Origin of the sequence: Pseudomonas sp. GL-RE-29 (assembly GCF_019947275.1) — a bacterium.
Lineage (GTDB): Bacteria > Pseudomonadota > Gammaproteobacteria > Pseudomonadales > Pseudomonadaceae > Aquipseudomonas > Aquipseudomonas fluorescens_A.
In genome coordinates, this window is the sequence record NZ_JAGYGD010000041.1 from 1 (window position 1) to 54,092 (window position 54,092).

At 60.1% G+C, this 54,092-nt stretch carries 60 protein-coding genes and 2 pseudogenes (1 of these 62 running past the window's edge); 27 read left to right on the forward strand and 35 right to left on the reverse strand.

What is annotated here, in order from left to right:
* Nucleotides 1-400: pseudogene (locus tag KGB21_RS25545) on the reverse strand (isoprenylcysteine carboxylmethyltransferase family protein); the annotation flags it as partial.
* A gap of 118 nt (nt 401-518) precedes the next feature.
* Nucleotides 519-1,472 (reverse strand): GlxA family transcriptional regulator, encoded by a 954-nt coding sequence (locus tag KGB21_RS25550; RefSeq protein WP_223507084.1) that lies wholly within the window; start codon nt 1,470-1,472, stop codon nt 519-521.
* Nucleotides 1,473-1,596: 124 nt separating this feature from the next.
* Between KGB21_RS25550 and KGB21_RS25555 the strand changes: the two genes are divergently transcribed.
* Nucleotides 1,597-2,388, forward strand: coding sequence for an SDR family NAD(P)-dependent oxidoreductase (locus tag KGB21_RS25555; protein WP_223507085.1), 792 nt, complete (start codon nt 1,597-1,599; stop codon nt 2,386-2,388).
* 153 nt (nt 2,389-2,541) lie between these two features.
* Here the strand turns inward: KGB21_RS25555 and KGB21_RS25560 are convergent, their stop codons facing one another.
* Both KGB21_RS25560 and KGB21_RS25565 read right to left on the reverse strand, forming a co-directional pair.
* Entirely contained in the window at nt 2,542-2,841 is a 300-nt protein-coding gene (locus KGB21_RS25560) for a DUF2388 domain-containing protein (RefSeq protein WP_034150667.1), read from the reverse strand.
* Between the two features lie 100 nt (nt 2,842-2,941).
* Nucleotides 2,942-3,961 (reverse strand): GlxA family transcriptional regulator, encoded by a 1,020-nt coding sequence (locus tag KGB21_RS25565; RefSeq protein WP_223507086.1) that lies wholly within the window; start codon nt 3,959-3,961, stop codon nt 2,942-2,944.
* 289 nt (nt 3,962-4,250) lie between these two features.
* On the opposite strand from KGB21_RS25565, the gene KGB21_RS25570 reads away from it, so the two are divergent.
* From KGB21_RS25570 to KGB21_RS25580, 3 genes are all read left to right on the forward strand, one after another.
* A complete protein-coding gene (locus KGB21_RS25570) occupies nt 4,251-5,189 on the forward strand; it encodes a cyclase family protein (protein WP_223507087.1) in 939 nt (312 codons plus the stop codon).
* Nucleotides 5,190-5,446: 257 nt separating this feature from the next.
* Nucleotides 5,447-7,030, forward strand: coding sequence for an aldehyde dehydrogenase (NADP(+)) (locus tag KGB21_RS25575; RefSeq protein ID WP_223507088.1), 1,584 nt, complete (start codon nt 5,447-5,449; stop codon nt 7,028-7,030).
* Nucleotides 7,031-7,102: 72 nt separating this feature from the next.
* Nucleotides 7,103-8,032 carry a LysR family transcriptional regulator gene (locus KGB21_RS25580; RefSeq protein ID WP_223507089.1) on the forward strand — a complete coding sequence of 310 codons (930 nt, stop codon included), beginning with the start codon at nt 7,103-7,105 and terminating at the stop codon, nt 8,030-8,032.
* Here KGB21_RS25580 and KGB21_RS25585 read toward each other — a convergent pair.
* From KGB21_RS25585 to KGB21_RS25595, 3 genes are all read right to left on the reverse strand, one after another.
* Nucleotides 8,025-9,008 carry a cyclase family protein gene (locus tag KGB21_RS25585; protein ID WP_223507090.1) on the reverse strand — a complete coding sequence of 328 codons (984 nt, stop codon included), beginning with the start codon at nt 9,006-9,008 and terminating at the stop codon, nt 8,025-8,027. The genes KGB21_RS25580 and KGB21_RS25585 overlap by 8 nt on opposite strands.
* A gap of 131 nt (nt 9,009-9,139) precedes the next feature.
* Nucleotides 9,140-9,454: an NIPSNAP family protein gene (locus tag KGB21_RS25590; protein WP_223507091.1), complete on the reverse strand. Its 315-nt coding sequence runs from the start codon at nt 9,452-9,454 to the stop codon at nt 9,140-9,142.
* 12 nt (nt 9,455-9,466) lie between these two features.
* Nucleotides 9,467-10,633, reverse strand: coding sequence for an iron-containing alcohol dehydrogenase (locus KGB21_RS25595; RefSeq protein WP_223507092.1), 1,167 nt, complete (start codon nt 10,631-10,633; stop codon nt 9,467-9,469).
* A gap of 155 nt (nt 10,634-10,788) precedes the next feature.
* Between KGB21_RS25595 and KGB21_RS25600 the strand changes: the two genes are divergently transcribed.
* The 4 genes from KGB21_RS25600 to KGB21_RS25615 all read left to right on the forward strand — a co-directional run bounded on the left by KGB21_RS25600 (nt 10,789) and on the right by KGB21_RS25615 (nt 15,036).
* Nucleotides 10,789-11,577 carry an SDR family oxidoreductase gene (locus KGB21_RS25600; protein ID WP_223507093.1) on the forward strand — a complete coding sequence of 263 codons (789 nt, stop codon included), beginning with the start codon at nt 10,789-10,791 and terminating at the stop codon, nt 11,575-11,577.
* A 254-nt stretch (nt 11,578-11,831) separates the two neighbouring features.
* A complete protein-coding gene (locus KGB21_RS25605) occupies nt 11,832-13,145 on the forward strand; it encodes an MFS transporter (protein WP_223507094.1) in 1,314 nt (437 codons plus the stop codon).
* A gap of 1 nt (nt 13,146) precedes the next feature.
* On the forward strand, nt 13,147-14,259 hold the full coding sequence (locus KGB21_RS25610; protein WP_223507095.1) for an NAD(P)/FAD-dependent oxidoreductase: 1,113 nt from the start codon (nt 13,147-13,149) through the stop codon (nt 14,257-14,259).
* A 183-nt stretch (nt 14,260-14,442) separates the two neighbouring features.
* Complete coding sequence (locus KGB21_RS25615) at nt 14,443-15,036, forward strand: DinB family protein (RefSeq protein ID WP_034150668.1); 594 nt, start codon at nt 14,443-14,445, stop codon at nt 15,034-15,036.
* On the opposite strand, the gene KGB21_RS25620 is transcribed toward KGB21_RS25615, so the two are convergent.
* The 3 genes from KGB21_RS25620 to KGB21_RS25630 form a co-directional block, all read right to left on the reverse strand.
* Nucleotides 14,957-15,877 (reverse strand): LysR substrate-binding domain-containing protein, encoded by a 921-nt coding sequence (locus tag KGB21_RS25620; RefSeq protein ID WP_223507096.1) that lies wholly within the window; start codon nt 15,875-15,877, stop codon nt 14,957-14,959. The genes KGB21_RS25615 and KGB21_RS25620 overlap by 80 nt on opposite strands.
* A gap of 194 nt (nt 15,878-16,071) precedes the next feature.
* Nucleotides 16,072-16,413 carry a DUF6124 family protein gene (locus KGB21_RS25625; protein WP_223507097.1) on the reverse strand — a complete coding sequence of 114 codons (342 nt, stop codon included), beginning with the start codon at nt 16,411-16,413 and terminating at the stop codon, nt 16,072-16,074.
* A gap of 514 nt (nt 16,414-16,927) precedes the next feature.
* The gene (locus KGB21_RS25630) at nt 16,928-17,827 is read right to left on the reverse strand and encodes a LysR substrate-binding domain-containing protein (protein ID WP_223507098.1); all 900 of its coding nucleotides are present in this window, start codon (nt 17,825-17,827) and stop codon (nt 16,928-16,930) included.
* A gap of 219 nt (nt 17,828-18,046) precedes the next feature.
* Between KGB21_RS25630 and KGB21_RS25635 the strand changes: the two genes are divergently transcribed.
* From KGB21_RS25635 to KGB21_RS25645, 3 genes are read left to right on the forward strand one after another with little or no spacing between them, the layout of a single operon-like run.
* Nucleotides 18,047-19,099, forward strand: a complete 1,053-nt coding sequence (locus tag KGB21_RS25635) for an aldo/keto reductase (protein WP_223507099.1) — start codon at nt 18,047-18,049, stop codon at nt 19,097-19,099.
* Nucleotides 19,096-19,893 (forward strand): SDR family NAD(P)-dependent oxidoreductase, encoded by a 798-nt coding sequence (locus KGB21_RS25640; protein ID WP_223507100.1) that lies wholly within the window; start codon nt 19,096-19,098, stop codon nt 19,891-19,893. The genes KGB21_RS25635 and KGB21_RS25640 overlap by 4 nt, the downstream gene beginning before the upstream one ends.
* Nucleotides 19,894-19,919: 26 nt before the next feature.
* Nucleotides 19,920-20,330, forward strand: coding sequence for an SRPBCC family protein (locus KGB21_RS25645; protein ID WP_034150674.1), 411 nt, complete (start codon nt 19,920-19,922; stop codon nt 20,328-20,330).
* Between the two features lie 154 nt (nt 20,331-20,484).
* Here the strand turns inward: KGB21_RS25645 and KGB21_RS25650 are convergent, their stop codons facing one another.
* Both KGB21_RS25650 and KGB21_RS25655 read right to left on the reverse strand, forming a co-directional pair.
* A complete protein-coding gene (locus KGB21_RS25650) occupies nt 20,485-21,879 on the reverse strand; it encodes a sensor histidine kinase (RefSeq protein WP_223507101.1) in 1,395 nt (464 codons plus the stop codon).
* Nucleotides 21,857-22,540 carry a response regulator transcription factor gene (locus KGB21_RS25655; protein WP_034150676.1) on the reverse strand — a complete coding sequence of 228 codons (684 nt, stop codon included), beginning with the start codon at nt 22,538-22,540 and terminating at the stop codon, nt 21,857-21,859. The genes KGB21_RS25650 and KGB21_RS25655 overlap by 23 nt, the downstream gene beginning before the upstream one ends.
* A 357-nt stretch (nt 22,541-22,897) precedes the next feature.
* Between KGB21_RS25655 and KGB21_RS25660 the strand changes: the two genes are divergently transcribed.
* A complete protein-coding gene (locus KGB21_RS25660; RefSeq protein ID WP_223507102.1) occupies nt 22,898-23,827 on the forward strand; it encodes a hypothetical protein in 930 nt (309 codons plus the stop codon).
* 270 nt (nt 23,828-24,097) lie between these two features.
* Here KGB21_RS25660 and KGB21_RS25665 read toward each other — a convergent pair whose 3' ends face one another.
* The gene (locus KGB21_RS25665; RefSeq protein ID WP_223507103.1) at nt 24,098-24,712 is read right to left on the reverse strand and encodes a glutathione S-transferase; all 615 of its coding nucleotides are present in this window, start codon (nt 24,710-24,712) and stop codon (nt 24,098-24,100) included.
* 364 nt (nt 24,713-25,076) lie between these two features.
* On the opposite strand from KGB21_RS25665, the gene KGB21_RS25670 reads away from it, so the two are divergent.
* The 3 genes from KGB21_RS25670 to KGB21_RS25680 all read left to right on the forward strand — a co-directional run bounded on the left by KGB21_RS25670 (nt 25,077) and on the right by KGB21_RS25680 (nt 27,983).
* Nucleotides 25,077-25,481, forward strand: coding sequence for a TraR/DksA family transcriptional regulator (locus KGB21_RS25670; RefSeq protein WP_007907888.1), 405 nt, complete (start codon nt 25,077-25,079; stop codon nt 25,479-25,481).
* 628 nt (nt 25,482-26,109) lie between these two features.
* Entirely contained in the window at nt 26,110-27,333 is a 1,224-nt protein-coding gene (locus KGB21_RS25675) for a methyl-accepting chemotaxis protein (protein ID WP_411741413.1), read from the forward strand.
* A 446-nt stretch (nt 27,334-27,779) separates the two neighbouring features.
* Nucleotides 27,780-27,983: a hypothetical protein gene (locus KGB21_RS25680; protein WP_223507105.1), complete on the forward strand. Its 204-nt coding sequence runs from the start codon at nt 27,780-27,782 to the stop codon at nt 27,981-27,983.
* Between the two features lie 7 nt (nt 27,984-27,990).
* Here the strand turns inward: KGB21_RS25680 and KGB21_RS25685 are convergent, their stop codons facing one another.
* The 4 genes from KGB21_RS25685 to KGB21_RS29415 form a co-directional block, all read right to left on the reverse strand.
* Nucleotides 27,991-28,230: a DUF2789 domain-containing protein gene (locus KGB21_RS25685; protein ID WP_034150680.1), complete on the reverse strand. Its 240-nt coding sequence runs from the start codon at nt 28,228-28,230 to the stop codon at nt 27,991-27,993.
* Between the two features lie 139 nt (nt 28,231-28,369).
* Nucleotides 28,370-28,600: a hypothetical protein gene (locus KGB21_RS25690; protein WP_034150681.1), complete on the reverse strand. Its 231-nt coding sequence runs from the start codon at nt 28,598-28,600 to the stop codon at nt 28,370-28,372.
* 128 nt (nt 28,601-28,728) lie between these two features.
* Nucleotides 28,729-28,983 carry a hypothetical protein gene (locus KGB21_RS25695; protein ID WP_223507106.1) on the reverse strand — a complete coding sequence of 85 codons (255 nt, stop codon included), beginning with the start codon at nt 28,981-28,983 and terminating at the stop codon, nt 28,729-28,731.
* A gap of 311 nt (nt 28,984-29,294) precedes the next feature.
* Entirely contained in the window at nt 29,295-29,420 is a 126-nt protein-coding gene (locus KGB21_RS29415) for a hypothetical protein (RefSeq protein ID WP_263386334.1), read from the reverse strand.
* Here KGB21_RS29415 and KGB21_RS25700 point away from each other — a divergent pair.
* The 4 genes from KGB21_RS25700 to KGB21_RS25715 all read left to right on the forward strand — a co-directional run bounded on the left by KGB21_RS25700 (nt 29,394) and on the right by KGB21_RS25715 (nt 31,754).
* The gene (locus KGB21_RS25700; protein WP_223507107.1) at nt 29,394-29,864 is read left to right on the forward strand and encodes a hypothetical protein; all 471 of its coding nucleotides are present in this window, start codon (nt 29,394-29,396) and stop codon (nt 29,862-29,864) included. The two genes, KGB21_RS29415 and KGB21_RS25700, sit on opposite strands and share 27 nt — an antisense overlap.
* A complete protein-coding gene (locus KGB21_RS25705; RefSeq protein WP_223507108.1) occupies nt 29,864-30,067 on the forward strand; it encodes a hypothetical protein in 204 nt (67 codons plus the stop codon). The genes KGB21_RS25700 and KGB21_RS25705 overlap by 1 nt, the downstream gene beginning before the upstream one ends.
* 119 nt (nt 30,068-30,186) lie before the next feature.
* The gene (locus KGB21_RS25710) at nt 30,187-31,200 is read left to right on the forward strand and encodes an ABC transporter substrate-binding protein (protein WP_223507109.1); all 1,014 of its coding nucleotides are present in this window, start codon (nt 30,187-30,189) and stop codon (nt 31,198-31,200) included.
* Between the two features lie 116 nt (nt 31,201-31,316).
* Nucleotides 31,317-31,754 (forward strand): DUF3995 domain-containing protein, encoded by a 438-nt coding sequence (locus KGB21_RS25715; RefSeq protein ID WP_034150686.1) that lies wholly within the window; start codon nt 31,317-31,319, stop codon nt 31,752-31,754.
* 88 nt (nt 31,755-31,842) lie between these two features.
* Here the strand turns inward: KGB21_RS25715 and KGB21_RS25720 are convergent, their stop codons facing one another.
* From KGB21_RS25720 to KGB21_RS25750, 7 genes are all read right to left on the reverse strand, one after another.
* Nucleotides 31,843-32,205: a Na+/H+ antiporter subunit G gene (locus KGB21_RS25720; RefSeq protein WP_223507110.1), complete on the reverse strand. Its 363-nt coding sequence runs from the start codon at nt 32,203-32,205 to the stop codon at nt 31,843-31,845.
* Nucleotides 32,202-32,480, reverse strand: coding sequence for a K+/H+ antiporter subunit F (locus tag KGB21_RS25725; RefSeq protein WP_034150688.1), 279 nt, complete (start codon nt 32,478-32,480; stop codon nt 32,202-32,204). The genes KGB21_RS25720 and KGB21_RS25725 overlap by 4 nt, the downstream gene beginning before the upstream one ends.
* The gene (locus tag KGB21_RS25730; protein ID WP_223507111.1) at nt 32,477-32,965 is read right to left on the reverse strand and encodes a Na+/H+ antiporter subunit E; all 489 of its coding nucleotides are present in this window, start codon (nt 32,963-32,965) and stop codon (nt 32,477-32,479) included. Before KGB21_RS25730 ends, KGB21_RS25725 begins: the two co-directional genes overlap by 4 nt.
* Complete coding sequence (locus KGB21_RS25735) at nt 32,962-34,647, reverse strand: monovalent cation/H+ antiporter subunit D (protein WP_223507112.1); 1,686 nt, start codon at nt 34,645-34,647, stop codon at nt 32,962-32,964. The genes KGB21_RS25730 and KGB21_RS25735 overlap by 4 nt, the downstream gene beginning before the upstream one ends.
* Nucleotides 34,644-34,988, reverse strand: a complete 345-nt coding sequence (locus tag KGB21_RS25740) for a Na+/H+ antiporter subunit C (RefSeq protein ID WP_007986256.1) — start codon at nt 34,986-34,988, stop codon at nt 34,644-34,646. Before KGB21_RS25740 ends, KGB21_RS25735 begins: the two co-directional genes overlap by 4 nt.
* The gene (locus KGB21_RS25745) at nt 34,988-37,906 is read right to left on the reverse strand and encodes a monovalent cation/H+ antiporter subunit A (protein WP_223507113.1); all 2,919 of its coding nucleotides are present in this window, start codon (nt 37,904-37,906) and stop codon (nt 34,988-34,990) included. Before KGB21_RS25745 ends, KGB21_RS25740 begins: the two co-directional genes overlap by 1 nt.
* 271 nt (nt 37,907-38,177) lie before the next feature.
* Nucleotides 38,178-39,203 carry a DMT family transporter gene (locus KGB21_RS25750; protein WP_223507114.1) on the reverse strand — a complete coding sequence of 342 codons (1,026 nt, stop codon included), beginning with the start codon at nt 39,201-39,203 and terminating at the stop codon, nt 38,178-38,180.
* On the opposite strand from KGB21_RS25750, the gene KGB21_RS25755 reads away from it, so the two are divergent.
* The 3 genes and pseudogenes from KGB21_RS25755 (at nt 39,198) to KGB21_RS25765 (ending at nt 41,361) form a co-directional block, all read left to right on the forward strand.
* A complete protein-coding gene (locus KGB21_RS25755; protein ID WP_223507115.1) occupies nt 39,198-39,761 on the forward strand; it encodes a helix-turn-helix domain-containing protein in 564 nt (187 codons plus the stop codon). The genes KGB21_RS25750 and KGB21_RS25755 overlap by 6 nt on opposite strands.
* Nucleotides 39,762-39,778: 17 nt before the next feature.
* A pseudogene (locus KGB21_RS25760) lies at nt 39,779-39,901 on the forward strand (ABC transporter ATP-binding protein); the annotation flags it as partial.
* A 14-nt stretch (nt 39,902-39,915) separates the two neighbouring features.
* Complete coding sequence (locus tag KGB21_RS25765; protein WP_223507116.1) at nt 39,916-41,361, forward strand: FAD/NAD(P)-binding protein; 1,446 nt, start codon at nt 39,916-39,918, stop codon at nt 41,359-41,361.
* Nucleotides 41,362-42,227: 866 nt separating this feature from the next.
* Here the strand turns inward: KGB21_RS25765 and KGB21_RS25770 are convergent.
* From KGB21_RS25770 to ppnN, 5 genes are all read right to left on the reverse strand, one after another.
* A complete protein-coding gene (locus tag KGB21_RS25770; RefSeq protein ID WP_034150695.1) occupies nt 42,228-42,452 on the reverse strand; it encodes a hypothetical protein in 225 nt (74 codons plus the stop codon).
* A 235-nt stretch (nt 42,453-42,687) separates the two neighbouring features.
* Nucleotides 42,688-43,104, reverse strand: a complete 417-nt coding sequence (locus tag KGB21_RS25775) for a hypothetical protein (protein ID WP_223507117.1) — start codon at nt 43,102-43,104, stop codon at nt 42,688-42,690.
* 175 nt (nt 43,105-43,279) lie between these two features.
* Nucleotides 43,280-44,020, reverse strand: coding sequence for a response regulator (locus tag KGB21_RS25780; RefSeq protein ID WP_223507118.1), 741 nt, complete (start codon nt 44,018-44,020; stop codon nt 43,280-43,282).
* Nucleotides 44,021-44,225: 205 nt separating this feature from the next.
* A complete protein-coding gene (locus KGB21_RS25785; protein ID WP_034150698.1) occupies nt 44,226-44,666 on the reverse strand; it encodes an NUDIX hydrolase in 441 nt (146 codons plus the stop codon).
* Nucleotides 44,667-44,744: 78 nt separating this feature from the next.
* Entirely contained in the window at nt 44,745-46,118 is a 1,374-nt protein-coding gene (gene ppnN, locus KGB21_RS25790; protein ID WP_223507119.1) for a nucleotide 5'-monophosphate nucleosidase PpnN, read from the reverse strand.
* Between the two features lie 234 nt (nt 46,119-46,352).
* Here ppnN and KGB21_RS25795 point away from each other — a divergent pair, with 234 nt between their 5' ends.
* Complete coding sequence (locus tag KGB21_RS25795) at nt 46,353-46,880, forward strand: DUF3087 domain-containing protein (protein WP_223507120.1); 528 nt, start codon at nt 46,353-46,355, stop codon at nt 46,878-46,880.
* Between the two features lie 37 nt (nt 46,881-46,917).
* On the forward strand, nt 46,918-48,471 hold the full coding sequence (locus KGB21_RS25800; RefSeq protein ID WP_223507121.1) for a sensor domain-containing diguanylate cyclase: 1,554 nt from the start codon (nt 46,918-46,920) through the stop codon (nt 48,469-48,471).
* A 10-nt stretch (nt 48,472-48,481) separates the two neighbouring features.
* Here the strand turns inward: KGB21_RS25800 and KGB21_RS25805 are convergent, their stop codons facing one another.
* Entirely contained in the window at nt 48,482-49,399 is a 918-nt protein-coding gene (locus KGB21_RS25805; RefSeq protein WP_223507122.1) for a LysR family transcriptional regulator, read from the reverse strand.
* A gap of 96 nt (nt 49,400-49,495) precedes the next feature.
* Nucleotides 49,496-49,858 carry a DUF2784 domain-containing protein gene (locus KGB21_RS25810; RefSeq protein ID WP_223507123.1) on the reverse strand — a complete coding sequence of 121 codons (363 nt, stop codon included), beginning with the start codon at nt 49,856-49,858 and terminating at the stop codon, nt 49,496-49,498.
* Between the two features lie 150 nt (nt 49,859-50,008).
* On the opposite strand from KGB21_RS25810, the gene KGB21_RS25815 reads away from it, so the two are divergent.
* From KGB21_RS25815 to KGB21_RS25825, 3 genes are all read left to right on the forward strand, one after another.
* Nucleotides 50,009-50,707 (forward strand): AzlC family ABC transporter permease, encoded by a 699-nt coding sequence (locus KGB21_RS25815; protein ID WP_223507124.1) that lies wholly within the window; start codon nt 50,009-50,011, stop codon nt 50,705-50,707.
* The gene (locus KGB21_RS25820) at nt 50,707-51,018 is read left to right on the forward strand and encodes an AzlD domain-containing protein (protein ID WP_172668705.1); all 312 of its coding nucleotides are present in this window, start codon (nt 50,707-50,709) and stop codon (nt 51,016-51,018) included. Before KGB21_RS25815 ends, KGB21_RS25820 begins: the two co-directional genes overlap by 1 nt.
* 66 nt (nt 51,019-51,084) lie before the next feature.
* Nucleotides 51,085-51,240, forward strand: coding sequence for a hypothetical protein (locus KGB21_RS25825; RefSeq protein WP_223507125.1), 156 nt, complete (start codon nt 51,085-51,087; stop codon nt 51,238-51,240).
* A gap of 119 nt (nt 51,241-51,359) precedes the next feature.
* On the opposite strand, the gene KGB21_RS25830 is transcribed toward KGB21_RS25825, so the two are convergent.
* The 4 genes from KGB21_RS25830 to KGB21_RS25845 all read right to left on the reverse strand — a co-directional run.
* On the reverse strand, nt 51,360-51,629 hold the full coding sequence (locus KGB21_RS25830; RefSeq protein WP_034150705.1) for a hypothetical protein: 270 nt from the start codon (nt 51,627-51,629) through the stop codon (nt 51,360-51,362).
* Nucleotides 51,630-51,900: 271 nt separating this feature from the next.
* Nucleotides 51,901-52,581 carry an SOS response-associated peptidase family protein gene (locus tag KGB21_RS25835; protein WP_223507126.1) on the reverse strand — a complete coding sequence of 227 codons (681 nt, stop codon included), beginning with the start codon at nt 52,579-52,581 and terminating at the stop codon, nt 51,901-51,903.
* A 375-nt stretch (nt 52,582-52,956) separates the two neighbouring features.
* Nucleotides 52,957-53,670 carry an ABC transporter ATP-binding protein gene (locus tag KGB21_RS25840; RefSeq protein WP_223507127.1) on the reverse strand — a complete coding sequence of 238 codons (714 nt, stop codon included), beginning with the start codon at nt 53,668-53,670 and terminating at the stop codon, nt 52,957-52,959.
* A gap of 3 nt (nt 53,671-53,673) precedes the next feature.
* A protein-coding gene (locus tag KGB21_RS25845) for an ABC transporter permease (RefSeq protein ID WP_223507128.1) crosses the window boundary here: on the reverse strand, nt 53,674-54,092 show its 3' portion. The gene runs 418 nt beyond the window's last position; 419 of the gene's 837 nt are visible here — the last part of the coding sequence; the start codon falls outside the window, past its right edge; the stop codon is at nt 53,674-53,676.

Consider the following 54,092-nt stretch of genomic DNA (forward strand, 5'->3'; position numbering starts at 1 on the left):
CCACCAGCCCGCTGAAGCGTTTGCCAAGCACGAACACCGGCCACAGTCGCAACGCGCCGCCGATGATGAACAACACAGCGCCGAGCCAGCGTATGCCCTCGCCACCAAAGGTCCAGAAGTCGATCCGGTCGGTGTAGGCCGGCAAAAATCCGCTCAACAGTCCGATCACCCCGAACGCTGGCAGCACCCAGCGATTGGCCCGGTCCTCACGTTCTCCAGAACTCAGATTGACCTCGGTGAACAGCGAAGCGAAGGCCATGACCAGCGTTGCCAGTGCCACGACGACCAAGGCTGCATGGGAGAAAAAAGCCGCAAAACCGCCCAACCCCCATATCGCCAGCCACAGGTAGGCGAGGGTGGAAACAATGGCGAAAAACGCCAGTTTGCCGGAGATTTTCATGAGGCAATCCTAATGCTATTGATACCCCCTTTCATTGTAGGAGCCGGCTTGCTGGCGATCCAGGCGCCACGGTGTAACTGATTCGCCGCGCCGATTGGGATCGCCAGCAAGCCGGCTCCTACAGTGGCTGCGTGACCTCGGATCTTGCATTCCGCCGAATCACCTGCGGCGGTTGCCCGAACGCTCGAAGAAAAGCTTCGCGCATGCGGCGAGGATCACTGAATCCGGTTTCCTGGGCGATCTGGTCGAGGGTCAAACGTCCGCGTTCGAGCATCTGCCGTGCCGCCTCCAGGCGCAGGTTTTCGATGGCTTTGGCGGGCGATTGACCGGTTTCGGCACGAAATGCGCGGCTGAACTGACGGGGGCTGAGGCTTGCCACGTCTGCCAATTGTTCCACCGATAACGTCTCGGCGAGGTGTTCCCGGGCATAGCCAAGCACGGTTTGAATACGGTCGGATTTCGGCTCCAGTTCCAGCAGCGCCGAGTGTTGTGACTGGCCGCCGGCACGGCGGTGGTACATCACCAGTTTCTGCGCGACAGAACGCGCGAGTTCGGCGCCGTGGTCCTTTTCGACCATGGCCAGCGCCAGGTCGATACCAGCGGTCATGCCGGCGGAGGTCCAGATCGAACCGTCGATCACGTAAATGCGGTCGGCTTCCACTTTTATCGACGGAAAGCGCTCTTGCAGCTGTCGCGCATAGGCCCAGTGGGTGGTCGCCCGCCGACCCTCGAGCAATCCGGCCTGGGCCATGACAAAGGCTCCGGAGCAAATCGACGCCGTGCGCCGCGCGGTTTGGGCGCTGGCGCGCAAATAATCGAGTACGCCTTGCGGCGCCTGTTCGAGGATGGCGTCGCCGCCAACCACGATCACCGTGTCGAACACTCGTTCATCGAACGCTTCAGTGCCGACACTCAGGCCACCCGAAGCGCGCAAGGTGCGGCCGTCTTCGGAAATGACGCGCACGTCATACAGCGCTTCGCCAGCGCTGAAGTTGGCGTACTCGAACACCGGCATGGCCGCCAGCGCCATGGACTGGAAACCCTCGAACACCACAAACGCCACGGAAATCATGCCAAGCCCTCAGAACGGTAATGTCCTAAAAACGTACATTAAACGTCATTTGAGACGCAGGCGAGTCAATTTATAACTGCTCACACCCGGCGACTGATTCGCCTCATCGTGAAGGAAATTGAACATGGCTCTCTCCTCCAAAGGTACAGCGTTGATCACCGGTGCTTCGTCGGGCATCGGCGCGGTGTATGCCGATCGTCTCGCCCGGCAGGGCTACGACCTGATTCTGGTCGCTCGCAGCCAGGCAAAACTCAACACGTTGGCCAATCGCCTGAGCGACCAGACTGGCCGTGCTGTGGAAGTGGTCGCTGCGGATTTGCAAGACAAGGCCGACTTGCTGCGGGTCGAACAGATTTTGCGTACCGACGCGAGCATCACCCTGTTGGTCAACAACGCCGGGGTCGGCGCGGTCATGCCGTTACTCGGCAGCCCCGTGGATGACATGGAAGACATGATCACCCTCAACATCACCGCACTGACACGCCTGGCTTACGCAGTAGCGCCGGGCTTCGTCGCGCGGGGAGCCGGGACCGTGATCAACATTTCCTCAATCGTCGCCATCGCCCCGGAAATCCTCAACGGTGTATACGGCGGGACCAAGGCGTTTGTCCTTGGCCTGAGCCAATCGATGCATCATGAACTGGCGGACAAGGGCGTTCGCATCCAGGCCGTGTTGCCGGGCGCGACTGCCACTGATTTCTGGAGCGAAGCCGGCAATCCGGTGGAGAACCTGCCGCAGGAGATCGTGATGTCGGCAGAAGACATGGTCGATGCAGCCCTGGTGGGGCTTGAGATAGGGGAAGTGGTGACCATTCCTGGATTGCACGAGGGTGAGCAATGGGATCGCTATGAAGCGCAGCGACAGGTGCTGTCCGGGTTGTTTGGCAGCTCCACGGCAGCGGCGCGCTACCGTTAAATAAAAGATCGCAGCCTCGTTTCACTCGACAGCTCCTACAAAGGCATTAACCCTGTAGGAGCTGTCTCGCGAAGCGAGGCTGCGATCTTTTGATCTCCCAGCCAATTCGCTCAAGGCACCTATTGGTTGCTGTTATTCACCTGCCGAAGCGCCTTACTGAACAAGGATCGCGCGAGCCAGTTCTTCGTCGCTGGCGCTGTTGAGGTCTGGATGTTCCTGACGGATCCGTTGCAGAACCTGTTCCAGATAAACCCCGCGAATTGCGCCATCACTGGCTACGAAGCTGGAGGCGTCATCCCGGGCGGGAATCATCAATTTGTCATCCTTGAACGTCGAGTACAGCGAGGCGGAAACCCCTGCCGAGGTGGCGACATCTTTCGCGTCCACATCGGCCATCGCGGAGCCCACGGGTAAGCACAGCAAAAGGGAAGAAATGATAATCAGACGGCGCATGACGGTGTCCTCTGAAGACGTTAAGCAAAAAGGAAGTACCTCACCTTTAGGATGCACGACGGTCGTCAGGAGTTCCCGTGTCGATGCTTTGGCCGGTTATTCAGCGCGAAAACCGGTTGCGATAATCTCTTGGCGAAACCCCCAGGTTGCGTTGAAACGTCAGGCGCATGCGCTCTTCGTCACCGAAGCCACACAATCGTGAAATTTGATCGATATTGCGCCCGGAGTCTTCCAGCAAACGCCGGGCCGCCTCCACGCGCAGCACTTCCACGGCCTTGGCCGGGGTGCGGCCGGTCTTGAGTTTGTAGACCCGGGCAAAGTTGCGCGGGCTCATTTGCACCTGTTGGGCAAGCGTCTCCACCGTGAGGTTGGCGCCGTCCAGGTTCTGCGTGATCCACAGGTGCAGGTCGTCGAACGCCGCGCCTTCATCCGTCTGCGATTGCAGCAATTGGCTGTACTGGGCCTGGCCTCCGGGGCGCTTGAGGAACACCACCATTTCCCGCGCCGTCAGCAAGGCCAGTTCGCGCCCGGCGTCTTCTTCAACCAACGCCAGCGCCAGGTCGATGCCGGCGCTGACCCCCGCCGAGGTCCAGACCGAGTCCTGTTTGATGAAGATGGCATCGTTATCTACTTCAATCGTCGGGTAGCGTTCCTTGAGCAAGCCGCACATCGCCCAATGGGTGGCGGCGCGGCGGCCATCGAGCAACCCGGCCTGGGCCAGCAGGAATGTGCCGCTGCACACCGAAGCGGTACGCCGGACCTTGGTCGAGGCTTCTTTTAGCCAGGCGACCAATTCGACTGAATTGTGTATCGCCAGAACAATGGCCGGTGCGCCGGGGACAATCAGCGTATCGATCGTTTGGTTGGCGAAGTCGCTTAACGGAACGGTATCGACGGCCAGCCCCTCGGCCGTTTGAATCAGCCCACCGGACAGGCTGGCCGTGAGTAGTTTGTACCCCGGCAGATTGCTGCTGGTCAGGTAACGGGAGGCCGCCCAAAACACCGTCTGCGCGCCGGTCAGATCCAAAAGACCCATTTCGGGGTAGGCGAGGAATACGATCAAACGCGGTGTTTCGGATGATTCAACAGGGACGTCAGCGGGGTAGGCGATAGGGTTCATAGGCTTCTGTTTTAGCGAGTTGGAATAATAGTAATTCGCAAACGGTATAAACGTTATCGCAGCTGGTCGGCTGTCTGGATTTCAGGGTTTTATGGCACTTGCCCGAGAAAACTTCAACCCACCGACCCCCTGTAGTAGCAGCCTGCGGCAGCTCCTACAGGGGCTCATGTGAATTTAACTTAAAGTCACTCGTGAAAATCCAGAACAATTGTATTGCCGATACCTGCCTGTTTCCGCACAAAAGGCCTGCGTACCTTGGGTTCACTGAAACCAGACAAGGACCCCCCTCATGCTCAATCGATTGGCCCTGCCATTTGCCCTGCTGCTCACCTTCAATGCCGCGCACGCCGCCGATGGCGAAAAATGGTACCCGTCCAAATACGGTGCCAACGATGAAATCGGAGCGCTGAACCTGCTCAATGCCGACTCGGTACTGAACGCCGCCAAGCTGATCAAGACCGGAAAAACCTACCCGTTGGCCGTGCCCATCGACAAAAATCTGCCGGCGTTCCGTCACCGCAGTTTTCATCTGACCAACGTTCAGCCCGGTGAAGCGGGTGGCACCACCATGGGACCGAACAAGTTCACCTTCAACGATGAACTGGTGGTGGGCTGGACCGGTGTCGGCACGCAGCTCAACGGCATCGGCCACATCGGCATCGACAACGTCTATTACAACGGCAACCGCGCGGCGGACTTCGTGACGGTGGAAGGCGTGCAAAAACTCGGCATCGAAAAAGCCCCGCCGATGGTCACCCGTGGCGTGGTGCTGGACATGACGGCGGTGTACGGCAGCGCCATCGTGCCGGAGAAAACCGAGTTCACTGTCGCCGACATCCAGAAGGCGCTGGACCTGCAAGGCATCAGCATCGAGAAGGGTGACGTGGTGCTGTTCAACACCGGTTGGCTGGAGCTGCTCGGCAAGGACAACGAGAAATTCCTCGCCGTGGAGCCGGGCATCGGCATGGCGGCGGCCAAATGGCTGGCGGAGAAACAGATCGTCGCGTTCGGCGGTGATACCTGGGCCTCGGAAATCTACCCCGGCACTGACGGTCAGGAGTTCCCGGTCAACCAGTTCATGCTGGCCAAGAACGGCATCTACAACCTTGAGCTGATCGACAGTCGTGCACTGGTGCGGGACAAGGCCTGGACCTTCATGTTTGTGCTCGGGCAGCCGCTGTACAAGGGCTCGACCCAAGTCAACATCAACCCCGTGGCGATTCGCTGACAGGCGCTGTCGACATGTTGTCATCGATCAACTGTGGGAGCGAGCCTGCTCGCGATGAAGTGTCAATCGACTTCGATGTGGCTGATTCACATCGCGAGCAGGCTCGCACCCACAAGGGGATGACGAATGCTCATCCCCTGGCCCGTTGTTGTCATTTGTTTGCCCATGACCCCGGCCCCTAGAGTGAAACGTGCGTTTTTGGCGCATCCCTTTCATTCGAGTGATCGCTTGCCGAACGCAGGCGAGGGAGATTTTTGATGTCCGATATTTTGGGCCAGCAGTTCATCGACGGTCAGCGCAGTGCCTTGGGCCGCAAGACCCTGCAAAGCCTCGACGCCAGCACCGGTCAGGTGCTGCCGTACGTTTTCCATCAGGCCACCGAGCAGGAAGTCGAACTGGCGGTCGCGGCGGCAACCCGCGCGTTTGCGCCGTTTCGGCAACTGTCGCCGCAGCGCCGTGCGGAATTCCTCGACGCCATCGCCGAGGAAATCGATGGCCTGGGGGAGGATTTCGTCGCGCTGGTTTGCCGGGAAACCGCGTTGCCCGAGGGGCGGATTCGCGGTGAGCGCGGTCGCACCAGTGGGCAGTTACGTTTGTTTGCCCAAGTGCTACGCCGTGGTGATTTTCTCGGTGCGCGGATCGACCCGGCACAACCCGCGCGCACACCGTTGCCCCGGGCGGATATTCGTCAGTACCGCATCGGCGTCGGTCCGGTCGCGGTGTTCGGGGCGAGCAATTTCCCCTTGGCTTTTTCCACCGCCGGCGGCGACACCGCTTCTGCCCTCGCCGCCGGTTGCCCGGTGGTGTTCAAGGCTCACAGCGGGCACATGGCGACGGCCGATCGGGTGGCGGCCGCTATCGTTCGCGCTGCGCAGCGCACGGCGATGCCGACGGGCGTGTTCAACATGATCTACGGCGCGGGCGTGGGGCAGGCACTGGTCAAGGCCGATGGCATCAAGGCCGTGGGGTTCACCGGCTCGCTCAAGGGCGGTCGGGCGCTGGCCGATCTGGCCGCCGCGCGGGCGCAGCCGATCCCGGTGTTCGCCGAGATGTCGAGCATCAACCCGGTGATTTTGCTGCCCGAAGCCTTGAGCAGGCGTGGGCAAAAAATCGCCGAGGAACTGACGGCTTCGGTCAACCTCGGCTGCGGCCAGTTCTGCACCAGCCCTGGTTTGATCATCGGCCTGCGTTCGCCGCAGTTCAGCGAATTCCTGCAAGCATTCGCGCAGAGCATGGGCAGCCAACCGCCCCAGACCATGCTCAACGCCGGCGCACTCAGCAGTTATCGCACAGGCCTTCAGCACATTGCGGCACACGAAAGGGTCGATCATCTGGCCGGCCAGCCCCAAGGGGATTCCAAGGCACAACCGCAGTTGTTCAGGGCCGATGTGCAGCTGTTGCTCGACGGTGATCCGCTGTTGCAGGAAGAGATCTTCGGCCCGGCGACGGTGGTGGTCGAGGCAGCCGATCAGCAACAGTTGCGCGCGGTGCTCGACAGCTTGCACGGGCAACTGACCGCCACCCTGATGGCCGAACCGGCGGATCTGGATCGCTTCAGCGACCTGCTGCCGCTGCTGGAGGACAAGGTCGGACGGTTGCTCCTCAACGGCTATCCCACCGGCGTCGAAGTCAGCGATGCGATGGTGCACGGCGGGCCGTATCCGGCCACGTCGGATGCGCGCGGCACCTCGGTCGGCAGCCTGGCCATTGATCGCTTCCTGCGTCCGGTTTGCTACCAGAACTATCCTGATGAGTACCTGCCGCCAGCACTGCAAAACAGTAACCCGCTGGGCCTCAATCGACTGGTCGACGGCCAGTGGAGCAGGGCGCCCCTGAGCTGACCTTCCGCCCACGTCGGCGGATGTCGGCGTGGGCCTTGATGGATTTGTACATTGAATCGAGCACGCACAGACATGGTTCCTTCCCTTGGCAGCATCGCTTCACGCTTGCGCCTCAAACAACTGCGCTTGTTGATCGCCCTGGATGACCGCGGCTCGCTGCACAAGGCCGCCGAGCAGATTTCGATTTCCCAATCCGGCGCCACCAAGGCGCTGCATGAGGTCGAGTCGTTGCTCGGCATGCCGCTGTTCGAGCGTCAGCCCAAAGGCCTGGTGGCCAACGAAATGGGGCGTTGCATGATTCGTTATGCGCGGCTGATCTACAGCGACGTGGAGCACCTGCGCGAAGAAATGCTCAGCATCATGCGCGGCCAGGGCGGGCGGTTGTCGGTGGGGGTGATCATGGGCGCGGTGCCGTTGCTGACCCGGGCGCTGACCGAGCTACGACTCAAGCAACCGGAGCTGTCGGTGGAATTGGTGGAAAACACCAGCGCTACGTTGCTGGGACTGCTGGATCAAGGGCGACTGGACCTAGCGATCTGTCGAACCAGCGTCGGCCAGCGTTCGGACGCCTATGACTGCATCGAATTGAGCGAAGAGCCCTTGGCCGTGGTCGCCAGCAAGGCTCATCCGCTGGCCAGCGCCGAGTCGTTGCAGCTGTCGCAATTGAGCGATTACCGCTGGGTGGTTTATCCCAAGGACATGCCGATGCGTCAGGCGCTGGAGCGGGAACTGAACGAGGCGGGGCTGGAGATCCCACGTTATCCGCTGGAAACCTCGTCGACCTTCGCCACCATTTTGTTGGTGCAACAGGACCCGACATTGCTGGCGGTGATCCCGGTGGAAGTGGCCGAGTTCTGTGAAAAATTCGACCTGTTGGTGAAGCTGCCGGTGTCCTTGCGTGCGCTGATCGAACCTTACGGCGTGATCAGCCGGGCCGGCGCCGATTTGTCTCCGGCAGCGACCCTGCTGATCAACGAGCTACAGCGGGATCTGGTTACTTGATCACGATCGGGTTCACCGGTGCGCCAGTGCCGCCGACGATCTTCAGTGGTGCGGCGGTGTAGAGGAATTGCCACTGACCGTCTTCAACGCAGTCATTGGCCAGGTCATCGAGCATGGCCACTTCGGTGAAGGTCACGCCGAGGTTGCGCATCAAGGCGTTGTGCAGCGGGATCAACACGCCCGACGCCGGGTCGACAGCCACTTCGTTGGCCATGGTGTCGGTCACCAGATTGGGGATTTCCATTTGGTGAAACCACTCCACCAGTTCACGGCTGAAGGTCAGGCCCGGTTCGGCGAAATCCTTGTAGAACTCTTCCGGTTCGCGCTCATAGAACGAGCCGATCCAGCCGGTGCGGATGATCAGGATGTCGCGTTTCTGGATCTCGATTCCCTGGGCCTTGGCGGCGGCCAGCAGGTCAAGGTGATTGAAGGTTTCGCCCTTATCCAGCACCGCTTTGCCGCGATGGCGGGCCATGTCGATCAGCACTGCGCGCCCGACGATCCCGCGCTCGGCAATCGGCAGGATGCTGGCCTTGTCCATGCTGCCGATGGTGCTCATGGCGTCGTAGCCGTTCCACAGTTTGTTGTCGTGCCAGACATGACCGAGGGCGTCGTACTGGGTCGAGCCCTGCAAGTGCATGAAGATCACGTCGTCGGCGTACTCCACGTGGCCGTCGAAGTGGGTCTTGCCCGCGAGAAAATGGCCCTTGTCCAGCACGTTGACTCGCATCGACGGACGTCGGCCGGGCCACAGCGGTTCACCTTTGGGATGTCCGATCTGCACTTGCAGGGTGAAGGTCTTGCCTTGGCGCACCGAGGCGATACCACGCAGGATCTCGGCGCTTTGCAAGTAATTCAATGCGCCGACCTCATCGTCCGGCCCCCATTTGCCCCAGTTGGTGGGCAGGCCTTCGAGCAGGGCCTTGATGCCGGGAGTTCGGTCGGCGGCGGTGTTATTGGTGTTGTGGTCGCACATGAAGCTTTCCTCGGAATTAAACCGAACCCTGTAGGAGCTGCCGCAGGCTGCGATCTTTTGATCTTGTTTTTAAAAAATCAAAGTCAAAAGATCGTAGCCTGCGGCAGCTCCTACAGGGGGTTGTGGTTGGCTTACTTGATAGGTGAAAACACGGCTGGCATCAGCAGTTTCGATTCCATTTTTTCCAGCATCGGGAACGCGATCGGCACGAAGCCTTCGAGCCAGTCGGGGTCCTGGTACAGCGCGGCGCGTTTCTTGATTCGGTCATCCAGGCTCTCGTAAGCCCAGATGTGAATCACCTGATTGAGCTCGCCGATCTCGGTGTACCACCAGCCCACCAGCGTGGTGTAGCGGGAGATCACCGGCAGGCCGTTTTCCTCGAAATGCTTGAGGTAGGTCTGCATCGTGCCGATCTTCAGGGTGTAGGTCCGCATCTCGTAAAACATGGTGTTTGTCTCTCAGGAATGAATGCCATGGAAGGCGTTGCTGATGATTCGCTCGACGTCGGCGGCGCTGGTCAGGCGCGGGTTGACCAGCACGTTGCCGCTGCGCATCGAGTCGCTGACCATTTGCGGCATGTAGTCCAGGTCCACGCCCAGGTCCTTGATGTTGTCGGGAATGCCGATGGCCTTGTTCAGCGCCATCACGTGCTCCACCACTTTGTGCCCGGCACGGGCAGGGCTCAGGCCGGCGACGTCTTCACCCATGGCGAGGGCGATCTCGCGGAACAGCTCCGGGCAGGCCGGCAAGTTGTATTCGATGACATAGGGCAGCAGCGTGGCGTTGGCGATACCGTGCGGGATGTTGAAGACGCCGCCGAAGGTGTGGGAAATCGCATGCACATTGCCCAGTTTCGATTGGGCGAACGCGACCCCGGCCAGGAACGAACCGAGCAACATTTGCTCGCGGGCGTGCAGGTCGGAACCGCTGAAAAACGCTTTCGGCAGGTGCGTGCAAATCATCTTGATTGCTTGCAGGGCCAAGGCCTGGCTGATCGGGTTAGCCTGCTTCGACACGTAGGATTCGATGGCGTGTGTCAACGCGTCCATGCCGGTGGCGGCGGTAATTGACGGTGGCAACTTGAGGGTCAGTTCGGCGTCGAGGATCGCCAGTTTGGGGAACAGCGCGGGGCTGATGATTACCGTTTTGAACAGGGTCTTGGTGTTGGTGAACACCGTAGACGCCGTGCATTCACTGCCGGTGCCCGAGGTGGTCGGGATGGCAAAGACCGGCAGCGGCGGGTGCAGCAGTTTGTCGTAACCCTCATAGTCGAGGATATTGCCGGGGTTGGTGGCCATGGCCGCGACACCTTTGGCGGTGTCGATGCTGCTGCCGCCACCGACACCGATCACCGAGTCGCACTCGTGGTTTTTCAGGAAGGCTACGGCGCGTTCCAGCACATCCGTGGTGGGGTTCGGTTCGACGCCGGCAAACACTTCGTAGCCAATGTCACTCTCGGCCAGAGAGGCGAAAAAACTTTCCATCACCCCCGACTTCATCAAGCCTTCGTCGGTGACCACCAACAGTTTTTTGCGGACATGGGGTTTGAGCAATGCACCGGCCTGACGCACCAGGCCGTTACCGCTCTTCACGGTCGTGGGGAAATAAAACTGGAACGGGTTCATGTGTGCCTCCGGTTTCTTATTGGTCCCGCAACAGTAATGAGCGTCGTCGCCTGTCGATAATGAAAAGGTCTGATACAGCGATCACCCTTTGTCATCCCCCGGGTGACGGGGGCGCGGTGGTAACGTGAGCGCTTTGAACAGTCAGGAGCATCGTCATGGATTTGGGAATTTCGGGACGCTGGGCCATCGTCTGCGCCGCCAGCAAGGGCTTGGGCCTGGCGTGTGCACGGGCCTTGGCGAAGGAGGGGGTGAACCTGGTGATCAACGCCCGGGGCGACGAGACATTGCAGGCTGCCGCCGCAGAACTGCGCGGTTTGGCGCCAAGCATCGAAGTGCGCACGGTGGCTGGGGACATCAGCGAACCGAGTGTTCGTGAGCAGGTACTGGCGGCGTGTCCGCAGGTGGACATTCTGGTCAATAACGCCGGTGGGCCGCCGCCCGGTGACTTCCGCGACTGGCAGCGCGAAGACTGGCTCAAGGCGCTGGACGCCAACATGCTCACGCCTATCGAGCTGATCAAGGCCTGTGTCGATGGTATGGCCGAACGCGGTTTCGGGCGCATCGTCAACATCACTTCCGGCGCGGTGAAGGCGCCGATTGATGTGTTGGGTTTGTCCAATGGTGCCCGCAGCGGCTTGACCGGATTTATAGCCGGCCTCGCACGTCAGGCGCGTTTGGCCGGCAACAACGTCACGCTCAACAACCTGCTGCCGGGGCCGTTCGAGACTGAACGCTTGCACAAAACCCTGAATGTTGCTGCCGAGGCCAACGGCACCAGCGTCGAAAGCATCGCCGAACAGCGGCGTAAAAACGTTCCCGCCCAGCGCTTCGGCCAGCCTGATGAATTCGGCGCGTATTGCGCGTTCATTTGCGGCGCTCAATCCGGTTTCCTTACCGGGCAGAACCTGTTGCTGGATGGCGGCAGCTATCCGGGAACCTTCTGATTGACCCAGTTGTGGCAAGCGAGCGTGCTCGCGCTTGAGTGCGCAGCAGTCACAGAATCTCAGTGGCTATGAGATTTTGGGGCCGCTGCGCAGCCCAGCGCGAGCACGCTCGCTCGCCACAGGCTTTGCATTGGCAGGGGGATGACGGTTGGTGATCCCCCAATCAGATCCCATCATTATTCAGCACTCGGAGGCGTGATTAGAGTGGGGCCGCTTGCCACGGTGTGTTTCCACAACAATAAGAGTGCCCCCACATGAACAATCCGAGTGCCGAAAGCCTGGCGTTGCCAGCCGCGTCCGCGACGATGCGTGCCACCAACGTCCGTTGGCGAATTTTCCTCATCATGTTGCTGTTGACCGCGATCAACTACATCGACCGCGCCTCGCTGTCGGTGGCGTTGCCACTGATCTCCAGCGAATTCCAGATCCCGCCGGCCCTTGAAGGTCTGATGCTCAGCGCGTTTTTCTGGTCCTACGCCTTGATGCAGATTCCCGGCGGCATGCTGCTGGATCGCTTCCACACCCGCCGCGTCATCGTCGTCGCGACCGTGGCCTGGGGCGCATTCCAGGCGCTGGCCGCCGGGGCGCATAACTGGATCACTCTATTGATCACCCGCATGGGCCTCGGCGTTGCGGAGTCACCGATCATGCCCGCCGGCGCAAAACTCAACGGCGCATGGCTGACGCCTAATGAACGCGGACGCGGTGCCGTGCTGGTCGATGGCGGTGCGCCGCTGGGCAGTGCCTTCGGCGCGATCATCATTGCCGGCCTGATCGGCTGGTTCGACTCCTGGCGCATCGCCTTCGTGATTGCCGGCGTCGGCACCATGCTCGCCGGTGTGCTGGCCTGGAAATACATCCGCAACCACCCCAGCGAACACCCTAGCGTCAACGCCGCCGAGCTTAAGCACATCACCGAGGGCAACGCCACGGTCAGCCAACCCGGCGCGGTGACTAGCATCCCGTTCAAAGAACTACTCAAGGACCGATCGGTGCTGGCGATGTTCGCCGGTTACTGCTGCATCCTCAGCGTGTTCTACGGTCTGCTGACCTGGATGCCGAGCTACCTGCACCAGACCCACGGCCTGAACATTTCGGGCATGGGCGGCGCGACCTTCCTGATCTTCATGTGCGGTTTCATCGGTGAACTGGTCGGCGGTTATCTGGGGGACAAATGGAAGTCCAGCGGTGCCTCGCCGAACCTGGTAATGCGCAGCATGTTCTGCGGTTCGGCACTGGTCGCGGCGCTGTGCATGCTGGCTACCGCTTATACCGCCGAGGCGAGCAAGGCAATCGGTCTGCTGTGCGTGGCGATGTTTTTCATTCGCTGGTGCGGCATGTACTGGTGCATTCCGTCGATCCTCGGCGGCACTTCGAAAACTGGCGTACTGGCCGGCACCATGAACTTCTGCGGCAACATGGCCGGGGTGATCGTGCCGATCCTGATCGGTCTGATCGTGCAGTTCACCGGCTCATATTTCCTGGTGCTGATCTTCTTCGTGGTCATGGCGATGCTGCTGGCGATATTCTCCAGCCTGATCGATTACCGGGAACGAGGGCTGGTTTGAGATGAGTGCAGGGCAAGTCGATATCCAGTGCGTAGTGGTCGGGGCCGGTGTGGTTGGGTTGGCGGTGGCCAGGGCCTTGGCCATGAGCGGACGTGAAGTGATCCTGGTCGAGGCCGGCGAAGGGATTGGCGTGGGCATCAGCTCGCGCAATTCCGAGGTGATCCACGCCGGCATCTATTACCCGAGCGGCAGCCTCAAGGCGCAGTTGTGCGTGGAGGGCAAGCAACGCCTCTACGCCTTCTGCGACGAGCGCGGCGTCAACTATCAGCGCCTCGGCAAGTTGATCGTCGCCACCGACGATGCGCAGCGTGTGGCCTTGCAGAGTCTGCTGGAGCAGGGCTGGCGCAATGGCGTGGACGACCTGCAATGGCTGGACGCCAATCAGGCGCAGGAACTGGAACCGGAGTTGTCCTGCGTCGCGGCGCTGTGGTCACCGTCCACCGGCATAGTCGATTCCCATGGCTTGATGCTGGCACTGCAGGCCGATGCCGAAGCGTGGGGCGCGTCGCTGGCGTTTCATACGCCGCTGTTATCGGCGCGCTGCACTGAACAGGGTTTCGAGTTGCACATGGGCGGCGCCGAGCCCATCACCTTGAGCTGCCGGGAATTGATCAATTGCGCCGGTTTGTCTGCGCCCGAAGTGGCGAGCCGTATCGCCGGTCTGCCTGCGCAACACGTTCCGACGGCGCGATTGTGCAAGGGCAGTTACTTCAGCTACAGCGGCCGGGCGCCGTTCCGGCATCTGGTCTATCCGGCGCCGGAAAGCGCCGGGCTGGGCGTGCACATGACCCTCGACCTCGGCGGCCAGACGCGCTTCGGGCCGGACGTGGAGTGGGTCGACGCGGTAGATTACCAAGTCGATCCGCGCCGGGCAGAGAGCTTTTATGAGGCGATCCGGCGTTACTGGCCGGGCTTGCCGAATGCCAGCCTGCAACCGGCCTACAGCGGCATTCGCCCGAAAATCACCAATCCGAGCGAACCCGCCGCCGACTTCCGCATCAGCGGGCCCGCCGAACATGGTGTGCCGGGATTGGTGAATCTGTTCGGCATCGAATCCCCGGGCCTGACCGGTTGCCTGGCACTGGCCGAGCACGTTACGCGGCAGCTGGCATAACCCCTGCAGGAACGAGCCTGCTCGCGATGATCGTCAACGATGACGCTGGATCCCTGACATTCCGCGTAGTCGTCGGGTCCACCACGAGCAGATGGGTTTGATGACCGATAATCAGCGTCCGCGCGGCTTTGCGCGGATAGCGCTATCCTTGGGAGATGCGCTCATCGCCATCGGAGAAGTCTGATGATCAACGTACGCACTGCCCGAATGCTTGCCGACTACAAACAATGGGCCAACCAGCGCCTCTTCGACAATCTGGCGCAACTTCCAACGGCCGAGGTATACAAGGAACGCGCCGGGATTTTCAAGAACATGATCGGCACGCTTAACCACATGTATGTGGTGGACTGCCTCTGGCAGGCTCACCTCGAAGGCCGAGGGCACAGCTTCAAAACCTCCCATGATTTGGTCCATCCGGAACTGCCGGCACTGCGCCAGGCGCAACAGAACGTTGATCACTGGTACTGCGACTGGAGCGCACGGCAGACCGATGCCTCGCTGGACAAGCCCGTGCGGTTCACGTTTATCTCCGGTGAAAGCGGCACCATGAGTGCCGGCGCGATGCTGATGCACGTGGTCAACCACGCCAGCTATCACCGTGGCTGGGTGATCCAGATGTACTTCGAAATCCCGGCCATGCCACCGATGACGGACTTGCCGATCTACCTGCGCGAAACCGATCCGGGTTTCAACTCGCTCAATGCCCCGGCAGTGGAGCCGACATGTGCTCCGCAATTTTCGAGCGCAACCAACGTTCTGCCGGATCGTTATCGTTGACGCCGTTCCAGACCATCGACAGTTCGGACAGCACGATGTCGAACGGCGGGTCGTCGGCGCGCAACTGGCTGCTGCCTTCGATCAACGCGCACGCCGCGTAATCCGGTACCGAAGCCAGCATGTCAGTACCCGCGAGCAAGGCGCGCAATCCCGCAAACTGCGGCACTGCCAGAACCACTCGACGGGAACGGCCGATGCGCGCCAGGTCGTTGTCGATGGCGCCGCTCAAATCCCCGGAAAATGACACCAGGGCGTGGGGTCGATCGCAAAACTCATCCAGGGTCAGCGGCCCGGGGCGATCATCGCCGCGCAGGACCTTGACGCTCAGGTCGCGCAGCTTCTTGCGCTTGGCATTGGCCGGCAAATCCGTGGTGTAACTGATCCCGACGGAAATCTCCCCACTGGCCAGCATCGACGACATCAGCAAGTAGTTGACCCGCCGCACCACCACCACAACGTTCTGCGCCTCTTCACGGATCTGCTTGAGCAGGGGAGGAAACAGGCCGAACTCGGCGTCGTCGGACAGGCCGATGCGAAACACATCGCGGCTGGTGGACGGGTCGAAATCCTTGGCCCGGCTGACCGCCCCGGAAATCGTGTCCATCGCCGGTTGCAACTCCTTGAGAATCACCAGCGCCCGCGGGGTCGGCTCCAGCACACGGCCATTGCGCACCAGCAGCGGGTCATCGAACAAATCGCGCAATCGGGCGAGTGCCGCACTGACGGCGGGCTGGCCGAGGAACAGCTTTTCCCCCGCGCGCGTGAGGTTTTTTTCGAACATCAGGGTTTCGAAAATCACCAACAGATTCATGTCCACGCGGCGCAGGTCGTTGCGGTTCATGGTGGGGTGCTCGCTGGGGTTCGGGGTGTTTCAAGTAAAGCACCAAACCCCGTGGCGAGGGAGCAAGCTCCCGCTCGGCTGCGCAGCAGTCGCAAACTCTGTGTTTGCGGTGTGCCTGAATGACTGCGGTGGCAGGGTTTAGGGCCGCTTCGCGACCCAGCGGGAGCAAGCTCCCTCGCCACAGGGGGTTGTGTTTATGCAGGTGGGTCGATTCGATCCAGCGCCCGGTTCACTGCCAGTTCGCCGAGCATGATGACTTGGGCGATGCCCAGCAGGGTGTTGCGGCTTGATCCCTCTGTGCGATCCGCCAGATCCAGCGTCATGACATGGGCGGAGGCCAGTGATTCGCACGCGTCGCCCAGCAGGGTTTCGATGTTGATTTGCGGGTCGATGATGTACATCGTGCAGAGTGTGCGCGGGGTGGCTCGGATGTCAGCGGCGGAGGGAATGCGGTCGGTGGGTTCTTTTTCTGAATAGAGGTTTTCGTTAGGGGCGGTTGGATCGGTGTTTGGTGGATTAGGCGTTGGTTTGCACATAGATAGAACTCCTCTCATCGTAATAAAGGAGCCATCACCGTTCGCTACCAAACGAAGGTGGCGGCCATGCACAGGTTGGTAGACCGGGATGCGAGGAGACCGGCGCGCCCGAGGGCGCCCTGTGCATGACCACCATAAAAATAGCGACGAAGAATCATCGCAAATGATGTTGTGCACTTCGCAAGCCGGGCTACCAAACCCGATCGCTGTTTTTCAGCGACCGGCCAACGATAGAACCCGGCCCCAAGGCGCACAAGCCGGCGGATTCTGGCGTACGCGTAGGCAACGACGCAAGGTGTTGTAGCTTTCATCAAGTAACGCTGACAGCCGTTAAACAACCTCGAACGGCTGCGCTAAACCCTGTGGCGAGGGAGCTTGTCGGATCGCCGCACCGTCCCGCTCGGCTGCGCAGCAGTCGTAAACCCCGCATGCGCGGTTTGCCGAAATGACTGCGGTGGCAGGTTTTGGGGCCGCTGCGCGACCCAGCGGGAGCAAGCTCCCACGCCACAGGGGGTTAGTGAGCCGAATCTGGTTCGGTCAGCACTTTCCTGAACGTCTCCACCAACGGCCGCAGATTGATTCGGTGCCACGCCGCCCACAGCGGTCGGGTGAGGGAGATCCATGGCACTTCCCGCAGCACCACGCCCGGGGGGGCGTTGCGGCTCAGGCCTTTCTGAATCATGGCGATGCCCAGTCCCGAGGCCACCAGCGCCAATGCGGTGAAGGGACCGGTGGCTTCCATGCGGATGTCCGGGGTGAAACCGGCGCGGATGCAGGCGCTGACGAAGTCTTCGCGGCGGGTGACGTTGTGGTGGTGTTGCACGCCGATCCACTCCTGATCGGCGAGGTCTTCCGGGGTCAACAGGGTCTTCTGTGCCAGCGGATGGTCGTCGGGCATTGCCAGCAGCATTGGGTCGTTCAGTACTTGGAAACCCAGCAGGTCGGGGTCATCGTCCGTCGGCGGTTCACTGACCAGGGCGATATCCAGACTACGCTGACGCAGGCCTTCCAATTGTTCGGCGGAACTGAGGTTGTACAGCGCGACGTGCACGTTCGGCCTGTCGCTGCGCAGCACGCGCAAGGCATTGGGCAGGACGCCGGCGTGCATCGCGTTCTCGATGTAGCCAATGCACAAACCGCCTTCTTCACCGCGACCGAGACGTTTGCCGAGGGATTCCAGGCGATTGGCGTGGGTCAGCAGGGCGCGGGTTTCAGCGAGGAAGGTCTGGCCGTCGCGGGTGAGGCGAATGCGTTGCTGGCTGCGTTCGAACAGGGTCAAGCCCAGGCGTTCTTCGAGCTGGGCAATCTGCCGGCTCAGGGGTGACTGGGAAATGTGCAGGCGTTCGGCAGCGCGACCGACGTGTTCTTCTTCGGCGACGGCGACGAAGTAGCGCAATTGGCGGATGTCGATCATGTCAGACCTCTAGGGACTCAAGTGCTGCGCATTATGTCTTGGACGGTCCGAAGATCGCAATCTAGGATCTGCCCATCGGTAAGACAAATCACCGTTCCCTGTAGGAGCCGGCTTGCTGGCGATAGCGATTCACCAGGCAACGCTGTAGCGACTGCTACAACGCTATCGCCAGCAAGCCGGCTCCTACAGGGTTAACCAGGCATTCGAGAGGAATTAATTATGAGCTTGAAAGACAAACTGCCCGGCGCGCTGGGTTTCGGCACTGCACCGCTGGGCAATATGTTCCGCGCCATTCCTGAAGAAGAGGCGCAAGCCACCGTCCATGCGGCCTGGGATGCCGGCGTGCGTTACTTCGATACGGCGCCGTTTTACGGTTCGGGTCTGTCGGAAATTCGCCTCGGCGCTGCGCTGTCCCGCTACAACCGTGATGATTATGTGCTCAGCAGCAAGGTCGGCCGGGTGATCCTCGACGAAGTCGAAGACGCCGCCGCCCGCGATCTGGGCGAGAAGAGCGGGGTGTTCGAACACGGTCGTCCGAACAAGATCGTCAACGACTACAGCGCCGACGCGACCCTGCGTTCGATTGAAGACAGCCTCAAGCGTCTGAATACCGATCGCCTGGACATCGTCTGGGTCCATGACATCGCCCAGGATTTCTATGGCGATCAATGGCTGGAGTATTTCAATCAGGCACGTACCGGCGCCTTCAAAGTGCTGACGCGCTTGCGTGAAGAGGGCGTGATCAAGGGCTGGGGCCTGGGCGTGAACAAGGTTGAGCCGTGCGAATTGACCCTTGATCTGAGCGAAGCGCAACCGGACGGTTTTCTGCTGGCGGGTCGCTACACTCTTCTCGACCATGACCGCGCCTTGCAGCGCTTGATGGACGCGGCCCTGGCACAGAACGTCGAGATCGTGGTCGGCGGCCCTTACAGTTCGGGCATCCTGGCCGGTGGCGCGCACTTCGAATACCAGAAGGCCAGCCCGGCGATCATCGACAAAGTTGAGCAGATCAAACGCATCGCGGCTGCCCATGGCGTTGATATCAAAGCCGCTGCGTTGCAATTCTCATTGGCCAATCCGGCGGTGGCGGCAGTCATTCCAGGTGCCAGCCGACCAGAGCGGATTGCCGAAGATGTTGCCGCGTTGTCGGCGGTGATTCCTGCAGCGTTTTGGCAGGCGATGCGCGAGGCTCATTTGGTTTCCGAACGGGCTCCGTTGCCAGGGCAAAAGATCGCAGCTTCCGGCAGCTCCTACAGGGGTGATGTGAAATGAAGATTGATTTGAGTGGAAAACTGGCAATTGTCAGCGGCAGCACCGCCGGCATTGGTCTGGGTATCAGCAAGGCACTGGCCGAGTCTGGCGCCACGGTGGTGGTGATCGGCCGCGAAACGGCCAAGGTCGAGCAAGCGCTGGCGACCATCCGCGAGCAGGTGCCCGGCGCGCAATTGCGCGGGCTGACGGCCGACCTCGGTACCGCTGAAGGTGCCGAAATATTGTTCGCCGCCGAACCGCGAGCCGACATTCTGGTGAACAACCTTGGGATCTACAACGCGGTGGATTTCTTTGACACGCCCGATAGCGAGTGGACGCGCTTTTATGAGGTCAACGTGATCTCCGGCGTGCGCCTGTCCCGGCATTACGTGCCGGACATGGTCAAGCAGGGCTGGGGCCGGGTGATCTTCCTGTCCTCGGAATCCGGCATCGCGATCCCGGCGGACATGCTCAACTATGGCGTGACCAAAAGCGCCAACCTGGCGGTTTCCCACGGACTGGCCAAACGGCTGGCGGGCACCGGAGTAACGGTCAATGCGATCCTGCCCGGTCCGACCTTGACCGACGGCGTGGAGCTGATGCTCAAGGATGCCATTGCCAAGTCCGGGCGCAGTCTTCAGGAGGAAGCCGACGCCTTCGTCCGCGAGGCCCGTCCAACTTCGATCATCCAGCGCGTGGCGAATGTCGAGGAAGTCGCGAATCTGGTGGCGTACATCGCCTCGCCGCTATCCTCGGCAACCACGGGCGCAGCTTTGCGAGTCGACGGCGGCGTCGTCGACAGCATGGCGATCTGAACCTTATTAATGAGAGAGAGCTTTACATGGCAACTGCATCAGCATTCATCGACATCCCGGCCTCGGCGGATCGGGTCTGGCAATTGATCGGCGGTTTCAATTCGCTGCCGGAATGGCTGCCGTTCATTCCCAAGAGTGAACTCAGCGAAGGCGGGCGCGTGCGCAGCCTGCAAACGGCGGATGGCGCGGTAGTGATCGAGCGTCTGCAAGCGTTCGACAACGCCGGCAAAACCTACAGCTACTCGATTCTGCAAGCGCCGTTTCCGGCCACGGATTATCTGGCGACGATCAAGGTTGAGGCGCAGGGCGACGGGGCTCGGGTGACCTGGTCCGGCCGGTTTGAACCGGTGGGTGTGAGTAACGAGGAAGTAGAGGCGTTGTTTACCGGGATCTATCAGGGAGGCCTTGAGGCGTTGCGCGCCAATTACCCGGCTTGATCCTTTGTAGGAGCCGGCTTGCTGGCGATGGGGCCTTCGGATTTTTCGGTGATCTTGTGGCCGCCATCGCTGGCAAGCCAGCTCCTACAGGGATATGTGGACATCTGTAGGAGCTGCCGCAGGTTCGGAGCGCGTTCGGGCGATTTTTTGATCTTCAAGCCGGCGCAATCAAACGCTGCCGACAATCCAGCACCAACCGCGCGCCCCCCAGTTCGCTACTGCCCAACTCCAGCGTAAAGCCATGCAGGCTGACAATCGCCGCGACGATCGACAACCCCAATCCAAAGCCACTTTTCTGATTACCCGCCTCAGCGCGATAGAAGCGCTGGAACACCGCCTCGCGTTCGGCCTCTGGAATGCCAGGACCGGAGTCGAGCACTTCAATGCGGGTATGCCCGCCCTCATTCACTCCACGCAAAATCACCTGGCCACCGGGCGGGGTGAATTTGATCGAGTTGCTCAGCAGATTGGCTACGGCTTCGAACAGCAATGCGCGATCACCATGGAGGGGCGGCAATGTTGCTGGCAACTGCAATTCAAAACTCAAACCATCGTCTTCGGCCAACGGCAGATAAAATTCGTGCAGTTCCTGCAGCAGCGGCACTGGGTCCAGTTCCACAAATCCTGAGCGGCGCTGACGATCCTCGAGTTCGGAAATCCGCAGCAAGCCCCGAAACCGCGCCATCAGCGTGTCGGCCTCGGCCAGCACCAAATCCAGTTGTGCGGCTTCGGCCGAACCTTCGCCGGCCTGCTGTTGCATGCGATAGAGCTGCGCGCGCAATCGGGTCAGCGGCGTGCGCAGGTCATGGGCGATGTTGTCGCACACGCCTTTGACTTCGTTCATCAAGCGCTCGATGCGTTCGAGCATGGCGTTGACGATCGCGGCGAGCATGTCCAATTCATCGCGGCGACTGGACAGCGGCAGGCGTTTGGTCAAGTCACCGGCGACGATGGCCTCGGCGCTGGCCTGGATCCCGCGAATTCGCCGCAACGGACGGCGGCGCAACAAGTGCCAGCCGACGATGCCCGGCAGGATGGTCAGGGTCACACCCCAGAACAGCGCGTGCAGGATGATTCGGGTGACGGCAAACAGCGAGCCGTTGTCGCGCACCAGCACCAGCAAGAGGCCGTCCCGGGTCTGGGTCGCCACGGCGTCGCAGCTGTCGTTGGGCAGCGTCGGGTCGTCGGAGTCGGCGCAATCGCTGAGCATGTGGATCTTGCCGTCCAGCGGCAGGCCACGGGGGATGTGGTCCAGGGCGCCGCTCAGATAACGCTGTTGCTGATCGAACAGGCCATAGCCGTCGATGCCGCGGATGTCGAAGGTCATGCTGACGGCGAGGGCGTCTACCAGTTGTTCGCCCTGGAAACGCGAAAACAGATGCTGGCGCTGCATCAGCGAATGCTTGGCCAGGTTGTCCAGGTAAGCGGACACCTCGAAGTACATGACGCCCATCAGGATGCCGCTCCAGACCACGAACAGTGCACTGTAGAGCGCCAGCAAACGACTGCTGGAAGAGCGCCAGCCTTTAGACGGGTTCGGCAATGACATAACCCGAGCCTCGCACGGTTCGAATCAATGGGGCATTGCCAGGTGGGTCGATCTTCTTGCGCAGGCGGCCGATGTGGACGTCGATCAGGTTGGTGCCGGGGTCGAAGTGATAACCCCAGACCTCCTCGAAAATCATCATCCGCGAGAGGATCTGCCCGGTGTTGCGCATGAGGAATTCCAGCAGCTTGTATTCGGTGGGCAGCAACGTCAGCAACTCGCCATTGCGGCTGGCTTCGTGGCTGATCAAATTCAGTTCCAGGTCCGCTACTCGCAACGTGGTTGCTTGCGCGGTCACGTTGTTCTGCCGGCGCAGCAGGACTTCGACCCGGGCCGCCATTTCATCGGTGGCGAAAGGTTTGGTCAGGTAATCGTCGCCGCCAGCGCGCAGGCCGCGCACGCGCTCATCGACGTCGGAGAGGGCGCTGATCATCAGGATCGGCGTCGCCACGCCCATGGTCCGCAGGGTCGTGACAATCGCCAGGCCATCGAGCTCGGGCAACATGCGGTCGAGGGTGATCAAGTCGTAGTTGCCACTGACCGCACGCTCCAGCCCCTCGCGACCATTGTCGACCCAATCGACGTCGAGGCCGTGGCTGCTCAGTTCGGCGACAATTTCCCGGGCGGTCACGGCGTCGTCTTCGATGGTCAAGATGCGGGTCATAGGGCTGGCCTGATTAGGTGTTCACAACGTTGTGCAGCATTTTGCCAAGAAATGATCGACGGCTTACTAAATAAAAGTTCATGGAGATCAAAAGATCACAGCCTTCGGCAGCTCCTTCAGAGGATTACATTTCAAATGTCGGAGCTGCCGAAGGCTGCGATCTTTTGCTCTTCCCAATCAATGCAGAAAACCCGCTGAGCTTAGTGGTTTATTGCATATTGCATGGATCAGGGAAGTTCAAACTTTATAAGTTGTTGAAGTTGAAGGAGTTATTCAGAGCGCGCGACTGGCATGGTCACTGCAACTGCTGATTTGAAGAAGTTGTAACACCATCTTTCTGCCTGGAGCGATACAACAATGAATAGATCCTCAGATGGTTTCTATCCTGCGGCTGAAGAAGCGAGCACGCTCTCTGGCGTCTCTTGGGGGGCGATTTTCGCCGGGGCTGCTGCGGCAGCAGCGTTATCGCTGATCCTTGTGCTGCTCGGTTTTGGCCTGGGATTCTCGGCGGTCTCGCCTTGGGCCAACGAAGGCGTGAGTGCCAAAGGCCTGGGCATCTCGACGATTGTCTGGTTGGCCGTGACACAAATCATTGCCTCAGGGGCCGGTGGCTATATCGCCGGGCGCCTGCGGGTTAAATGGGCGTACATGCATGGCGATGAAGTTTACTTTCGCGACACCGCTCACGGGTTTCTCGCGTGGTGCGTTGCAACACTGGTAACCGCGACGCTGGTGGCCGGTTCGGTCAGCAGCATTGTCAGTGGTGGTGTTCAGGCTGGCGCACAAGTGGCCGGTGGCGCCGCCAGTGCCATGACTCAAGTGGCCGGTCAGGCTGCCGCCAATACCGACAGCGATCAGTACGGCTACTACATCGACAGCCTGTTTCGCGATGATCGTCCGGCCGCCGTCAGTGACGATGCCGCACGAGGCACCGTGACGCGGATTTTCGCGCAATCCTTGAAGGACGGTCAGTTGTCTGCGGAAGATCGCACCTACCTGGCTCAACTGGTAGCGCAACGGACCAATCTCACCCAAGCGGACGCTGAACGTCGTGTCGATGAAGTTTATGCCCGCACCCAGAAAGCGGTAGCCGACGCCAAACTGGCCGCACAACAAGCGGCTGATACCGCCGCCAAAGTAGCTGCCTGGACCACGTTGTGGATGTTCGTTGCACTGCTGATCGGCGCGTTTTTCGCAAGTTTTGCCGCGACTTTCGGTGGCCGTCGCCGGGATGCCGTGGTGTATCTGGAAACCGACACCTACGTCACCACCACCCCTGTTCGTTAACCCAGGAGAATCATCATGCGCTCATTACTGCTGTTCTTTCTTGGTGTACCGATCCCGATCATCATCCTGATCGCTCTGTTCATGCATTGATCGACTGGGGCTAGTCCCTCTGCCGCTTCTGCCTTTGGTGGAAGCGGCGTTTTTGTTTTGGGCAGTTACATTTGTATGCGTTGTTACGCCGTCATCGCGAGCAGGCTCACTCCTACAGGGGAACGCGATCATCTGTAGGAGTGAGCCTGTTCGCGAAGAGGGCAGATCAGACGCAGCACTTTATCCGTCAATCGGAGTACTCAAGAACTCCTCTAGCCCCTCGGCATACGCGGTAAACGCGACGATCCGCGGAAACTGCGCCACATCAACCTGATCCGGCACCACCAGGTTGGTAAAGCTCCACGCCACGGCCAGCGTGATGCCCTCCTGGCCAATCGAGCCATCGGTATTCAGCGGCTGCTTTTCAAGCTCTAGCTCCAGCGCTGAATACGCCGCAGCCAATTGGCCCTCGACCCGTTCAACCCAAGGCTCATATTGAATCTCCGCCGGTCGCAGGTTGCGCTCGTAATAAAGCTGCACTGACTTTTCGCTGGCCGCGAGTGCCAGGCCGATCAGGCGCAATGAACGCAGGCGTTGTTCGATACCCTTGGGCATCAGGCTGCGGGCAGGTTCGGACAGTGCTTCCAGGTAATCAAGGATCAGCGTCGAATCCATCAACACTTCACCGTCATCCAGCACCAGGGTAGGTGCCTTGACCACCGGATTGATTTGCTGGAACTGCTCGAAAGTCCTGAACACCGAAACCGATTCGTGCTCCAGCGCAATACCCAGGCGCTTGGCAGAAATGGCGACGCGTCGTACGTAGGGCGAATCCAGCATGCCGATCAGCTTCATTTAACCGCTCCTTGAAATGGCCCATTTCGGGAGGGACAACCTTAGCTGAGGTTGGATGAGCTGCAAACGCCATCGTCCTGTGCCGCCGTTTGTCTTCTATATACCTGTGCTGGATTGAATTTCTTGCTATAAACGCACTCCGATGACCGCCTGAATGCCTGCCGTAGAGCATTTTCGAGGCTTTGTCGGACAAATTCGCTGACTTTTCAGTTGCTGAGGCCACAACTCGGCCTTAGACTGCCGCCCCTCGTAAATTGAGTGCCGGGTGGCGCTTGGAACAAACTGCGCCTTTCCGATGACCTGACCAGGTCTGCCGGAACGCTCCCTAATTCGCCTTAATGCACGTTTTTTTATAGAGATATCAATGACAAAGGACAAGTTGCTGGCCATGCCGGCGGATGACTACATGAATGCCGAGCAACATGCTTTTTTCTCTGAGCTGTTGCAGAACATGAAAGTCGAAACCCATGAGCGCATCGAACAGAACCGCATCGCCATCGAGAGCCTGGACACCCCGGCCGACCCGGCTGACGCGGCTTCCGTTGAAGAAGAGCGCACCTGGCTGGTAAACGCGATCGATCGCGACCAGCGCATGCTGCCTCAGTTGGAACAAGCCCTTGAGCGCATCAAGGAAGACAGCTTTGGCTGGTGCGACGACAGCGGCGAGGCAATCGGCCTCAAGCGCCTGCTGATCAGCCCGACCACCAAGTACTGCATCGAAGCTCAAGAACGTCACGAGCAGATCGACAAGCACCAGCGTCAGGCCTGATTCTGTGAGGCAGCCCGTTTAACGTGGGCTGCCTTGAAAAGATCGCAGCCTTCGGCAGCTCCTACACGGTGTTACGTGAACCTGTAGGAACTGCCGAAGGCTGCGATCTTTGCTTTTCCACGTCTACAGAAAACCCCGCAATTCTATTGATCTACTGCAACGCCCCCGACTAAAGGCTCATAGATAATGGCCTTATAGTGGCGTTCAATGCGAAGACAACAATTAGAATATTTCCGGGGTGACCAAGATGACGAGAGACGGATCTCTGGTGGCGGCAGCGCCTGCACCAGTGCTTTTGCCGAAAAATCGCTGGCTGACGCCGACGCTGCAAAGCATCGCCCTGATGCTGTTGCTGTGTGGCATATCGCTGTGGGGCTGGTCGCTATACCTTGGCCTGCCATTGGCCGTGCTGATCATCTGGCTGCCGCGCCTGCGTTCGCGCGCGACCCCCGAAGCTGTTCCCACCGATACGTCCAGCGCCATTTCCGCGTTGACCCGTGACCTTTCCTACACCACCAGCCATAACGCTCTGTCAGCCGCGGGCGTGGCGTTCTCGGTCAAGCAACTGGCGGACAAGCTGCAATCGCAACTGGGCGCAGCGGCGCAAATTGTCAGCAACGCCGAAGTAATGATCGCGACTGAGCAGGCGACCTCGACCCTCAGCCGTGAGGCATTGGGTGCTGCAAGCGAGGCACATCAGAGCGGAGCAGCGGGGCGCACCGAGTTGCTTGAGTCGATTGCGCGCATGCATCAACTCAGTCAGCGCGCCAATAACAGTCGAGAATTGATTGAGGCGCTGAGCCTGCGCAGCGACGATATTCAGCGCGTTACCCTGGTGATTCAGTCCATTGCCAGCCAGACCAACCTGCTGGCCCTGAACGCGGCGATTGAAGCTGCACGAGCCGGGGAACATGGGCGCGGCTTTGCGGTAGTGGCTGACGAAGTGCGCGGTCTGGCCGCACGCACGGCGACCGCGACTGGCGAAGTCGGCGAGATGGTGGCGGATATTCAGCAACGCACCGCGCAAGTGGTGGAGCAGATTCGGCAACTGTCGAGCGATCTCGACACCGGCGTCCGGCAGGTCGAGCACACCGGCCAGCATCTGGAGAACATTGCGCGTTTAGCGGCCAGCGTCGAAAGCCAGGTCGGCGAAATCGCCCGAGGCGCGGAAACAAACCGTGAGCAACTCGATAGCCTGTTTCATGCCATCCAGCAGATGCGTAGCGACCTGGCTGTCAGTGATCAACAAACTCAACGCCTGGCGCAGGCCGCGGTTCAAATGGAAGGCCAGGCCGAGACCATCAGCGAACGTCTGGCGGAAGTCGGGCTGGACGATTACCACCAGCGGATTTACGACTTGGCCCGGGAGGGCGCGAGCCAGATTGCGGCGCGCTTCGAAGCAGATATTGACGCGGGCCGTATCAGCCTCGACGATCTGTTCGACCGTCATTATCAGGTGATCGCCGGCACCAGCCCGGCCAAATACCAGACGCGCTTCGACCGCTACACCGATCAGGTCCTGCCGGCGATTCAGGAACCGCTGTTGCCGCGCCATGAAGGGCTGGTGTTCGCCATCGCCTGCACCCAGCAAGGTTATGTGCCGACCCATAACACAATCTTCAGCCAGCCACTGACCGGTGATGTGCAGGTCGATACCCTGCAAAACCGCACCAAACGCAAATTCGCCGACCGCACCGGGATTCGTTGCGGCAGCCATCAGCAGGCGGTGCTGCTGCAAACCTACACGCGCGATACCGGAGAGTTGATGCACGACCTGTCGGTGCCGATCATGGTTAAAGGGCGGCATTGGGGTGGTTTGCGTTTGGGGTACAAGCCGGAAAAGCCTCGCTAGATATTGCTGCCATTCGACCAGGCGCGTGATTTGCCTTTTGTAGGAGCCCGGCTTGCTGGAGATGGCGTTATTGAGAACGTCATCGCCAGCAAGCCGGCTCCTACAGGTCTGAATTGCACCGGGTCGTTGTGGGTTGAGCGCGGTTTTCTGTAGGAGCCCGGCTTGCTGGCGATGGCGTCATTGAGGGTGTTATCGCCAGCAAGCCAGCTCCTACAGGTCTGAATTGCATCGGGTCGTTTGGGTTGAACGCGGTTTTTTGTAGGAGCCCGGCTTGCTGGCGATGGCGTTATTGAGAGCGCCATCGCCCGCAAGTAGGTTCCTACAGGTCGCGATTTATTGTTACGAATCTGGCAACGAAGCTGTGCAGGGGGGTTGCTGTTTCCTTTTGAGTGAACTCATTAACATACCTTCATAGTTAGGTTGCTAACGGAGTTCGAAGAGTCAACATGCAAAGCAAAGTTGATGTCGCCGTAATGATTGGCAGCGGTGTCCCCGCCAGTTTGCGTGCGTTGGGGCAGAGTGTTTGTTGGGTGGTGCTGCTCAATGGTGAACGTCGGGGAACGGCGTTCTCCAGTCGCGATGAAGCGGAAGAGTGCAAGGCTGCCTGGTTGGCACGTTTGAATGCCGAGGTGCCAGACAGCCTGCATTAAGCTCAGGTCAGTGGATCTGGTGCATGCGCAGGTTGAGGTCGTCGACCACCCGCGCCCAGTCGGCATCTTCGCGCAGTTGTTCCTTCAGGAAACCCGCCTGTTGCGGTGTCCAGAACTCGGCGTCGATGAGTTTCTTGTCATCGGGAAGAGGGGAATGGCTGGCAATGAAATCGTCGATAGCTTTTTGCGAAGAGTCCAGGCCCAACTGATCGAACAAGCCTTTCAAGTCATGTGTCGGTGATTCCATCTTCATCTCCTTGCAGGTGATCGGTCGCGTCGAGTACGAGATCTGAAGTACGACCCCATTTCATCTGATGGAGTCGCGCTTCAGGAGTTCGAAAGCGATGTTCAAACGCAGGAAAGAGCATAGACGGCAAAAACGATAATCAGGCTTTCAATGCACCGGCATCGACGGCAGCCTTTAATTCCTTGGCGGATTCTTGCGCGGCGAGGGCGGCGACGTCCGAAGTCTTGAACCAGCGATCTTTTTCGACCTGGTGATAGCTCACGGTTTTCAGCGGCGGTTTGGCACGCATCACAATGACTGCCTGGAATTCGCCCTCGACCTCTCTGGCTTCGCCCCGGATAAAAAACTCGCCGATATCAAATTCCGTCACGTAGCAGCCTTCCCTTGTAAATATTGTTGTGTTTAACGCTGATTGGGCGGGCAGTATGGCAGTAGTTGCATGCCGGCGGCTGAGTTAAGTCGCCGGCATGACGAAACGTCTATTGAAATGAGCGGTATTCAGGCGTCCAGGCGCGACTCAAGCGAGCGGGCGAGGGCGCAAGCCTCGTTGTGGTCTGCGCGGAAACCTCTTACGTACCCGGTGGAAATTTCTTTGATATGGAAGAAGGCGTTTCCGGCCAATACCACCTGAAAACGCAGCGGGGCGGCTTCCTGGCAGTGAAGTTGAGGATGTCGCATCACCAGCGGATACAGGGTTGGCGAGTTGTCGATGTAAGGTTTCTGAGGGTAGGCGAAGTGTGTCAGCGTGCACATATGAAGTCCTTTTCGTTGTTTTGCCGACGTATGTACGTCGTTATGGGTAGTCTCGGTGAGCATCGCTGCTCTAGAATCACCGTCACTGGTGGGTGATTGATGTTTATCTAAAGCAATTTTCGGCTGGCGATATGTAAGAAAAGTGCTTTTTTTTGAGAGTTTTTTCCCTGAAGTTGATAGTCCGTATTTCTCTGGCCGTACAAAGGGCGTTTTCCTTCAACCTTTGTCGAATGCCAGGCAAGACGATGTGAGCGACATCCAGTAGTCTGCTCAAGCCTCGTGATGGATGAGTCCTCTGCTCATTCAGGATTTCAACCCGGGTTATCTGGCTTCACCTTCGGCATTGCCGCTTTTTTTGGCTGTGCGCTTTTTTCGCGTGCGGCGTCATTTTCAGATGTGGGGATGTTTCCTTGGCAGTAAGTAATCTCGATATGCATGCTTTGTTCGTGCTGGGTGATTTGCGCGCAAAGCTGGTTAAACAGTTTCAGTCACGTTTCGTTTACATCACCGAACAAAACGCTGAAGGCATCTACATTGCCGAAATCGACACTGAATCAGCGCTGGTGGTGGACGACAAACCGGGACTTAAGCTCAAGGTCGGCGATCATTTCAGCGCTTCAGTACTGCCCAGCCGCGAAGGCGGCAAACTGGAAATCAAATTCCGCGATATCAAACTGACGGCCTACGGCCTGGGCGATTACGCCTTCGTCACCACCGCCGATGGCCATGCCATCGTGTTCAAGGAAGGTCACAGCGTGGTGATGGTGTTTGCCGCGCACCAGCAATTGCAGGAAGGCCTGACCAAAACCCTGAAAGCGGTGACCGCCAAGGCAGCCAAGTGGCGCAAAGGCGAACTGGTGACGTTCAAGGCCAGCGAGTAATGAGCCTGACCCGCGCCGACTTCCACGAACAGAACCTCGCCAGCGCTCAAACCGAAGCCCAACGGCTGTTCGAGCAGAAGGCTGTGCTGCAGGGAGCCTGGTTGAATTGGGTGGCTTCGCAGCTCTATACGTTGCGCCCGGCCGAGTACGCCAGCATGGTCAGAAGAGAGCTCGCGCGCTTGCAGGAAATTTCCGAAAACTAATCCATGCCCCCTCGAAAGTAGGAACCTCTACTACAGTCATTGGACTGATTATTCAGAGGCTTCGCGGTCTTCTGCCAGGCCATCCTGCGATTGCTGTGAACAGCACGAGGTGCAAAAGCATGAAAGGTTTTCGACGGTTGCTGGCCGCTGCCCTGGCCACTTTCGGGTTGTTGGCGTCACCCGTTCCGGTCATGGCGGCCCAGGCGCCGATTCACTTTGCCGACCTGAATTGGGAAAGCGGCAGCTTGATCACCGATATCCTGCGGATCATTGTCGAGAAGGGCTACGGGCTGCCGACCGACACCTTGCCGGGCACCACCATCACCCTGGAAACCGCGCTGGCCAACAATGACATTCAGGTCATCGGTGAAGAATGGGCCGGTCGCAGCCCTGTGTGGGTCAAGGCTGAAGCAGAAGGCAAGGTCGTGAGTCTCGGTGATACGGTCAAGGGCGCGACTGAAGGCTGGTGGGTGCCGGAGTATGTGATCAAGGGCGATCCGGCCAAGGGCATCAAGCCGATGGCGCCGGACTTGCGCAGCGTTAGCGACCTGCCCAAGTACAAGGATGTGTTCAAGGACCCGGAAGCCCCGACCAAGGGGCGTTTCCTCAACAGTCCCATCGGCTGGACCTCGGAAGTGGTCAACAAGCAGAAGCTCAAGGCCTATGGGCTGGAAGACACCTACGTTAACTTCCGCAGTGGGTCCGGGGCGGCTCTGGACGCGGAAATCAGTTCGTCGATTCGTCGGGGCAAACCGGTGTTGTTCTATTACTGGTCACCGACGCCGTTGCTTGGTCGCTTCAAGCTGATCCAGCTGGAAGAACCGCCATTCGACGCCGAAGCCTGGAAAACCCTGACCGACGCCGACAATCCGAATCCACGGCCGACGCGCTCGCTGGCCTCAAAGTTGTCCATTGGCGTTTCCACGCCATTTCAGAAGCAATACCCGCAGATTGCCGACTTCTTCAGCAAGGTCGATTTTCCCATTGATCCGTTGAACAAGGCGTTGGCAGAGATGAGCGAAAAACACACCGCGCCGCGTCAGGCAGCAGAAGATTTCATGAAAAAACATCCGGACGTATGGCAGGCCTGGCTGCCGAAGGATATAGCGGACAAGGTATCTGCCGGACTGTAGGAGCTGGCGCAGCCTGCGATCTTCTGCCCTTGATCTAAAAAATCAAAATCAAAAGATCGCAGCCTGCGGCAGCTCCTACAATGTCTGTTCCAAATCCATTTCCAGGATTTCAGACCATGACCTTTGTGCTGGCTCAATGGCTGGTGACGGTGTTTGCGGTGATCAGCCTGATACATGTGTACTGGGCGTTAGGTGGCGAATGGGCGGCCGTGGCGGCGGTGCCGCAGGTGCCGGTGGAAGGCGGCGAGCGATTGCGACCGGCCTTCAAGCCGCGAGGCTGGATCACGCTGGTGGTCGCGGGGGCGTTGTTTCTGATTGCCCTGTTGGTATGTCTGCGAGTGGGCTGGTGGATGCCGGCGGTGTCCCATTGGTCGCTGCAATGGATCATCAGCGCGATCGCGCTTCTGTTGTTTGCCCGGGCTATCGGTGATTCGGAGTTGGTGGGTTTCTTCAAGGAAGTCAAAGGCTCGAAGTTCGCCCGACTGGATACGTGGGTGTACTCGCCGTTGTGTGTGGTGCTGGGGGCGGGGTTGTTGGCCGTTGCCTGGGTCTGAGGGAAAGCAAAAGATCGCAGCCTTCGGCAGCTCCTACAGGTATAAGCATTCCAACGTAGGAGCTGCCGAAGGCTGCGATCTTTTGATCTTAACGCCCGCTCTCAGTCCGACGACTCGAAACCTCCGCCGGCACATCATCCCCCGCCATGCGTTTACGAAACAACGCCGCCCGCGCCAGCAACAACGTGGTCACCGGCACGGTAATCGCCAGCAAGATCGGAATCAGCCAGGCGTGCAACACCGGCCCGGACTTGAGCGCCGAAAAGTAAATGATCGAAGCCAATGCCACACACCATGCGCCCAGCGTCGAGGCCAGGGCCGGCGGGTGCATGCGCTGGAAATAATCCTTCATCCGCACCAGGCCGATGGCGCCGACTAACGCAAACACGCCGCCGAGTACCAACAGGATCGCCACCGGGAGTTCCACCCACAGAGACAGCTCAGCGTTCATTCAATCACCTCGCCACGCAGCAGGAACTTCGCCAGGGCAAACGAGCCGACGAAGCCGAACAGCGCGATCAGCAGCGCCGCCTCGAAGTAGGTGTCACTGGCATAACGAATGCCCAGCGTCAGCATCATCAGCATCGCGATGATGTACAGGTAGTCCAGCGCCAGAACCCGGTCCTGTGCCGACGGCCCCTTGAACAGGCGGATCAAGGTCAGGATCATCCCCAGCGAAAAGAGGAAAAGACTCAGCAGAATTGCGTTCGACAGCAGGGCGCTCATTCGAATATCTCCATCAATGGCCGCTCGTAAGTCGCCTTGAAGTGCTCGATGAACAGCGCTTCATCGTCCAGATCGAAAACGTGCAGCAACAGAATGCTGCGGTCCAGTGCCAGCTCCGACCAGACCGTCCCGGGCACCACCGTGCAGATCATCGACAGCGTCGCCAGTCCATTGGCATCGCGCAGGTCCAGCGGCACCTTGATGAATCGCGAGCGCGGTGGGCGACGACCGGCATTGAGCACGCCCCAGGCCACGGCGAGGTTGGACATCACCACATCGCGACCGACCACCAGGAACAGGCGCAGGATCACCCCCGGTCGACGGATGCGGATGGGCAGCGGGCGTAACTTGCGCATCATCAGCGGTGCACAGAACCCCAACACGGCACCCAACAGCAAGTTGCCGGGGCTCATTGAAACGTTGAGTACCAGCCACAGCAGCCACAGAGCCAGCGACAGCCACGGCGCAGGAAACAGACGCCTCATGGTTGCACCTCCAGCAGCGCAGCCCTGGCTTCCGGACTCGGAACCGCCCGCGTACCCAGCACGGCCATCACGTATTGCTGCGGGTTGTTCAAGGCGTCGGCGGCCGCCTGGGTGTAGCGCAACAGCGGCTCGGCCTTGAACGTCAGCAGGATGCTCAAGCCCAGCAACGCGAAGATCGGCACGCACTCAAGCCGTCGCAGGATCGGCGACGGCCGTTCTTGCGGCGTCCAGAAGCGCTGGATGCCCAAACGCGAGAAGGCGACCAGAGACGCCAGACCGGAAAGAATCAGCAGCGCCAGCAAACCCCACGCCGCGTTAGAGACCGGTTCCTCACTGCCGTTGCCCAGCCCCAGCGGATTGAGCAGGGCGCTGAGCAGGCTGAGTTTGCCGATGAATCCGGAGAGTGGCGGCATGCCGATGATCAGTAGTGCGCAGGCAATGAAGCTCAAGCCGAGGAATGCCATGGTCCACGGAATCACCTGGCCGACCACGGCTTTCTGATCGTCGTCGAGGTTGATGCCTTTGGCCGGATGCAACGATTCCAATGGCCGCGGCAGCATTTCGTTTTCATCTTCCAGAGGAATTTCGTTGGCCGAGCGCGAGCGTTCGATCAACTCGGCCAGCAGGAACAATGCGCTCAACGCCAGGGTCGAGCTGACCAGATAGAACATTGCCGCGCCGATCAGGTTGGGCTGGGCGAAACCGATGGCCGACAACAGAATCCCCGCCGACACCAGAATGCTCAGGCTGGCCATGCGCTCCAGGCGTTGTGCGGCGAGGATAGCTACTGCCGCGCAGACGATGGTCGCCATGCCGCCGTAGATCAGCCAGTCGCCACCAAAGTACGCTGACGCCCCGGCCTGCCCGGAGAACAACAGGGTCCAAAGGCGCAGAATGGTGTAGATGCCGACCTTGGTCATGATCGCGAACATTGCCGCCACCGGTGCGCTTGCCGAAGAGTAGGCGGGCACCAGCCAGAAGTTCAGCGGCCACATCCCGGCCTTGGCCAGGAAGGCGACGGCCAAAATGCCCGCGCCAGCGTGCAGCAGGCCGCGATCGGCTTCCGGCACCAGCGGGATTTTCAGCGCCAGGTCGGCCATGTTCAGCGTGCCGGTCACGCCATAAATGAGCGCCGCGCCAATCAGGAACAGCGTCGAGGCCAGCAGATTGATCGAGATGTAATGCAGGCCCGACGACACCCGCGCCCGACCCGAACCGTGCAGCATCAAGCCGTAGGACGCCGCCAGCAGCACTTCGAAAAACACGAACAGGTTGAACAGGTCCGCGGTCAGGAACGCGCCATACAACCCCATCAACTGAATCTGGAACAGCGCGTGGAAGCTGGAGCCGGCACTGTCCCAGCGCGCCATGGCGAACAGCAGCGCGCTGACGCCGATGATCCCGGTCAACACCAGCATCAGCGCCGACAGGCGATCGACCACCAGCACCAGGCCAAACGGCACCTGCCAGTTGCCCGGCAGGTACACGCCGATGGAGCCGGGAACATCGGTGGTCTGCGTCCATTGCAGCAGCAGAACGGAAATGCCCAGCCCCAGCAAACTGGAGAACAGGTTGATTTTGGCTTTGAGCGGACGATGTTTCTCGCCGAGCATCAGCATGATGGCGGCGGTCAGCAGCGGCAGCAGAATCGGTGCCGCGATCAGGTGCGTCATGGCATTCATTCTTTAGGCTCCCGGCCATCCACATGGTCGGTGCCGGTCAGGCCGCGGGAAGCCAGCAAGACCACCAGGAACAGCGCGGTCATGGCGAAGCTGATCACGATGGCGGTCAGCACCAGCGCTTGCGGCAGCGGGTCGGTGTAATGCAGCAGATCCTGCGGCACGCCATCCTTGATGATCGGCTCTTTGCCGATGAACAAACTGCCCATGCTGAAGATGAACAAGTTGACGCCATAGGACAGCAGGCACAGGCCCATGACCACCTGGAACGTCCGTGGACGCAGGATCAGCCAGACGCCGGACGCGGCGAGGACGCCGATGGCGATTGCGATGACTTCTTCCATCAGACGGCTCCCTTGGCTGTAACGGGTTTAGGCTGGCCAGCGGTTTTGTGGCCGCGGACCGATTGGTGGGCGAGGGCGGTGAGGATCAACAGCGTCGAGCCAACCACTACGGCGTACACGCCAACGTCGAAGAACAGCGCACTGGCCAGGTGAATGTCGCCCAGCACGGGCAGGTCAAAATGCCAGGTGTGGGTGGTCAGGAACGGATAGCCGACCGCCATTGCACCCAGGCCCGTGACCGTGGCGAACAGCAGGCCGACGCTCATCCAGCGCAGCGGGCGCAGGCTCATTTGGGCCTCGACCCACTGGGTGCCAGCCACCATGTATTGCAGAATGAACGCCACCGACATCACCAGCCCCGCGACGAAACCGCCGCCCGGTTGGTTGTGCCCGCGCATGAACAGGTAGAACGACACCACCAGCGCAATCGGCAACAGCAAACGCACCAGCACCGCCGGCACCATCATGAAGCCGAGCGCGGTGTCGCTGGCGTGACGCGGGTTGACCAGGTCGGTGACGACATCGGGCGCCAACAACCGCTGTTGCGCCGGCAATTGCAGGCTTTCTTTCGGTGGGCGGAAGCGACGCAGCAGGGCGAACACAGTCAGGGCTACCGCCGCCAGCACGGTGATTTCACCGAGGGTGTCGAAGCCACGGAAGTCCACCAGCATCACGTTGACCACGTTGCTGCCGCCGCCTTCAGGCAGGGCGCGGCTCAAGTAGAACGAGGAAATGTCGTTCGGCGTCTGGCGCGTCAGCATGGCGTAGGACAGCAACGCCATGCCGCCACCGACCACGGTCGACAGCAGCAAGTCGCGGATACGGCGGATACGCGCCTTGCGCAGGCTGCTCGGCAACGGCGAAACCTCTTCGATCCGTCGCGGCAACCAGCGCAGGCCCAGCAGGATCAGCACCGTGGTCACCACTTCGACCACCAGTTGCGTCAACGCCAGGTCTGGCGCAGAGAACCAGACGAAGGTCACGCAGGTCATCAGGCCGCAAACGCTGACCATGGTCAGGGCGGCGAGACGGTGATACTTGGCCTGATATGCGGCACCGAGGGCGCAGGCAATCGCCAGCAGCCAAAGGATGACGAACACGATTGAGCCCGGAATCTTCGGCCGATCGCCCCAGCTCAGGCTGCTGTGCAGCATCGGGATCAGCCCGGCCAACACGGCGGCGAGCACCATCAGGAACAATTGGGTTTGCAGACGCCGGGTGCTGATTCGCCGCTCCAGACGCCGGGCCAGGCGCATCTTGATCACGAGGATTCGTTCGAACAGGCGCTTGCCGTTGAGCCGGCCAATCAGCGGCGGGTAGCGGAAGCGCCCGCGCTTGAGTTGATTGCGCAGGAGCAGATACAAGACGATGCCGCCGGACATCGCGATCAGACTCATGATCATCGGTGCGTTCAAGCCGTGCCAGATCGCCAGGCTGTACTCCGGCAGCGTGCCGCCTACGACCGGTTGCGCGGCAGCGGCGAGCAACGGGCCGACCACTTGCGCCGGGAAAATCCCTACCACCAGGCAGGCGAACACCAGCAACTCGACCGGCGCGCGCATCCAGCGCGGCGGCTCGTGCGGGGTGTGGGGCAGGTCGGTAGCGGTGGGGCCGAAGAACACGTCGACGGTGAAGCGCAGGGAATAGGCGACGCTGAACGTCCCGGCGATGGTCGCGACAATCGGCAGGGTCATCTCGACCCAGGCGGTCGCGTTGATGAACACGGTTTCGGCGAAGAACATTTCTTTCGACAGAAAGCCGTTGAGCAGCGGCACGCCGGCCATCGAGGCGCTGGCGACCATGGCCAGGGTGGCGGTGAACGGAATCAGCTTGAACAGGCCATTGAGCCGGCGAATGTCGCGGGTGCCGCTTTCGTGGTCGATGATCCCGGCGGCCATGAACAGCGAGGCCTTGAAGGTGGCGTGGTTGAGAATGTGGAACACCGCGGCCACGGCGGCCAGCGGACTGTTCAGGCCCAACAGCAAAGTGATCAGGCCCAAGTGGCTGATGGTCGAGTACGCCAGCAAGCCCTTGAGGTCGTTCTGAAACATCGCGCAATAAGCGCCGAGCAACAGGGTGCAAGCCCCGGCGCCGCTGACGATGTAGAACCATTCTTCACTGCCGGACAGCGACGGCCACAGCCGTGCCAGCAGAAACACGCCGGCCTTGACCATGGTTGCCGAGTGCAAATAGGCCGATACCGGTGTCGGCGCGGCCATGGCGTGGGGCAGCCAGAAGTGGAAAGGGAATTGCGCACTTTTGCTCAGAGCGCCGATCAGGATCAGGGGTAGCAGGATGGGATAAAGGGCATGTGCGCGAATCAGATCGCCGGCGGCCAGGACCTTGTCCAGGTCATAGCTGCCGACCACATGGCCAAGCAGCATGACCCCCGCCAGCAGGCACAAACCACCCGCGCCGGTGACCATCAGCGCCATGTACGCGCCGCGTCGCGCGTCGGCGCGGTGGTGCCAGTAGCCGATCAACAGGAACGAGAAGAGGCTGGTCAGCTCCCAGAAAAACACGATCTGGATCAGGTTGCCGGAGATCACCAGCCCGAGCATGGCGCCCATGAACGCCAGGAAAAACGCGAAGAACCGCGGCACCGGATCGTCCGGCGACATGTAGTAACGGGCGTACAACGACACCAGCGTGCCGATGCCCAGGACCAGCATCGAGAACAGCCAGGCGAAGCCGTCCATGCGCAGGACGAAGTTCAAGCCCAGGCTGGGCAGCCAGAAAAATTCTTCGCGGATAACGCCGCCATGGGCGATTTGCGGGTACAGGAGGGCGACCTGAACGGTGCCAATCAAGGCGACCATGCCAGCCAACAGCGATTCGGTGTTACGTGCGTTGTGTGGCAGCAGCGCGGCCAGACAGCTGCCTATAAAAGGCAGAAGCAGTAGAACTATCAGGGACATAGGCTTCTAATCTGCGGAAGTTTGTGAAGCATCATACGTGCCAGCTCCCGGATCGCCAAACGCCAAGCTGTCGCAGAATCCTACACGGTAGACGGAAAAGTCTTGCTTCACATTGTTTCAGGGATATGGATTCCGTCAGTCCCGCCCCCATCGCGGGCAAGCCCGCTCCCACAGGATTCGTGTTGTACACAAAACTCATGTACACATCCAAACCCTGTGGGAGCGGGCTTGCCCGCGATAGCGATTTTTAAATCACTGCTGATGCCAAGCCTTAACCCTGGGTTTCCCGCTCCAGATCTTCCGCCGCCGAGACAGCCTTACCCTTGGTCTTCAACTCACTGACAATCACCGCCGCCACAATCAACCCGGCCCCTAGCAACGCAATCGCTGGCAAACGCTCCCCGGCGATTCGCCCGACAATCCCGGCCCACACCGGCTCACCGGCATAAATCAAGGTTGCCCGGGTCGGTGAAACACTTTTCTGCGCCCAGTTCATCGCCACCTGGATCGCCGCACTGGCCGCGCCCAACCCCAGCGCGCTGCACAACAGCAACCAGGAGAAGTCCGGAATATGTTCCTGGGTCGGCACTACCATCAGGAACGACAAAACCGAAGTCACCGCCAATTGCACCACGGTCACCCGCTTCACATCGACTTGACCGGCGAAGTTGCTGATCAGAATGATCTCTGCAGCAATGGCGATGGCGCTGATCAACGTGGCGATTTCACCTGGGCTGAAATTCAATGCCGCGCCGGAAGGCCCCGACAGCAGCATCAACCCGGTAAAGGCGAGCATGATCCCGATGCTCGGCATCAGCCCCGGACGACGCCCCAGCACCAGCCATTGCAGCAACGGCACGAAGGGTACGTACAACGCGGTGATGAACGCCGACTGGCTGCTGGGAATGCTCTGCAAACCCACCGTCTGCAAGCCGTAACCGAGCATGATCGCCACGCCGATAAAGGCGCCGGCCTTGAGTTCGAACAAGGTCAGTTCCCGCAAGCTGCGCCATGAGAACAGGGCGACGATGATCGCGGCGGCGGCAAAACGCAGGCCGACGAAAAACATCGGGCCGCTGACGGTCATCGCATGCTGGACCAGCAAAAAGGTCCCGCCCCACACCATGGTGATCAGCACCAGCACGCACTCGGCCTTGCTGAGCCGCAGGAAACGGGAAGAAGCCTGGGAGGAGTTCGCCGACGTCATGATCTTGCACACTATTTGAGGGGGACGCACAATGCGCCGGAAGTTGGGCAGTATACTGCGCAGCACCACCAAGTGAGCAATATAGTGCACAAAGATTCCTCGCCACGGGCTTCGGTCCTCCAGCACGTCAGCCAGAACATTCGCCGTTTGCGCCATGCCGCGGATATGAGCCAGACCGCGTTGGCGGAAAAGTCCGGTGTCAGCCGGCGGATGCTGGTAGCCATCGAGGCCGGCGAAAAGAACGTCAGCTTGACCACCCTCGACCGTGTCGCCGAAGCGCTGGACGTGGCATTCAGCGACCTGATCCAGGCTCCCGATGTGCGCGACCATAGCCGCATCAACGAGCTGGCCTGGGCCGGCACGATTCCCGGCAGTAAGGCCGTACTGCTGGCCAAGGCCAACGCCACCCGCGAAGTCGAACTCTGGGAATGGCGCCTCGAACCAGGCGAGCATTACCCTTCAGAGCCGGACGCCGATGGCTGGAGCGAGCAGTTCTACGTCTTCGAAGGCTGCCTGACCCTGATGGTCGGCGATGTACCGCACACCATCAGCGCCGGTGAGTTCTTCATGTTCGCCAGCAACCAGCCGCACTCCTATCGCAACGATGGGCCGGTGGCGGTGCGGTTCGTGCGTAACGTGGTGATCTGACTGTTGGCCCATCAACAGTGACGATCAAGTACGCCTCCACGGCCTGCGTCCTCGACACCGGCCGGGTGGTGTTGTCCGGCAGCGCCAGCGAGCTGCTGGCCTGTGGCGATCTGCATGACTTCTATCTAGGTAAACACTGATCAGTGAGAACGGCATGAGTGAAACCCAAAGCGGACAGACGACCGACGCCATCCGTCACGCGGACATCCTGGTCATCGGCGGCGGCCTCAGCGGCGCGATGCTGGCGGCGCAGTTGTTGCGCCTGCCGGGCAAGCGCCAGGTGCTGGTGATCGAACCGCGCGCCGAACTGGGGCGCGGCGAGGCGTACAGCGCCGTGGAACTGGGCCATACGCTCAACGGCAACGCGGCGCGTATGAGCGTCGACCCGGACAACGCCGACGACTTGACCCAGTGGCTGACTGACTTCATCGCCGCCGGTGGCTGGCCGAAGTCGGATGAACAGCATGTGCCGGTCAGTGAACTGTTCCCGCCACGGGGGATTTTCGGCCTGTACGTGCAGCAACGTCTGGCCGAGGCGCAAGCGTTGGGGGCGTTGAATGGTTCGACGGTCGAGCATGTGCGGGCCGAGGTCGTGGATCTGCAAACCGATGCGCAGTCGGTGCACTTGACCTTGAGCGACGGCCAGCATCTTCAAGGCTCTTTTGCCGTGCTCGCAACGGGTATGTTCCCCGCCGCGCGCACACCGCAAACCGAATCCAGCGGCTTGAACGCAGCGGCGCTCGATCCTTGGGACGTAGCGGCCATGCAGCAGCTCGATCCGCAGTCGACGGTGCTGATCATCGGCTCGGGCCTGACCATGGTCGATGCGGTGGTGTCGCTGGAGCAGGCCGGGCATCGCGGGCCGATCGAGGTGTTTTCCCGTCACGGCTTGTTGCCCCATGTGCGGCGCCAGCCTCCGGCCTGGGTGGATTTCCTGGCGGAGGATCACAGTATCCGCACGCCACGCCAGCTGGTGCGCGAATTGCGCCGACATTGTCGCGATGCCATTGCCCAAGGGATTGATTGGCAGGCGCCGCTGGACACGGTGCGGGCGCATATCGGCCGTTTGTGGAATCAGGCCACCGACGTGCAACGCCGTCAGTTTGTCAGGCATGTACGGCCATGGTGGGAAAGCCATCATCACCGCTCGCCGCCATTGAGCGCCGAACTGGTGGAACGCTTGCACGGAGAAGGGCGGTTGCGGATTCAGGCGGCGTCGTTCAAAGGGCTGGAGCCTGCTGCGGGCGGTGGCGTGAGTATTTGTATTCGTCGGCGGGGTGAGGCTGAAACGGTTGTCGTCAGTGGCGCAGCGTTGATCAACTCCAGCGGCATCGAATATGACTGGCGACGAGTGGCGCGACCGTTGCCACAGCAATTGCTGGCGCGCGGATTGATCAAACCGGGACATCTGGCGCTGGGGATTGCGGCGCAGGTCGATGGCGCGGTGCTGGATGCCGATGGCCATCCGGCCAGTCGCCTGTTCGCCATGGGCCCGCCGTTACGCGGGATGTGGTGGGAAAGCACGGCCGTCACCGACGTCGCCAGCCAGGCCAAAGCCCTGGCCGCCCGATTGGCCACACCCCGAACCCTGTTGGAATAACCCTGTGGCGAGCGAGCCTGCTCGCGCTGGGCTGCGCAGCGGCCCCAGGATTTTGTGAGCGCTACGCACTCAAGCGCGAGCAAGCTCGCTCGCCACATTAGAAATGAAGAAACCCCGCACGTTGGCGGGGTTTCTTGGCCGCACGATTAGCCACACCGTAATAGCTGTTGGAATCACCCTGTGGCGAGCGAGCTTGCTCGCGCTGGGCTGAGCAGCGGCCCCAGGATTTTGTGAGCGCTACGCACTCAAGCGCGAGCAAGCTCGCTCGCCACATTAGAAATGAAGAAACCCCGCACTTTGGCGGGGTTTCTTGGCCGCACGATTAGCCACACCGTAATAGCTGTTGGAATCACCCTGTGGTGAGCGAGCTTGCTCGCGCTGGGCTGCGCAGCGACCCCAGGATTTTGTGAGCGCTACGCACTCAAGCGCGAGCAAGCTCGCTCGCCACATTTGAAATGAAGAAACCCCGCACTTTGGCGGGGTTTCTTGGCCGCACGATTAGCCACACCGTAATAGCTGTTGGAATAACCCTGTGGCGAGCGAGCTTGCTCGCGCTGGGCTGCGCAGCGGCCCCAGAATTTTTGTGAGCGCTACGCACTCAAGCGCGAGCAAGCTCGCTCGCCACATTTGAAATGAAGAAACCCCGCACGTTGGCGGGGTTTCTTGGCCGCACGATTAGCCACACCGTAATAGCTGTTGGAATCACCCTGTGGCGAGCGAGCTTGCTCGCGCTGGGCTGCGCAGCGGCCCCAGGATTTTGTGAGCGCTACGCACTCAAGCGCGAGCAAGCTCGCTCGCCACATTAGAAATGAAGAAACCCCGCACGTTGGCGGGGTTTCTTGTTTCAAGCAGCTCAAGGCCGTTGATCAATAGCGCTGATATTTGGAACCGAACTCAGGGCGGTTTTCCGCGACGTAGAGTTTGCTTGCCTGGCTGTCTTTGTGGTCAACGCTGACGGTGTTCACGTTCAGTGTGGCCGGTTGGCTGACGTTGGCCGCTGCAACGACGGGTGCAGTGGCGTGTGGGGCGGCGATGGCGGAAGTGGCGCCAAGGACTGAAAGGGCGAAGCCGATACCGATGATGCTTTTCATGATGTTGCTCCAGAGCGTGGGGAGAAGATGTGGCCACTGTAGAGCTGGAGCGTCGTGATGAAAAAACACCTGTAGGCATAGTCGTTATCGAGAACAGTGATCCTTGCAAAACAAAAACTGTGGGAGCGGGCTTGCCCGCGATGGGGACCTGACAGTCGACGATGATGTCGCCTGGCAGTCCGTCATCGCGGGCAAGCCCGCTCCCACAGGTTCTTTGCTGTTTTGCAGGCCGTGATCAGTAACGCTGATATTTCGAGCCGAATTCGGCGCGGTTTTCGGCGACGATCACTCCACCGCGCACGGCGTTGCTCGGGATCGAGGCAACGCGTTCACGCAGTTCCTGCAGACGATCGGCGCCACCTTCGGCAACGCGGTTCTGGATCAGGCGATCGGAACCACCTTCGGCGACACGGTTGTCGATCAGGCGATCGGAACCACCTTCGGCAACGCGGTTCTGGATCAGGCGATCGGAACCACCCTCGGCCACGCGATTTTGTTGCAAACGGTCCGAACCACCTTCTGCCAGCAAGGCCGCGTTCGTGCTGTTGGACGCAGCGCTCGCCGTGTTGGCTGAGGCCAGGTTCGACAAGCCGAGACCGCCAATCAATGCCAGACCGAGTGCCAGGGACGAAACTTTCGAGAAGTTGAACATGGGTAATTCTCCGTGCGCTTAAGTGATGTGCGGTCAGTAGCGGTTGCTATCTGGTGGTCACAGTTAAACGCCGGGGTGTATCGCTGATGTGTGCTCGAACGGTCCGAAATCGGCTTCTGCGTATCCAGACCGGGTTTCTATACAAACGGATACAAAACCTCAGAAAAAATCGCGATCAACTTTGCGCGTCGAGCATTTCCACCGGGTAGGAGAACACGTAGCCCTCGCTGCGCACGGTTTTGATGTAGGTCGATTCCCGTGAGTCGTCCTTCAGCCGTTGGCGCAGGCGACTGACCAGCAAGTCGATGGAGCGGTCGAACAGGTCGGCGTCGCGACCCTGGGTCAGGTTGAGCAACTGGTCGCGGCTCAGCACCCGTTGCGGGTGATCGAGGAATACCCGCAGCAGCCGGTATTCAGCGCCACTGAGTGCCACCAGGGTGTCGTCTTCGTCAAGCAGATGACGGGCGGTGGTGTCCAGGCGCCAGCGACCGAAACCGAGCATGCGGCCGCTCTCTGTGATCAACAGATTCGGTGGCAACATTCGCGTACGGCGCAATACGGCATTGATCCGCGCCAGCAGTTCGCGGGCGGCGAAGGGTTTGGTCAGGTAGTCGTCGGCGCCCATTTCCAGCCCGAGGATGCGGTCGGTTTCGTCATTGCGCGCAGTGAGCATCAGGATCGGCGTGGCTTTGTGCTTGCCCGAGCGCAGTTCACGGCACAGGACCAGGCCGTCATCGCCGGGGAGCATGATGTCGAGCACGATCAGGTCGACCTGGTTGGCATCGAGGAAGCTGCGCATCTGCCGGCCGTCGGCGACCACGGTGGTGCGCAGGCCGTTTTTCTTCAGGTAATTACCGACCAGTTCGCGAATCTCGCGGTCGTCATCGACGATCAGGATGTGGTTGACGTGGTCCATCGGTCGATCCTCTTGTTTTTGTCTTTGCCAGCCTTGCGGCCGACCATACATTTTGTACGAGCTGGCTTGCCAGCGATAGCGGCCTTACCCGATCTATTGTGGGAGCTGGCTTGCCAGCGATGGCGCCCGTAAAACCAGCGCAATATTAAAGGACGCCTTCGCCAGCAAGCCGGCTCCTACAGATCGCGGTATCGGCTCCAATCCGTCACGCCTTCCCCAGCATCTCGATCAAACTCTGTGGCCACACCGTCTCCGTGGTTTGTTCCAGTTCGGCAACCGACCACCATTTGTGCTCAGTCATCACCCGCGCTTCTTCAACTGTCCAGCCATCGCGCGTCAATTGCTCGCGTTCAGCGCGCACGACAAAGTAGTGCTCCACCGCCAACACCGTCTCACCACTGGGCAGCATCATCGAAAAGCGCCGCTGCGCAACACTGGCGCCGACCGCGTCAACCTGCAGGCCGGTTTCTTCAAACAGTTCCCGTATTGCCGCGGCTTCGAAGGTTTCACCGCTCTCCAGGCCGCCACCGGGCGTCGCCCAGTAGTTTTGGCCGCAAAGAGCGTCATTTTTGTGCTGGAAACGAAACAGCAGGACCTGATGGTCGGGATTGATGACCAGCAGTCTGGCGGCATTGCGTTGGCGCATGTTGATTTTCCTGTCCCTGAAAGCAGCGAGCCGAAGCAATGGCTTCGGCTCGCAGTGTGACGGTTTACATTAGATTGTTTACGCAACCACTCGATAACACGGCACATACGCCGCACCACCCGGCAACTTCATCCGGTGTTGCGCAACAAATGCCTTGAGCAGTTGATCCAGCGGCTGCATTACCGCCGCATCGCCACGGATCTGGTATGGCCCGTGTTGTTCGATCAGGCGGATGCCCTTGTCCTTGACGTTGCCGGCGACGATGCCGGAGAACGCGCGGCGCAGGTTGGCGGCCAGTTCGTGGGCCGGCAGGTCGCGGCTCAGTTTCAGGTTGGCCATGTTTTCGTGGGTCGGGTCGAAGGGGCGCTGGAAGCCTTCGTCGATTTTCAGCAGCCAGTTGAAGTGGAACGCGTCATTGCGCTCGCGGCGGAACTGCTTGACCGCTTTGAGGCCCTGGGTCATCTGCCGCGCGACCTGGGCCGGGTCGTCGATGATGATTTCATAATGCTTCTTGGCTTCGTCGCCGAGGGTGGCGCCGACGAACGCGTCAAGCTGCTCCAGGTACGGCGCGGCATGTTTCGGCCCGGTGAGGATGACCGGGAAGGGCAGGCCGGCGTTGTCCGGGTGCATCAGGATACCGAGCAGGTACAGGAACTCTTCGGCCGTACCGGCGCCGCCCGGGAAGATGATGATGCCGTGACCGACGCGGACGAAGGCTTCCAGGCGTTTCTCGATGTCCGGCAGGATCACCAGTTCGTTGACGATCGGGTTCGGCGCCTCGGCGGCGATGATCCCGGGTTCGGTCAAACCGAGGTAACGGCCACCGTGGATGCGTTGCTTGGCGTGGGCGATGGTGGCGCCTTTCATCGGGCCTTTCATCACGCCGGGGCCGCAACCGGTGCAGACGTCGAGGCTGCGCAGGCCCAGTTCGTGGCCGACTTTCTTGGTGTATTTGTATTCTTCGGTGTTGATCGAGTGGCCGCCCCAGCACACTACGATTTTCGGCTCGACGCCGGGGCGCAGGGTGCGAGCGTTGCGCAGCAGGTGGAAGACGTAGTCGCTGATGCCTTGGGAGGTACTCAAGTCAATACGTTGACTGTCGAGTTCGTTTTCGGTGTAGACGATGTCGCGCAGGGCGCTGAACAGCATTTCGCGGGTGCTGGCGATCATTTCGCCGTCGACGAAGGCGTCGGCCGGGGCGTTCAGCAGTTCCAGGCGTACGCCACGGTCTTGTTGGTGAATGCGGATTTCGAAGTCCTTGTAGGCTTCGAGGATGGTCTTGGCGTTATCGACGTGGGCGCCGGTATTGAGGATGGCCAGGGCGCATTGGCGGAAGATGTCGTAGGTGCTACCGGATCCGGCTGCACTCAGTTGCTGGACTTCCCGTTGGGAGAGTGTTTCCAGGCTGCCTTTCGGGCTGACCGAAGCGTTGATTACTTGTCGTTGGGTCATTCAATGATCCTTAAAACGATGTCATTCCTACAGAAACAACGAATGGCATCCGAATAGTGTGCATCCATGAAAGAAGATGGCACTAAATACGCGGTCTCGCCATGTCCCCGATTGACGATGAAAAGATGAAAAGGGACCCCAGCATAGCTAAATCCCGCTCAGAGGCGATAATGCTCCGCGCTCTTTTTAACCGGCGAGCCTTTTTTTTCATTGAAGCCAAGGAATCCCGACGTCATGTTCGAAATCCAGCCGATGAACGCCGACACCTATCGGCAACAGACGCGACGCAGCACGGTGATTATCGCGTTGATCTTCCTGGCCCTGGCGATGGCGTTGTCCACCGCGGCGGTGGCGATATTCGGCGAGCCTGGCGGGGACAATCTAAGGTTCAACATTGGTGGTGTGTTTGCGGCGGTGCTGCTGATGGCGGCGCTGATGCGCAAGCTGTTCTGGACCCAGGACTGGATGGCCCCGGCGGTCTACAGTTGGCAACTCAAGCGCAGCCTGATGAGCATCACCAACGTCATGCACCACGTCACCACTGGGGTTGAGGCGGGCGATCCGACCGCCATGAAGCTGCTACGGTTCTATCATCTGGGGTTGAACCAAATGCATCAACTGGATGGTAATTCCAGCGATCACGGCCAATTGAGCCGGGAAATGGAGCAACACCGGGCGCGGATGGAGGCGCTGGGCATGGACACTGAACAGACACGATTGGACCCGGCCTGGATTGAAACCGTGAAGCTGGCATCGCGGTAGCCGCCGGAACCTTTCACACGAGTTCAAGGAGCGAAGCATGGGCAACCCGTCCATTTACGAGCGTATCGAAAGCAACCGGTCGGGCATTGCCCGGCTCAAGGTGCGCTCGGTCGTGACCCTCATGGTCGCGGTGTGCTTGTCGATGACGGCGATGGTGATCTGGGAAGCCTGGAGTTCGCGCCAGTACCATCTGCGTGACAAGGAAGTGGCGATGTCCAACCTTGCGCAGACGTTGGCCTCGCAAGCGCAAGCATCGATCAAGCAAGCAGATACGCTGCTGTTTGCCTTGGTCGATCGCCTCGAAAACGACGGTATGAATCAGGACAGGCTGCATCGCCTTCAGCGCTTGCTCAGCGCGCAGCGCAATGAGCTGAGCCAGATCCATGGCTTGTTCATTTATGACGAAACCGGGCAGTGGATCGCCAACTCCAACGGCGCCGAAGTGGGCGTTGCCAACAATTCCGACCGCGAGTATTTCATTTTCCACCGCGATCACCCCGACCGCGGGCCACACATTGGGCCGTCGATCAAAAGTCGTTCCAGTGGCGAGTGGATCATGACCGTGTCGCGCCGGATCAATCATCCGGACGGCAGTTTCGCCGGCGTGGCGCTTGCAACGATTTATCTCAGCCACTTCCTGCAACTCTACGACAGCATCGACATGGGCCATAACGGCGTGATCAACCTGATTGCCGACGATGGCAGCATCATTGTGCGTCGCCCATTCAATGAGGCGGACATCGGGGTCAGCCTGGCGAACAGTCCGTTGTTCACCCAATTACTGCCCAACGCCAGTGCGGGAACGGCCACGATCCGGTCCGTCATTGATGGAGTCGAGCGCGTGGTGGGTTATCGGCGGGTCGAGGGTTATCCGTTGATCTCTTTTGCCGCTCTCAACAAGGACGAGGTGCTGGTCGGTTGGCGCAAGCAGTCATTGCTCAGTGCCGCTATCGTCGCGTTGCTGCTGGGCTTTTTGGGTGTGCTTGGCTATCGCCTGATCAAGTTGATGAAGCAGCAGAATCGTGTCCAGGGCGAGTTGCTCGACTCCCAGGAAAAGCTGCTTGAGCTCAATCGCAATCTGGAATTGCTGGCGCTGGAGGACGCGCTCACCGGGTTGGCCAACCGGCGCCAGTTCGACCTGTTCATCCACGCGGAAATGGGGCGCTCGCGCCGCAACATGACTGGCCTGGCGCTGCTGATGATCGATGTCGACCATTTCAAGGCGTTCAACGATTTCTACGGTCACCTGGCCGGTGATGAGTGTTTGCGCAACATCAGCGCAATCATTACCAGGAATATTCAGCGCCCCGGTGACCTGGCATCCCGCTTTGGTGGCGAAGAGTTTGCCGTGGTGCTACCCGGTACGGACTACGTCGGGGCTTTTCTGGTGGCGGAAAAAATTCGTCGGGCGGTGCAGACGGAAGGCCTTGCGCACAGTAAAAGCCCCGAAGCCGTGGTGACGGTGAGTGTGGGCGTCTGCGGATACGATCCGGCGTCGCAAGCGCGGATCGAGGATTTGATTGGTGCCGCCGACAAGGCGTTATACGTGGCCAAGGCCAGTGGCCGGAACATGAGCGTCATTGCCAATTGAGTGCGGGAGTTCAAACAAACTGATCGATGCCCTCGACCAGCCGGGTGGACAGGTACGATTGCTTGAGTTTTTCCAGCCACCAGCCCAGCGCTCGGCCGTCATGATCGCCGCGCCAACCGGCGTAAATGATGTTCGGCTCGCGCGGGTCGGCCATCTGCTTTTCAATCAGCGCGCCGTTTTTCAATAACGACCCGACCCGATGCCTCGGCAGCCAGCCCACGCCCAGCCCGTGGCACTGGGCGAGAATTTTTGCGCGCATCGTCGGCACGGCCAGCACCGGTTGCCCACCGGAGACGCCGTAGGTTCGGCCTTCGGTGGTTTTCGACGAGTCGGCCACGACGATCGCCCGGTGCTGCGTCACTGTCGCCCTGGAAATCGGCTCCTTGACCCGGGCCAGCGGATGCTTGGGCGAGACGGCGAACACCCACTGCATTTCCCCCAGTTGCATCCAGCGCAAGGAGGGGATCGCCGGCGGTTCGTTGGTGGCGCCGATCACCAGGTCCGCGCGGCCATCACGCAGGGCGTCCCAGACTCCTTTGAGCACTTCCTGAGTGATGCGCAACGGCACGCCGGACCCCAGCGCATCGAATTCCTCAATCACCGGGATAAAGCTTTCGAATTCCAGCAGTTCATCAGTGACGATCCATAACCGACTCTCCCAACCACTGGCCACTTGCTGCACCCTTTGAGTCAGGCGCGAGACGTCCTGCATCAGCCGCGCCGCTTCATTGACCAGCAACTCGCCTGCCGGGGTGAGCTTCAATCGATAGCGGCGGCGGTCGAACAACAAGGCGTCGAAGCGCTCCTCCAGTTGTCGCGCGGCGTACGACACGGTGGAGGGTGCCTTGCCAAGGTGAGCGGCGGCCCGCGACAGGCTGCCGGTTTCACGGATGGCTTCGAGCAATGCCAGATCTTCCATCGACAGCATGTTCAATCCTCGGGCGGGGGGTGAAGATCAAAAGATCGCAGCCTGCGGCAGCTCCTGCATTGATCGAGTGTAGGAGCTGCCGAAGGCTGCGATCTTTTATGCGGTGCGTTGCCGAATCACCCGAAGATAAACCAACACGTTGACCGCCAGCACCACACCGGCCAAGCCTAGCTGAATGGTCGGTGTCAGCCCGGCCGGGTAAATGATCGGCCACAGGTAATGGTCGATGAAGCCGCCGCCGTAGCCGGTTTGCCCGGCGGCGTGGCGCATGAGGTTTTCCCAGTGGGTCAGCGGGCAGGGCAGATGGAAAAATTCAACTGCCACACCCCATGCGGCAGCGGGCAAGTGCCACCCAATCAGGGCGCGCCATTTGAGCACCAGCAACCCGCCGAACAACACGAACAGGATGAACGCCAGGTGAAACAGCACCAGCCCGTCGGCGGCGATTCGATAGAGCATGTCGACTCCCGGACGCGTCAGGCGAATGACCTCATGGTACGCGGGCTGGAGGTCATCAATCACGCCCGGTTAGCCAATGCGCAAGATTGTTCAAGAAATTCACCGCGACTGCTGGCACAGTCTGTGGTCTTTCCCTGGTTGTAGAGCGTTATGTCCAATTCACATATGCCGCGCAGCGCTTTTCTGCGCGGAGCCGCGGCGATCATGCCGTTGTCCCTGGCGACGGCGCCCTGGGGTTTGCTGGCCGGGTCCATGGCCATCGAAGCCAATCTCACGCCCCTGCAAGGCCAGGGTTTGTCGAGCATCGTGTTTGCCGGTGCCGCGCAACTGGTGGCCATCGGCATGCTCAAGGGCGGGGCGGGAATTTTTTCGATCCTGCTGACCACGTTGCTGCTGACCTCCCAGCATTTGCTCTACGGCATGAGCCTGCGTTCGGTGATTTCTCCGTTGCCGGGTCGCTGGCGGGTGGGCCTGGGCTTTTTGCTCACCGATGAGCTGTTCGCGTTGACCAGTCAACATGACAAACAGCAGTTCAACCGCTGGTATGCCCTGGGCGTCGGCCTGACGTTTTACATCGCCTGGAATCTCTTCACCCTGGCCGGCATCGTGCTGGGCAGCAGCATTCCCGGCCTCGAACACCTGGGCCTGGATTTCTCCATCGCCGCCACCTTCATCGCCCTGATCACCCCGGTGGTGCGCAATGTGCCGACCGTGGTCTGCGTCGCGGTGTCGTTGTTCTGCTCGGTCCTGCTCAGCTACTGGCAGTGGGGCTCGGCGCTGGTGCTGTCGGGGCTGGCGGGGATGACCGCTGGCTTTATCTGCAACAAATTCCAGGGAGCGCGTACATGATGGTCTGGGCGGTGATTTTCGGCATGGGGGCGCTGGTTTTCCTCAATCGCTACGTGTTTCTGGAGCCGCGCCTGCCGGTGCGCCTGAGCAGCAACGCCCGGCAGTTCCTCGGTTTCGCGGTGCCAGGCATGCTCACCGCGATTTGCGGGCCGATTGTATTCATGCCGGACAAACAGCTGAATTTGCAATGGGACAACCCGTACCTGCTCAGTTCGCTGGTGGCCGTGGGCCTCGTGCTTTACACCCGCAATACCTTGCTCAGCATGTTGTTGAGCATGGGGTTTTTCTTTTTGCTGCGATGGTGGCTTTGAGCCGGGCTCGGGAAATTGTTCTACGCTTAAAACCGATGACCGATCCCTTCAGGAAGAGAGGTGAACATGGCAACTGAACAAAAGCATCCGGACCCGGATGAAGACATGGATGAACCGACGGAAGAAGAAATTGAAGCGCAAAAGCGTGCGGAGAAAACGTGGAAGCATGACTACAGCCGGGAGCTGTCGGAGATCGATCAAGACCGACCGCTGAAGCCTTGAACCGCAAACAATGCCCCTATAGGCCTTGCCGCAGGCTGCGATCTTTTGATTTTGTTTTTTAAGATCAAGATCAAAAGATCGCAGCCTGCGGCAGCTCCTACAGGGGGGGTGTGTACCTGTCAGGCGTCGACAAATGAGAAATCAGGATGAGCAGCCCGATAACCCAGGGTTTTGTCGATCCAGGCGTTCAGTTCGTTGACCATCACTGGCGGTTTGCCTGGATAGCCTTCAAGGGTAGAACTCAGGATGTTGTCGATGTTGGGGACTGAACTCAGGTTTCGGGTCTTTATGTAGTGCCCGATATAACAGTCCAGTGGCAAGTGTTCTGTCGACGAAAGATAAACGCACGTCAGACTCACGACTTGATCAATTGTAAAATCGTCGCGCAATTTAGTTTCTCTGCAAGGCTTGTTTTCAGGATTTCCTTAATCATTGACTCTATGGTCAACTGGGTATTGCGATTGGAAATGCGGCGCGCATCCTAGCGGCAGTTGTTGCAAATGTATGCACGATCGCCGGATTGTCTGACAAGCGGTTAGCTCGCAACATTCATCATTTATATAAGTGTTAATTGAGTTAGACAGCCTATGTAACGTTTCTAAGGGCTTCGACTTTAATTAAGTCTTATTTATGCCTGTATTGCTGTGGTTAGTGACAGGTTCAGACAATTTCTTCAACCAATCCCGCCCACTGGTTTCTGGTGTTGCCAACCGCTTTGTCGACCTTGTGCCACTGGAACACATCACTGCTTTCACCCTGCAAAAGCACCATCTGCTCGGCACGCTCCTTGGGGGTGGCCGGGTCCAGCCATTCCCGCGCCAGTTCTGCCGAAAACACCACTGGGCGGCGATCATGAATATCGAGCATCCCGCCTGCGCTGTCGGCGGTGATGATGACAAAGCCGTCATCGTCACGAGGGGCTGCACTGCCCACAGGAAACTGCCCAATCGCCGCACAGAAAATCGGACCGCGGTCACGGCGCCGGATCAGCCAGGGTTGCCGTGTCGAGTCTCCGGCATCGACCCACTCGAACCAGTTGTCGACCGGGCAGATCGCGCGATGTGGCCAGATCGCACGGAAGAACGGGCCGTGGGCGACTTTCTCGACCCGCGCGTTGATCGGCGCCGCGCGATCCTTCGCCCAATGCGGCCGCCAGCCCCAGCGTTGCGAGTCGGCGTGCAGGCCGTCGCTTTCAAGATGCAGCAACGCGAGTTGCGTGGTGGGCGCGGCGTTATAGCGTGCCAACGGTTCATCCCCGACATGGTTGATCAACGCATCGGGAATGCTCAGCACCGCGACGAAATCATGGATGCCTCGATACTGCGACAGTCTTCCGCACATCGACTGATTCCTCCGGTTTGGAGTGTTCAGCATAGATGCTTCTGTAGGAGCCCTGCTTGCCAGCGATGGCGATCTTGCGGGCGCCATCGCTGGCAAGCCAGGCTCCTACGGATTGTAGCGGTGTTCCAAATCCAGGGTCTCACGCTAACCCTGTAGGAGCCTGGCTTGCCGGCGATGGCGATCTTGCGGGCGCTATCGCTGGCAAGCCAGGCTCCTACGGATTGTGGTGGTGTTCCAAATCCAGGGTCTCACGCTAACCCTGTAGGAGCCCGGCTTGCCGGCGATGGCGATCTTGCGGGCGCTATCGCTGGCAAGCCAGGCTCCTACGGATTGTGGCGGTGTTCGGAATTAGCGGATGACCTTGAGCCTGTCAGCTCAAATCACATGCGCCCGCTGCAATTCGGTCAACGACAACGCCTTGAGCTGCGCCAGCAACGGGTCGCGTCTATCACGCGGGTGTGCCAGCTGCACTGCCAGTTCCTGACGAATGCTGCTCGGGCGATTGTCCATCACAAGCACGCGATCGCTGAGGTACAGCGCTTCGTCGACATCGTGAGTCACCAACAGCAGGGCAATGGCGTGACGTTCGGCCAGTTGCAGCAGCAGGTCTTGCAGTTTCATGCGGGTGAACGCGTCTACCGCACTGAACGGTTCGTCGAGCAGCAACACTTGCGGTCGGGAGTAGAGGCCGCGGGCGATGGCCACCCGTTGCGCCATGCCGCCGGATAGCGCCTTGGGCAACGCCTGGGCGAAACCGCCGAGGCCGACTTCCTCGATCAACTGCGCGACCCAGGCCTTGTCGTAGTGGTTGTCGGCACTGAAACCGATGTTTTGCTCGACCGTCAGCCACGGCATCAGGCGCGGTTCCTGGAACACGAAAGCGACTTCACCGGCGTTGCTGCGCAGTTCACCCTGGAAATCTTTTTCCAGCCCGGCGACGATCCGCAGCAAGGTGCTTTTGCCGCAGCCGCTGGGACCGAGCAGGCTGACGGTTTCCTGAGGCTGCAACTGTAAGTGGACGTTGTGGAGGACCGTTGTCGCGGCAAAGGTTTTGCGCTCGACGTGGATGTCCAGCAGGTGTTCGGTCATGGCTCAATCTCCCGCGTTTTGGCCGTTGAAGGTGTCGCGCCAGGCCAGGAAGCGTTTCTCCAGGCTGGCGAGAATGCCGTCGCTGAATTTGCCCAGCAGCGCCAGTACGAGGATTGCCGCCAGCACGATGTCCGGGCGCGAGGTTTCGCGACCGTCACTGAGCAGATAACCCAGGCCTTTAGTTGCGGCGATCAGCTCGGCAGCCACCAGAAACATCCAGGCCAGGCTCATGCCGCTGCGTAATCCGGTGAACAGGCCGGGCAGGGCGGCGGGCAGCAGAATCCGCCGGACCAGGCGACGGCGACTGAAACCGTACATCTGTCCAACCTCCACCAGTTTGCGGTCGATGTCGCGAATCGCCGCGACGCCATTGAGGTACACCGGGAAGAAGGCGCCGATGGCGATCAGGACGATTTTCGAGG

Coding starts and splice junctions, on each gene's coding strand:
- KGB21_RS25550 (WP_223507084.1), bottom strand. CDS start 1,472: ATGATTTCCGTGGCGTTTGTGGTGTTCGAGGGTTTCCAGTCCATGGCG.
- KGB21_RS25555 (WP_223507085.1), top strand. CDS start 1,597: ATGGCTCTCTCCTCCAAAGGTACAGCGTTGATCACCGGTGCTTCGTCG.
- KGB21_RS25560 (WP_034150667.1), bottom strand. CDS start 2,841: ATGCGCCGTCTGATTATCATTTCTTCCCTTTTGCTGTGCTTACCCGTG.
- KGB21_RS25565 (WP_223507086.1), bottom strand. CDS start 3,961: ATGAACCCTATCGCCTACCCCGCTGACGTCCCTGTTGAATCATCCGAA.
- KGB21_RS25570 (WP_223507087.1), top strand. CDS start 4,251: ATGCTCAATCGATTGGCCCTGCCATTTGCCCTGCTGCTCACCTTCAAT.
- KGB21_RS25575 (WP_223507088.1), top strand. CDS start 5,447: ATGTCCGATATTTTGGGCCAGCAGTTCATCGACGGTCAGCGCAGTGCC.
- KGB21_RS25580 (WP_223507089.1), top strand. CDS start 7,103: ATGGTTCCTTCCCTTGGCAGCATCGCTTCACGCTTGCGCCTCAAACAA.
- KGB21_RS25585 (WP_223507090.1), bottom strand. CDS start 9,008: ATGTGCGACCACAACACCAATAACACCGCCGCCGACCGAACTCCCGGC.
- KGB21_RS25590 (WP_223507091.1), bottom strand. CDS start 9,454: ATGTTTTACGAGATGCGGACCTACACCCTGAAGATCGGCACGATGCAG.
- KGB21_RS25595 (WP_223507092.1), bottom strand. CDS start 10,633: ATGAACCCGTTCCAGTTTTATTTCCCCACGACCGTGAAGAGCGGTAAC.
- KGB21_RS25600 (WP_223507093.1), top strand. CDS start 10,789: ATGGATTTGGGAATTTCGGGACGCTGGGCCATCGTCTGCGCCGCCAGC.
- KGB21_RS25605 (WP_223507094.1), top strand. CDS start 11,832: ATGAACAATCCGAGTGCCGAAAGCCTGGCGTTGCCAGCCGCGTCCGCG.
- KGB21_RS25610 (WP_223507095.1), top strand. CDS start 13,147: ATGAGTGCAGGGCAAGTCGATATCCAGTGCGTAGTGGTCGGGGCCGGT.
- KGB21_RS25615 (WP_034150668.1), top strand. CDS start 14,443: ATGATCAACGTACGCACTGCCCGAATGCTTGCCGACTACAAACAATGG.
- KGB21_RS25620 (WP_223507096.1), bottom strand. CDS start 15,877: ATGAACCGCAACGACCTGCGCCGCGTGGACATGAATCTGTTGGTGATT.
- KGB21_RS25625 (WP_223507097.1), bottom strand. CDS start 16,413: ATGTGCAAACCAACGCCTAATCCACCAAACACCGATCCAACCGCCCCT.
- KGB21_RS25630 (WP_223507098.1), bottom strand. CDS start 17,827: ATGATCGACATCCGCCAATTGCGCTACTTCGTCGCCGTCGCCGAAGAA.
- KGB21_RS25635 (WP_223507099.1), top strand. CDS start 18,047: ATGAGCTTGAAAGACAAACTGCCCGGCGCGCTGGGTTTCGGCACTGCA.
- KGB21_RS25640 (WP_223507100.1), top strand. CDS start 19,096: ATGAAGATTGATTTGAGTGGAAAACTGGCAATTGTCAGCGGCAGCACC.
- KGB21_RS25645 (WP_034150674.1), top strand. CDS start 19,920: ATGGCAACTGCATCAGCATTCATCGACATCCCGGCCTCGGCGGATCGG.
- KGB21_RS25650 (WP_223507101.1), bottom strand. CDS start 21,879: ATGTCATTGCCGAACCCGTCTAAAGGCTGGCGCTCTTCCAGCAGTCGT.
- KGB21_RS25655 (WP_034150676.1), bottom strand. CDS start 22,540: ATGACCCGCATCTTGACCATCGAAGACGACGCCGTGACCGCCCGGGAA.
- KGB21_RS25660 (WP_223507102.1), top strand. CDS start 22,898: ATGAATAGATCCTCAGATGGTTTCTATCCTGCGGCTGAAGAAGCGAGC.
- KGB21_RS25665 (WP_223507103.1), bottom strand. CDS start 24,712: ATGAAGCTGATCGGCATGCTGGATTCGCCCTACGTACGACGCGTCGCC.
- KGB21_RS25670 (WP_007907888.1), top strand. CDS start 25,077: ATGACAAAGGACAAGTTGCTGGCCATGCCGGCGGATGACTACATGAAT.
- KGB21_RS25675 (WP_411741413.1), top strand. CDS start 26,110: ATGATCGCGACTGAGCAGGCGACCTCGACCCTCAGCCGTGAGGCATTG.
- KGB21_RS25680 (WP_223507105.1), top strand. CDS start 27,780: ATGCAAAGCAAAGTTGATGTCGCCGTAATGATTGGCAGCGGTGTCCCC.
- KGB21_RS25685 (WP_034150680.1), bottom strand. CDS start 28,230: ATGGAATCACCGACACATGACTTGAAAGGCTTGTTCGATCAGTTGGGC.
- KGB21_RS25695 (WP_223507106.1), bottom strand. CDS start 28,983: ATGTGCACGCTGACACACTTCGCCTACCCTCAGAAACCTTACATCGAC.
- KGB21_RS29415 (WP_263386334.1), bottom strand. CDS start 29,420: ATGCATATCGAGATTACTTACTGCCAAGGAAACATCCCCACATCTGAA.
- KGB21_RS25705 (WP_223507108.1), top strand. CDS start 29,864: ATGAGCCTGACCCGCGCCGACTTCCACGAACAGAACCTCGCCAGCGCT.
- KGB21_RS25710 (WP_223507109.1), top strand. CDS start 30,187: ATGAAAGGTTTTCGACGGTTGCTGGCCGCTGCCCTGGCCACTTTCGGG.
- KGB21_RS25715 (WP_034150686.1), top strand. CDS start 31,317: ATGACCTTTGTGCTGGCTCAATGGCTGGTGACGGTGTTTGCGGTGATC.
- KGB21_RS25720 (WP_223507110.1), bottom strand. CDS start 32,205: ATGAACGCTGAGCTGTCTCTGTGGGTGGAACTCCCGGTGGCGATCCTG.
- KGB21_RS25725 (WP_034150688.1), bottom strand. CDS start 32,480: ATGAGCGCCCTGCTGTCGAACGCAATTCTGCTGAGTCTTTTCCTCTTT.
- KGB21_RS25730 (WP_223507111.1), bottom strand. CDS start 32,965: ATGAGGCGTCTGTTTCCTGCGCCGTGGCTGTCGCTGGCTCTGTGGCTG.
- KGB21_RS25735 (WP_223507112.1), bottom strand. CDS start 34,647: ATGAATGCCATGACGCACCTGATCGCGGCACCGATTCTGCTGCCGCTG.
- KGB21_RS25740 (WP_007986256.1), bottom strand. CDS start 34,988: ATGGAAGAAGTCATCGCAATCGCCATCGGCGTCCTCGCCGCGTCCGGC.
- KGB21_RS25745 (WP_223507113.1), bottom strand. CDS start 37,906: ATGTCCCTGATAGTTCTACTGCTTCTGCCTTTTATAGGCAGCTGTCTG.
- KGB21_RS25765 (WP_223507116.1), top strand. CDS start 39,916: ATGAGTGAAACCCAAAGCGGACAGACGACCGACGCCATCCGTCACGCG.
- KGB21_RS25770 (WP_034150695.1), bottom strand. CDS start 42,452: ATGAAAAGCATCATCGGTATCGGCTTCGCCCTTTCAGTCCTTGGCGCC.
- KGB21_RS25775 (WP_223507117.1), bottom strand. CDS start 43,104: ATGTTCAACTTCTCGAAAGTTTCGTCCCTGGCACTCGGTCTGGCATTG.
- KGB21_RS25780 (WP_223507118.1), bottom strand. CDS start 44,020: ATGGACCACGTCAACCACATCCTGATCGTCGATGACGACCGCGAGATT.
- KGB21_RS25785 (WP_034150698.1), bottom strand. CDS start 44,666: ATGCGCCAACGCAATGCCGCCAGACTGCTGGTCATCAATCCCGACCAT.
- ppnN (WP_223507119.1), bottom strand. CDS start 46,118: ATGACCCAACGACAAGTAATCAACGCTTCGGTCAGCCCGAAAGGCAGC.
- KGB21_RS25795 (WP_223507120.1), top strand. CDS start 46,353: ATGTTCGAAATCCAGCCGATGAACGCCGACACCTATCGGCAACAGACG.
- KGB21_RS25800 (WP_223507121.1), top strand. CDS start 46,918: ATGGGCAACCCGTCCATTTACGAGCGTATCGAAAGCAACCGGTCGGGC.
- KGB21_RS25805 (WP_223507122.1), bottom strand. CDS start 49,399: ATGCTGTCGATGGAAGATCTGGCATTGCTCGAAGCCATCCGTGAAACC.
- KGB21_RS25810 (WP_223507123.1), bottom strand. CDS start 49,858: ATGCTCTATCGAATCGCCGCCGACGGGCTGGTGCTGTTTCACCTGGCG.
- KGB21_RS25815 (WP_223507124.1), top strand. CDS start 50,009: ATGTCCAATTCACATATGCCGCGCAGCGCTTTTCTGCGCGGAGCCGCG.
- KGB21_RS25820 (WP_172668705.1), top strand. CDS start 50,707: ATGGTCTGGGCGGTGATTTTCGGCATGGGGGCGCTGGTTTTCCTCAAT.
- KGB21_RS25825 (WP_223507125.1), top strand. CDS start 51,085: ATGGCAACTGAACAAAAGCATCCGGACCCGGATGAAGACATGGATGAA.
- KGB21_RS25835 (WP_223507126.1), bottom strand. CDS start 52,581: ATGTGCGGAAGACTGTCGCAGTATCGAGGCATCCATGATTTCGTCGCG.
- KGB21_RS25840 (WP_223507127.1), bottom strand. CDS start 53,670: ATGACCGAACACCTGCTGGACATCCACGTCGAGCGCAAAACCTTTGCC.